The organism is Nonomuraea sp. NPDC049750, from assembly GCF_040659625.1.
In the GTDB taxonomy this organism is placed as follows: domain Bacteria; phylum Actinomycetota; class Actinomycetes; order Streptosporangiales; family Streptosporangiaceae; genus Nonomuraea.
This window is the reverse complement of record NZ_JBFANB010000045.1, coordinates 1-56,701: the sequence shown is the minus strand read 5'-3', so window position 1 is coordinate 56,701 and position 56,701 is coordinate 1. Positions and strand designations below refer to the sequence as shown.

The 56,701-nt window shown below is 70.9% G+C and carries 51 protein-coding genes (1 of these 51 cut by a window edge); 22 read left to right on the top strand and 29 right to left on the bottom strand.

What is annotated here, in order from left to right; translation table 11 throughout:
- A protein-coding gene (locus tag AB0J16_RS54840; protein WP_358555807.1) for a YafY family protein crosses the window boundary here: on the bottom strand, positions 1-1,089 show its 5' portion. The gene continues 3 nt to the left of window position 1, outside the view; only the first 1,089 of its 1,092 coding nucleotides appear in the window; the start codon lies at positions 1,087-1,089; its stop codon lies beyond the left edge, outside the window.
- A 61-nt stretch (positions 1,090-1,150) separates the two neighbouring features.
- Here AB0J16_RS54840 and AB0J16_RS54835 point away from each other — a divergent pair, with 61 nt between their 5' ends.
- Positions 1,151-1,720: a DinB family protein gene (locus AB0J16_RS54835; protein ID WP_358555804.1), complete on the top strand. Its 570-nt coding sequence runs from the start codon at positions 1,151-1,153 to the stop codon at positions 1,718-1,720.
- Here AB0J16_RS54835 and AB0J16_RS54830 read toward each other — a convergent pair.
- Positions 1,717-2,616, bottom strand: a complete 900-nt coding sequence (locus tag AB0J16_RS54830; protein ID WP_358555801.1) for a TIGR03619 family F420-dependent LLM class oxidoreductase — start codon at positions 2,614-2,616, stop codon at positions 1,717-1,719. The two genes, AB0J16_RS54835 and AB0J16_RS54830, sit on opposite strands and share 4 nt — an antisense overlap.
- 18 nt (positions 2,617-2,634) lie before the next feature.
- Between AB0J16_RS54830 and AB0J16_RS54825 the strand changes: the two genes are divergently transcribed.
- Both AB0J16_RS54825 and AB0J16_RS54820 read left to right on the top strand, forming a co-directional pair.
- The gene (locus tag AB0J16_RS54825; protein ID WP_358555798.1) at positions 2,635-3,489 is read left to right on the top strand and encodes a phosphotransferase; all 855 of its coding nucleotides are present in this window, start codon (positions 2,635-2,637) and stop codon (positions 3,487-3,489) included.
- 54 nt (positions 3,490-3,543) lie between these two features.
- Entirely contained in the window at positions 3,544-3,804 is a 261-nt protein-coding gene (locus tag AB0J16_RS54820) for a zf-TFIIB domain-containing protein (protein ID WP_358432879.1), read from the top strand.
- Positions 3,805-3,920: 116 nt separating this feature from the next.
- On the opposite strand, the gene AB0J16_RS54815 is transcribed toward AB0J16_RS54820, so the two are convergent.
- The 3 genes from AB0J16_RS54815 to AB0J16_RS54805 form a co-directional block, all read right to left on the bottom strand.
- Positions 3,921-4,913 (bottom strand): hypothetical protein, encoded by a 993-nt coding sequence (locus AB0J16_RS54815; RefSeq protein ID WP_358555795.1) that lies wholly within the window; start codon positions 4,911-4,913, stop codon positions 3,921-3,923.
- 37 nt (positions 4,914-4,950) lie between these two features.
- Positions 4,951-6,531 carry an ABC-F family ATP-binding cassette domain-containing protein gene (locus tag AB0J16_RS54810; RefSeq protein ID WP_358555792.1) on the bottom strand — a complete coding sequence of 527 codons (1,581 nt, stop codon included), beginning with the start codon at positions 6,529-6,531 and terminating at the stop codon, positions 4,951-4,953.
- A gap of 220 nt (positions 6,532-6,751) precedes the next feature.
- Positions 6,752-7,273, bottom strand: coding sequence for a CGNR zinc finger domain-containing protein (locus AB0J16_RS54805; RefSeq protein WP_357946081.1), 522 nt, complete (start codon positions 7,271-7,273; stop codon positions 6,752-6,754).
- Positions 7,274-7,298: 25 nt separating this feature from the next.
- On the opposite strand from AB0J16_RS54805, the gene AB0J16_RS54800 reads away from it, so the two are divergent.
- Positions 7,299-7,469: a hypothetical protein gene (locus AB0J16_RS54800; protein WP_357946078.1), complete on the top strand. Its 171-nt coding sequence runs from the start codon at positions 7,299-7,301 to the stop codon at positions 7,467-7,469.
- Positions 7,470-7,540: 71 nt separating this feature from the next.
- Entirely contained in the window at positions 7,541-9,304 is a 1,764-nt protein-coding gene (locus AB0J16_RS54795) for a long-chain fatty acid--CoA ligase (RefSeq protein ID WP_358555789.1), read from the top strand.
- Between the two features lie 10 nt (positions 9,305-9,314).
- Here the strand turns inward: AB0J16_RS54795 and AB0J16_RS54790 are convergent, their stop codons facing one another.
- From AB0J16_RS54790 to meaB, 5 genes are all read right to left on the bottom strand, one after another.
- Positions 9,315-10,409 carry an acyltransferase family protein gene (locus AB0J16_RS54790; RefSeq protein ID WP_358555786.1) on the bottom strand — a complete coding sequence of 365 codons (1,095 nt, stop codon included), beginning with the start codon at positions 10,407-10,409 and terminating at the stop codon, positions 9,315-9,317.
- Complete coding sequence (locus AB0J16_RS54785; protein WP_358555783.1) at positions 10,409-11,026, bottom strand: TetR family transcriptional regulator; 618 nt, start codon at positions 11,024-11,026, stop codon at positions 10,409-10,411. The genes AB0J16_RS54790 and AB0J16_RS54785 overlap by 1 nt, the downstream gene beginning before the upstream one ends.
- 45 nt (positions 11,027-11,071) lie before the next feature.
- Positions 11,072-12,007 (bottom strand): acyltransferase domain-containing protein, encoded by a 936-nt coding sequence (locus AB0J16_RS54780; RefSeq protein ID WP_358555780.1) that lies wholly within the window; start codon positions 12,005-12,007, stop codon positions 11,072-11,074.
- A 5-nt stretch (positions 12,008-12,012) separates the two neighbouring features.
- Positions 12,013-14,319, bottom strand: a complete 2,307-nt coding sequence (locus AB0J16_RS54775; RefSeq protein ID WP_358555777.1) for a CehA/McbA family metallohydrolase — start codon at positions 14,317-14,319, stop codon at positions 12,013-12,015.
- A gap of 135 nt (positions 14,320-14,454) precedes the next feature.
- Complete coding sequence (meaB, locus tag AB0J16_RS54770; RefSeq protein WP_358555774.1) at positions 14,455-15,420, bottom strand: methylmalonyl Co-A mutase-associated GTPase MeaB; 966 nt, start codon at positions 15,418-15,420, stop codon at positions 14,455-14,457.
- A gap of 108 nt (positions 15,421-15,528) precedes the next feature.
- Between meaB and AB0J16_RS54765 the strand changes: the two genes are divergently transcribed.
- From AB0J16_RS54765 to AB0J16_RS54755, 3 genes are read left to right on the top strand one after another with little or no spacing between them, the layout of a single operon-like run.
- Positions 15,529-17,025, top strand: a complete 1,497-nt coding sequence (locus AB0J16_RS54765) for a protein kinase (RefSeq protein WP_358555771.1) — start codon at positions 15,529-15,531, stop codon at positions 17,023-17,025.
- Positions 17,026-17,027: 2 nt separating this feature from the next.
- Positions 17,028-17,894: a serine/threonine-protein kinase gene (locus AB0J16_RS54760; protein ID WP_358555769.1), complete on the top strand. Its 867-nt coding sequence runs from the start codon at positions 17,028-17,030 to the stop codon at positions 17,892-17,894.
- Positions 17,891-18,403 (top strand): hypothetical protein, encoded by a 513-nt coding sequence (locus AB0J16_RS54755; protein WP_358555766.1) that lies wholly within the window; start codon positions 17,891-17,893, stop codon positions 18,401-18,403. Before AB0J16_RS54760 ends, AB0J16_RS54755 begins: the two co-directional genes overlap by 4 nt.
- A 7-nt stretch (positions 18,404-18,410) precedes the next feature.
- Here AB0J16_RS54755 and scpA read toward each other — a convergent pair whose 3' ends face one another.
- The 5 genes from scpA to AB0J16_RS54730 all read right to left on the bottom strand — a co-directional run bounded on the left by scpA (position 18,411) and on the right by AB0J16_RS54730 (position 26,244).
- Positions 18,411-20,681 carry a methylmalonyl-CoA mutase gene (gene scpA, locus AB0J16_RS54750; RefSeq protein ID WP_358555763.1) on the bottom strand — a complete coding sequence of 757 codons (2,271 nt, stop codon included), beginning with the start codon at positions 20,679-20,681 and terminating at the stop codon, positions 18,411-18,413.
- Positions 20,678-22,471, bottom strand: a complete 1,794-nt coding sequence (locus AB0J16_RS54745) for a methylmalonyl-CoA mutase subunit beta (RefSeq protein WP_358555760.1) — start codon at positions 22,469-22,471, stop codon at positions 20,678-20,680. The genes scpA and AB0J16_RS54745 overlap by 4 nt, the downstream gene beginning before the upstream one ends.
- A 66-nt stretch (positions 22,472-22,537) precedes the next feature.
- Positions 22,538-23,314, bottom strand: coding sequence for an N-acetylmuramoyl-L-alanine amidase (locus AB0J16_RS54740; protein ID WP_358555757.1), 777 nt, complete (start codon positions 23,312-23,314; stop codon positions 22,538-22,540).
- Positions 23,315-23,402: 88 nt separating this feature from the next.
- Positions 23,403-24,341: an S-methyl-5-thioribose-1-phosphate isomerase gene (gene mtnA, locus AB0J16_RS54735; protein WP_358180721.1), complete on the bottom strand. Its 939-nt coding sequence runs from the start codon at positions 24,339-24,341 to the stop codon at positions 23,403-23,405.
- Between the two features lie 46 nt (positions 24,342-24,387).
- Positions 24,388-26,244: a potassium transporter TrkA gene (locus AB0J16_RS54730; protein WP_358555754.1), complete on the bottom strand. Its 1,857-nt coding sequence runs from the start codon at positions 26,242-26,244 to the stop codon at positions 24,388-24,390.
- A gap of 117 nt (positions 26,245-26,361) precedes the next feature.
- Here AB0J16_RS54730 and AB0J16_RS54725 point away from each other — a divergent pair, with 117 nt between their 5' ends.
- Entirely contained in the window at positions 26,362-27,912 is a 1,551-nt protein-coding gene (locus tag AB0J16_RS54725; protein WP_358555751.1) for a serine/threonine-protein kinase, read from the top strand.
- An 80-nt stretch (positions 27,913-27,992) separates the two neighbouring features.
- Positions 27,993-29,102 carry a DUF5925 domain-containing protein gene (locus AB0J16_RS54720; RefSeq protein ID WP_358555748.1) on the top strand — a complete coding sequence of 370 codons (1,110 nt, stop codon included), beginning with the start codon at positions 27,993-27,995 and terminating at the stop codon, positions 29,100-29,102.
- Between the two features lie 81 nt (positions 29,103-29,183).
- Here AB0J16_RS54720 and AB0J16_RS54715 read toward each other — a convergent pair whose 3' ends face one another.
- A complete protein-coding gene (locus tag AB0J16_RS54715; protein WP_358555745.1) occupies positions 29,184-31,337 on the bottom strand; it encodes a DUF6493 family protein in 2,154 nt (717 codons plus the stop codon).
- A 235-nt stretch (positions 31,338-31,572) separates the two neighbouring features.
- Between AB0J16_RS54715 and AB0J16_RS54710 the strand changes: the two genes are divergently transcribed.
- Genes AB0J16_RS54710 through AB0J16_RS54700 form a run of 3 tightly spaced genes read left to right on the top strand, consistent with a single transcriptional unit; the run spans position 31,573 to position 35,783 of the window.
- Complete coding sequence (locus tag AB0J16_RS54710) at positions 31,573-32,625, top strand: C39 family peptidase (protein WP_358555742.1); 1,053 nt, start codon at positions 31,573-31,575, stop codon at positions 32,623-32,625.
- Positions 32,626-32,628: 3 nt separating this feature from the next.
- Positions 32,629-34,524 (top strand): prolyl oligopeptidase family serine peptidase, encoded by a 1,896-nt coding sequence (locus AB0J16_RS54705; protein WP_358555739.1) that lies wholly within the window; start codon positions 32,629-32,631, stop codon positions 34,522-34,524.
- On the top strand, positions 34,521-35,783 hold the full coding sequence (locus AB0J16_RS54700; protein WP_358555736.1) for a M20/M25/M40 family metallo-hydrolase: 1,263 nt from the start codon (positions 34,521-34,523) through the stop codon (positions 35,781-35,783). The genes AB0J16_RS54705 and AB0J16_RS54700 overlap by 4 nt, the downstream gene beginning before the upstream one ends.
- Here AB0J16_RS54700 and AB0J16_RS54695 read toward each other — a convergent pair.
- Complete coding sequence (locus tag AB0J16_RS54695; protein ID WP_358555733.1) at positions 35,780-37,282, bottom strand: FAD-dependent monooxygenase; 1,503 nt, start codon at positions 37,280-37,282, stop codon at positions 35,780-35,782. The two genes, AB0J16_RS54700 and AB0J16_RS54695, sit on opposite strands and share 4 nt — an antisense overlap.
- A gap of 95 nt (positions 37,283-37,377) precedes the next feature.
- Here AB0J16_RS54695 and AB0J16_RS54690 point away from each other — a divergent pair, with 95 nt between their 5' ends.
- Complete coding sequence (locus AB0J16_RS54690) at positions 37,378-38,028, top strand: TetR family transcriptional regulator (protein ID WP_358555730.1); 651 nt, start codon at positions 37,378-37,380, stop codon at positions 38,026-38,028.
- 41 nt (positions 38,029-38,069) lie between these two features.
- Positions 38,070-38,666, top strand: a complete 597-nt coding sequence (locus tag AB0J16_RS54685; protein ID WP_358555727.1) for a TIGR03086 family metal-binding protein — start codon at positions 38,070-38,072, stop codon at positions 38,664-38,666.
- A gap of 68 nt (positions 38,667-38,734) precedes the next feature.
- Here the strand turns inward: AB0J16_RS54685 and AB0J16_RS54680 are convergent, their stop codons facing one another.
- From AB0J16_RS54680 to AB0J16_RS54660, 5 genes are all read right to left on the bottom strand, one after another.
- The gene (locus AB0J16_RS54680) at positions 38,735-40,336 is read right to left on the bottom strand and encodes a polyketide antibiotic transporter (RefSeq protein WP_358555724.1); all 1,602 of its coding nucleotides are present in this window, start codon (positions 40,334-40,336) and stop codon (positions 38,735-38,737) included.
- The gene (locus AB0J16_RS54675; RefSeq protein ID WP_358555854.1) at positions 40,333-41,238 is read right to left on the bottom strand and encodes an ABC transporter ATP-binding protein; all 906 of its coding nucleotides are present in this window, start codon (positions 41,236-41,238) and stop codon (positions 40,333-40,335) included. The genes AB0J16_RS54680 and AB0J16_RS54675 overlap by 4 nt, the downstream gene beginning before the upstream one ends.
- 204 nt (positions 41,239-41,442) lie before the next feature.
- Positions 41,443-42,186 (bottom strand): DUF427 domain-containing protein, encoded by a 744-nt coding sequence (locus AB0J16_RS54670; protein ID WP_358555721.1) that lies wholly within the window; start codon positions 42,184-42,186, stop codon positions 41,443-41,445.
- A 39-nt stretch (positions 42,187-42,225) separates the two neighbouring features.
- Positions 42,226-42,813, bottom strand: a complete 588-nt coding sequence (locus AB0J16_RS54665; protein ID WP_357946013.1) for a hypothetical protein — start codon at positions 42,811-42,813, stop codon at positions 42,226-42,228.
- Between the two features lie 81 nt (positions 42,814-42,894).
- Complete coding sequence (locus AB0J16_RS54660) at positions 42,895-43,362, bottom strand: adenylyltransferase/cytidyltransferase family protein (protein WP_358555718.1); 468 nt, start codon at positions 43,360-43,362, stop codon at positions 42,895-42,897.
- A 159-nt stretch (positions 43,363-43,521) separates the two neighbouring features.
- Between AB0J16_RS54660 and AB0J16_RS54655 the strand changes: the two genes are divergently transcribed.
- A complete protein-coding gene (locus tag AB0J16_RS54655) occupies positions 43,522-43,974 on the top strand; it encodes an ATP-binding protein (RefSeq protein ID WP_358555715.1) in 453 nt (150 codons plus the stop codon).
- Positions 43,975-44,086: 112 nt separating this feature from the next.
- Positions 44,087-45,028 (top strand): class A beta-lactamase, encoded by a 942-nt coding sequence (gene bla / locus AB0J16_RS54650; RefSeq protein WP_358555712.1) that lies wholly within the window; start codon positions 44,087-44,089, stop codon positions 45,026-45,028.
- 4 nt (positions 45,029-45,032) lie between these two features.
- On the opposite strand, the gene AB0J16_RS54645 is transcribed toward bla, so the two are convergent.
- Positions 45,033-46,010 carry a LuxR C-terminal-related transcriptional regulator gene (locus tag AB0J16_RS54645; protein ID WP_358555710.1) on the bottom strand — a complete coding sequence of 326 codons (978 nt, stop codon included), beginning with the start codon at positions 46,008-46,010 and terminating at the stop codon, positions 45,033-45,035.
- A gap of 227 nt (positions 46,011-46,237) precedes the next feature.
- On the opposite strand from AB0J16_RS54645, the gene AB0J16_RS54640 reads away from it, so the two are divergent.
- Genes AB0J16_RS54640 through AB0J16_RS54630 form a run of 3 tightly spaced genes read left to right on the top strand, consistent with a single transcriptional unit; the run spans position 46,238 to position 49,697 of the window.
- Positions 46,238-48,220, top strand: coding sequence for a TRAP transporter fused permease subunit (locus AB0J16_RS54640; RefSeq protein WP_358555707.1), 1,983 nt, complete (start codon positions 46,238-46,240; stop codon positions 48,218-48,220).
- On the top strand, positions 48,217-49,164 hold the full coding sequence (locus tag AB0J16_RS54635) for a TAXI family TRAP transporter solute-binding subunit (protein WP_358555704.1): 948 nt from the start codon (positions 48,217-48,219) through the stop codon (positions 49,162-49,164). The genes AB0J16_RS54640 and AB0J16_RS54635 overlap by 4 nt, the downstream gene beginning before the upstream one ends.
- A 20-nt stretch (positions 49,165-49,184) precedes the next feature.
- Positions 49,185-49,697, top strand: a complete 513-nt coding sequence (locus tag AB0J16_RS54630; protein ID WP_358555702.1) for a DUF1850 domain-containing protein — start codon at positions 49,185-49,187, stop codon at positions 49,695-49,697.
- Here AB0J16_RS54630 and AB0J16_RS54625 read toward each other — a convergent pair.
- From AB0J16_RS54625 to AB0J16_RS54610, 4 genes are all read right to left on the bottom strand, one after another.
- Complete coding sequence (locus AB0J16_RS54625) at positions 49,607-50,590, bottom strand: magnesium transporter CorA family protein (RefSeq protein ID WP_358555699.1); 984 nt, start codon at positions 50,588-50,590, stop codon at positions 49,607-49,609. The genes AB0J16_RS54630 and AB0J16_RS54625 overlap by 91 nt on opposite strands.
- Positions 50,590-51,303 (bottom strand): DUF72 domain-containing protein, encoded by a 714-nt coding sequence (locus tag AB0J16_RS54620; RefSeq protein ID WP_358555696.1) that lies wholly within the window; start codon positions 51,301-51,303, stop codon positions 50,590-50,592. Before AB0J16_RS54620 ends, AB0J16_RS54625 begins: the two co-directional genes overlap by 1 nt.
- 73 nt (positions 51,304-51,376) lie before the next feature.
- Positions 51,377-52,237, bottom strand: coding sequence for an NAD(+)/NADH kinase (locus AB0J16_RS54615; protein ID WP_358555693.1), 861 nt, complete (start codon positions 52,235-52,237; stop codon positions 51,377-51,379).
- Positions 52,238-52,303: 66 nt separating this feature from the next.
- On the bottom strand, positions 52,304-53,467 hold the full coding sequence (locus AB0J16_RS54610; protein ID WP_358555690.1) for an FAD-binding oxidoreductase: 1,164 nt from the start codon (positions 53,465-53,467) through the stop codon (positions 52,304-52,306).
- Positions 53,468-53,660: 193 nt separating this feature from the next.
- Here AB0J16_RS54610 and AB0J16_RS54605 point away from each other — a divergent pair, with 193 nt between their 5' ends.
- Both AB0J16_RS54605 and AB0J16_RS54600 read left to right on the top strand, forming a co-directional pair.
- Entirely contained in the window at positions 53,661-54,569 is a 909-nt protein-coding gene (locus AB0J16_RS54605) for an NAD(P)-dependent oxidoreductase (RefSeq protein ID WP_358555687.1), read from the top strand.
- 67 nt (positions 54,570-54,636) lie between these two features.
- Positions 54,637-55,500 (top strand): SDR family oxidoreductase, encoded by an 864-nt coding sequence (locus tag AB0J16_RS54600; protein WP_358555684.1) that lies wholly within the window; start codon positions 54,637-54,639, stop codon positions 55,498-55,500.
- A 57-nt stretch (positions 55,501-55,557) separates the two neighbouring features.
- On the opposite strand, the gene AB0J16_RS54595 is transcribed toward AB0J16_RS54600, so the two are convergent.
- Entirely contained in the window at positions 55,558-56,052 is a 495-nt protein-coding gene (locus tag AB0J16_RS54595) for a hypothetical protein (RefSeq protein ID WP_358555681.1), read from the bottom strand.
- 291 nt (positions 56,053-56,343) lie between these two features.
- On the bottom strand, positions 56,344-56,700 hold the full coding sequence (tnpA, locus tag AB0J16_RS54590; protein ID WP_358555678.1) for an IS200/IS605 family transposase: 357 nt from the start codon (positions 56,698-56,700) through the stop codon (positions 56,344-56,346).
- Position 56,701 lies beyond the last annotated feature (1 nt).

Sequence of the window (56,701 nt, the reverse complement as noted above, 5' to 3'; positions counted from 1 at the left end):
TGCATGTTCATCCTCACCTCGTTCATCCTCACCTCGTTCATCCTCACCTCGTTCAACCTCACCTCGTTCAACCTCACCTCGTTCAACCTCACCTCGTTCAACCTCACCTCGTTCAACCTCACCATGTCCGTCAGCCGTTCCGGCCATCGCCGCGAGGCGGCGGGCGAGTAAGGCGCTGGCCTCCCGCAGCTCCGGAGGTTCCAGCACCTGCGCTTCGAAGCCCAGTCGGGCCACGTGCACGGCGAGCCAGTCCAGGCTCTCCCCACCGGCGACGAGCACGCACCATCCGTCGCGATCGTCCTCGACCCGCCCCACCTGGGGCGGCACCAGCTCCCGCACCTCGTCGGGCCGGGCGTGCACCCGCACCCGGGCGAGATACGGGTACGGCGCCTCGGTCACGGACCGCTGCACGTAGGCGACCGGGTCCGGATGCTCCCTCGCGCGGAAGCGCCAAGTCGTCGCCAGCACCTCACTCATCCGGTCCAGCCGGAAGGTGCGCCAGTCGTCGCGGTCGACGTCCCAGGCCATCAGGTACCAGCGGCGGGCGGTGGCGACCATCCGTACCGGCTCGACCGTGCGTTCGCGCTCCGCGCCGGCGCGTCCGGCGTATCGGAATCGCACCCGCACGGCGTCGCGACAGGCCCGCGCGAGCGTCACCAGCAGCTCCGCGTCGATCTCGGTCCCAGGGCCGACGAGGGTCTCGGTGGCGCCGTGCACCGCCCGTACCTCGGCCCGTAACCGGGGTGGCATCACCTGGTCGAGCTTCGCGAGCGCCCGCAGTGCCGCCTCCCCCGCCCCGGCGACCGTGCCCCCCGACGCCATCCGCAGGGACACCGCGGTCGCGATCGCTTCCTCGTCGTCGAGGAGCAGCGGCGGCAGCCGGGTGCCCGCGCCGAGCTGGTAGCCGCCGCCGACGCCCGCCGTCGCGTGCACGGGGTAGCCGACCGCGCGCAGCCGTTCCACGTCGCGGCGCACCGAGCGGTCGGTGACCCCCAGTTCGGCGGCCAGCTCAGTGGCGGTCCAGGACGGCCGGTGCTGCAGCAGCGCCAGCAGCCGCAGCACCCGCTCGGTCGTCGCCTCGACAGTCACGCGCTCATCGTTCCACGGATAGCGGAACGATCCTGTCCGCTATCTGCGGCAGGCTGGACCCATGACCGACCAGACCTGGAACACCCTGCTCCGAGATCAGACCGACTGGCACTGGACCCATCAGGTGCGCGAACGCCTCGACGGGCTCACCGACGAGGAGTACTTCTGGGAGCCCGCGCCCGGCTGCTGGAGCGTGCGCCCGCGCGGCACCGGCGACGCGCCGGTGCGGGCCGGGTCCGGCGCGATGACCATCGACTTCGCGATACCGATGCCCGATCCGCCGCCGTTCACGACGATCGCCTGGCGGCTCGGGCACGTGATCGTCGGCGTGCTCGCGGTGCGCAACGCCGCGCACTTCGGTCGCGCGCCCACCGACTACCAGTCGTTCGAGTACGCCGCGACCGCGGACGAGGCGCTGGCCCAGCTCGACGCGGAGTACGCCACCTGGCTGGCCGGGGTCGAGTCCCTCGGCGAAGCCGGCCTCGCCCGCCCGTGCGGGAAGGCGGAGGGACCGTACGCCAAGTATCCGCTGTCCGCGCTGGTGCTGCACATCAACCGCGAGCTGATCCACCACCTGGCCGAGGTATGCCTGCTCCGCGACCTCCACCTGCACACCCGGCAGCGCGCCTAGGCGGAGGGTGCCAGGGCCTCCAGGGCCTCCTCCGCGCGGCGCATCGCCTCCTTGGCGTCGCAGGTGACGATCTCCGGGTCGAAGTTCAGGTCGTGGAAGACCTCCGTGACCCCCTGGGCCGCCAGTTCGCCGACGTCCGCCCTGATCTGCTCGTAAGTGCCCGTCAGTGGCTGCCGATCCGCAGCGTCTTCCGGGCGTACGCGGGTCACGCCCCGGCAGACGAAGCGGAGCGCGTCGGCGTCGCGGCGGCCCGCCTCCGCTGCCGCCGACTTGATCAGCTCGATCCGCCCGGCGACCGCCGACAGGTCCTCCCGGCTCGAACTGATCCAGCCGTCCGCGAGCCGCCCGGCCCGCCGTAGCGCGACGTCGGCGGTGCCGCCGAGCAGGATGGGCGGCGCCGGCGACGGCTTGGGGTCGATGTGGGAGCGCGGCACCTGGTAGAACTCCCCGTGGTGCTCGACCACCTCGTCCTGCCACGCCTTGCGCAGGACCTGGACGAACTCCTCCCCCCTGCGCCCCCGATGCTCGAAGCCGACCCCCGCCGCCTCGAACTCCTCCCGCAGCCACCCCAGCCCGAGCCCGGCCGTCAGCCTGCCCATGGAGACGCTCTGCAGCGTCGCGAGCTGCTTGGCCAGCGGCACCGGCTGGACGAAGGCGTTGACGATCGCCACGCCCAGCCGGATCGTGCTGGTCACCCCGGCCAGGTAGGCGAGCGTCACGAGCGGGTCGTGCACGCTGCGATATGTCGGTCCCATCGGATGTCCCACCGGATAGAGCACCCGCTGGAAGGTCCAGAGCTCGTGATATCCCAGCTCCTCGGCGCGGGCGGCGACGCGACGCATGTTGCCCGGCGTGGCCCATGGCCCGGATTGGGGCACGGCGAAACCTATTCTCATGACCTCTAGTCTGTACGAGTGGCTCTGGAGGAGGAGCTGGCGGGGATCGCCGGCGCTTATGGCGGCACGGGCGACATCGTGCGCCATCCGACGCGTACGGACGTGGTGGTCCTGCGCCGGGGCGAGGTGGTGGTGAAGGCGCACTCGGCGCGCGATGAGGTGGAGTCGCTGCGGCCGAGGCTGCGCGCGGCCGCGTCGGCGGCGCTGAGCGGCCTGATGCTGGCGCCGCTGGATCCCGAGGTGCTGACGGTGGCGGGCCGTGCCGTCACGGTGTGGCCGGCGGGCCGTCCGGTCTCCCAGGACGCCCCCGACTCCGCGCCCTGGGAGGAGGGGGCCAGGCTGCTCGCCCGGTTACACGCCGTACCCCTGACGCTGTTACCGCCGCTGCCCGCGGCCGGCGGACCGGCTCGGGCCGCCCGCGCGGTGCGGCGGATGCCCGGCGACGGTCCCGTCGAGCAGCTCGTACGCCGGGCGTTCAGCGAGCTCCCCGAGCCCGAGCCGGGCCCCGGGCTGCTCACCCACGGCGACTGGCACCTGGGCCAGCTCGTCTGCCGCGACCGCTGGCTGCTCATCGACGTCGACGACCTGGGCGTCGGCGACCCCGCCTGGGACCTGGCCAGACCGGCCGCCTGGTACGCCGCGGGGCTGCTCGACCCGGCCATCTGGGACCGGTTCCTGGGCGCCTACCTCGCCTCCGGCGGGCCCGCGCTCGGCCGGGGCGACGATCCGTGGCAATGGCTGGACCTTCCCGCCCGGGCGCTGACCGTGCAACTGGCCGCCGTGGCGGTGCTCAACGCCTTCCGGGAGCGTCGGGAACTGGACGAGGTGGAGCATTCGTTGGTCGAGTCGTGCAACAGAATCGTCCGAGCGTGACGGTGTTTCGCGCGGTAGGTTCTTCCCTAAACTCCAAGCCGAGGAGAGCGTGAAATGCAGTGCCCGAAGTGCCGCGGCAATATGCGGACATATGAGCGTAATGGCGTCCACATCGAGCAGTGCGACAACTGCCGGGGGATCTTCCTCGACTATGGCGAGCTCGAGACGCTGACCCGGATGGAGTCGCAGTACCACGCCGCTCCGCCGCCCGCGCCGGGCCCGGCGTGGGGTGCTCCGCAGCACCACGGTGGCGGCCACCACTACGGCCACCACCGTGGCCAGCGCAGCTGGGTGGGCATGCTGTTCTCGACCTGATCCAGGTCTCGGCCTGATCCAGGTCTCGGCCTGATCCAGGTCTCGGCCTGATCCAGGTCTGCTCCCCCGATCCAGCGGGCCGCGTACTCCAACTCCAAGTACGCGGCCCCGGCCCGTCAGTGCGGGAACTGCTCCGGATCCACGTCGGAGGTGCGGGCGTTGCCGCCGGAGATGGCGTGCAGCGTGACCCGCCAGTCGTGCCAGCGGATCTGCGTCGCGGTGAACGTGGTCTTGAACTTCACCGTCTTCTGGAACCGCTCGAAACTGCACTCACGGGTGAACGACTTGCTCTTGCCGTCCCAGTCCACGCCGTGCGTGAAGAAGATCTTGTAGCTGCCGTCGCGCACGCCCCTGACCTTGAACTTCGTCTTCTTGCGCACGTACACGCTGAACGCCGTTGACTTGCCCTTCAGGACGGTGACGACCGCGTCGCGGGTGCCGCCGTTGTCGATCTGCAGCGAGCTGCGGCCCGACATGCTGGTCTTGCGTAGATAGTGGCCGTTGCCAAGCCGCCTCGACTGCTTGCCCTTGGCCTTCACGGTGACCACGTCGGCCGGATAGCCACCGGCGCCCTGCAGTGCCTCGCCCGCCTGGTCGAGCGAGTCGAGCCGGTCGCCCAGGTCGGTCAGCACGGCCGACGACGTGCACAGGTTGCCGCTGCGGACCTTGCCCGCCGTGGTGCCGAGCTGGGTGGCGAATTCGCGCAGGCTGGCCACGTACGCGTCGTGCTGGGCGCGTACCTGCTGCGGCGGCGCGATGGCGGTCAGCTCGTTGGCGGCGCCCAGCAGTTGCTCCTGGGCGCTCTGCACGCGCTGGTTGAGCGTCTTGACGGTACGGGCGCCGGCCATGGCGTTGATCGCGTCGAGCATGGCCTTGTGCTTGGTGCCCAGCTCGCTCTTGTACGCCTCGGCGGTCAGCGCGGCCGGGCCGGTCGGGCCGCTGCTCTGCGGGGTGGCGGGACCGGAGTTCGCGACGATCGAGCCGGTGCCGCCACCGACACCGCTCACACTGGCCTCGCCGCCGCTCGGCCGCTGGGGCGTGGCGGAGCACGCGGCCAGTGTGAGGGTCGCGAGCGCGAGCGTGGAACAGATCAAGCGAGGGGGAGCCACGTGCCACACTATCGCCGGATTGATCCCCACCCGTCAATTACGATTCGGTCAGTCCCTCCTCGCGGTCCTGCCGCAGCCACCTGGTCAAACCGAGCATCTCCAGGAAGGGCAGATCGTGGCTGGCCACGATCAGCGCCCCCCGGTAGGCGGCGAGCGCCTGCGCCAGCTGGCGGACGCTGGGCATGTCGAGATTGTTGGTCGGCTCGTCGAGCAGGAGCAGCTGCGGCGGCGGCTCCGCCGACAGCAACGCCGCCAGGGTCGCGCGGAACCGCTCGCCGCCCGACAGCGTGCCCACCGGCCGCGCCACCCGATCTCCCCGGAACAGGAACCGCGCCAGGCGGGCGCGTACCTCGTTCACCGGCGCGGCCGGCGCCAGCGCGCGGACGTTGTCGAGCACGCTCAGCGAGTCGTCGAGCAGGTCGAGCCGCTGGGCCAGGTAGCGGACCGGGACGTTCGCCCCGTGTTCGGTGATGCGCCGCAGCAGGGTGGTCTTGCCGGACCCGTTGGGGCCGAGCAGCGCGATCCGCTCGGGTCCGCGCACGACCAGCTGCTTCAGCGCCTGATCGGACTCACGCGTCGTACGGGACAGCGGGAGTTCCAGGACGACCCGACCGGCGGGCACCACGGTGCCCGGTAGCTTGATGCGGATCTCCGCGTCGTCGCGGACCGCCTGCTCGGCCTCGGTCAGCCGGTCACGGGCCTCCTCCAGCTTCTCGGCATGCATGTTGCGGTGCTTGCCCGCCGACACCTGGGCCTGGCGCTTGCGCGCCTGCATGATGATCTTCGGTTCGCGCTTGCTGGCGTACATCTTCGCGCCGTAGCGCTGACGCCGGTCGAGCTTGGTGCCGGCCTCGACCAGCTCGCGCTGCTGCCGCTTCACATCGGCCTCGGCGACCCGGACGCCGCGTTCCGCAGCCTCCTGCTCGGCGGCGAGGATCTCCTCGTACGCGCTCAGGTTGCCGCCGTAGCGGCGGACGGTGCCTTCGCGCAGGTCGGCGATGCGGTCGACGAGCTCTAGCAGCGCCCGGTCGTGGCTGACGACCACCATCACCCCCGGCCACGCGGCGACCGCGGCGTAGAGGCGCCGCCGCGCGTCGAGGTCGAGGTTGTTGGTGGGCTCGTCGAGCAGCAGGACGTCGGGCCGCTTGAGGAACTGGGCGGCCAGCGCGACCATGACGGTCTCGCCGCCCGACAACGTGGCGACGGTACGGTCGAGCTCCACGTGGCCGAGGCCGAGTGGGTCCAGCTCGGCCCGCGCGCGCTCCTCCACGTCCCAGCCGTCGCCGACGGCCGTGAAGTGCTCCTCGGCGACGTCACCGGCCTCGATGGCGTGCAGCGCCGTCCGGGCCGCGCTGATGCCGAGCAGGTCGGAGACGGTACGGGCGGCGTTCAGGGAGAGGCTCTGCGGCAGGTAGCCCACCTCTCCCATGACCGAGACGGATCCGGCAGAGGGGGTCAGCTCGCCGGCGATGATCCTGAGCAGGGTGGACTTGCCGGAGCCGTTGGCCCCGATCAGGCCGGTGCGCCCGGCCGGGAAGGCGGCGTCGAGGCCGTCGAGCACAGGGGTGCCGTCGGACCAGGCGAAGGACACGCCGTCGACGACGATGGAGAATGACATGAGGTGGCTCCCGTCACAAAGATCGAAATTTCGTGACTTGGCGGGAACACCGCTGAATACGACGCCTGATGACGACAGCTGGATGCGACAAAGGATCGTACGCCGAAGGAATCGGCCAGGTGCGGTGCCCGCGACCTCAGACCCTCACGTCAACTGCCCCCAGGGCTCGGCGATACGTCGCAGAGGACTGTACCCGGCCGGAAATCATCCGGCAACGCATTTATCCGGCAAGGCCCCTGGCCCGATGGGCCGCCACGTTCACCCGGTTGGCGCAGGCCAGCGAGCAGAACCGGCGCCGACCGTTGCGCGAGGTGTCGACGTAGACCGTCTCGCACCCCGGCCTGTCGCACCGGCCGAGCCGGCGCCCGTCGGAGAAGGAGATGGCCATGGCCAGCCCGCCCGCGGTGGTGTCCTTCGCCCTGCTGACGATGTCGGCGTCGACGGAGAAGAAGTGCAGGTGCGGCTCGCGGCCGTCGTGCGCGCTCACATAGGGCTTGGACGCCGTGATGTCGAGCAGGTCGTTGATCAGCTTGATCTGGGTGTCCTGGTCCTGCTCGCCGAAGAGCGGGGCGAGGCGGTGCCGCCACTCCGCCAGTTCGGCCGCCTGCTCGGGCGTGACCTGCGGGCGGAGCATGGCGTGCTCGGCGAGCATCGCCTCGACCGCCTCCGGCCGGAAGTCGGTGCCGTTGACCAGGGCGGCCGCCAGGGCGGCGCCATTGCCTCCGTAAGCATTGAAATGCATAAGACCATTACATCAGTCTGGAGTCATGCATTCCAGAGACCTCCACGATCCGCTGGCTCTCGCCGTCGTCTCCTCCCACATGACCTCCGAGGGCGTCGTGTCCTACCTGCGCTGCGCCTGCGGCGCGTGGGAGGTGCGGACCGCGCGCCTGGTCGGCACCGCCCGCCCGCGCGGCGGCGTACGGCAGCACGTCTGACGATCAGGCATCGACTGGCATGGGGGACGGCACCTAGAGTCGGCAGCAACGTCCCCACCAGGAGGCCAGGCATGTCCAGCATCCCCGCCCTGCTGCGCGACCGGATCTCGGCCACCCCCGACGCGGCCGCCTATCTGGTGCCGTCGGACGACGGCTGGACCTCACTGTCCTGGCGGGAGGTCGGCGAACGCGTACGCGGGCTCACGCTCGGCCTGGCCGCCCTGGGCGCCGGTCCGGGCACCCGCGTGTCGATCCTCTGCTCCACCCGGCTCGAATGGGTGCTCACCGACCTGGCCGTGCTGTCCACCGGGGCCGCGACCACCACGATCTACCCGTCCAACACCGCCGCCGAGTCGGCCTTCGTCATCACCGACTCCGGCAGCACGATCGTCGTCGCCGAGAACGACGACCAGGTGGCCAAGCTGAGGTCCGTACAGAAGGAGCTGCCGGACGTCACCCAGGTGATCGTCATCGACGGCGCGCCCGCCGACGACGGCTGGGTGGTCACGCTCGACTCGCTGAGCACGCGCGGCGCCGGCCACGGCGACTATGACGCGATGGTCGACGCCATCGGTGAGCACGATCTGGCCACGCTCATCTACACCTCCGGCACCACCGGCCGCCCCAAGGGGGTGGAGCTGACCCACGACAACTGGCTGTACGCGGCCGACGCGGTCCGCAAGATCGAGCTGATCTCCGAAGACGACCTGCACTTCCTCTGGCTGCCGCTGTCGCACTCGTTCGGCAAGCTGCTGGAGGTGGTGATGATCGACATCGGCGTGGCCACCGCGATCGACGGCCGTCTCGACCGCATCGCCGACAACCTCGGCACGCTCAAGCCGACCATCATGGCCGCCGCGCCGCGCATCTTCGAGAAGATCCACAACACCGTGGCGTCCACGGTGGCGCGCGAGGGCGGCGTCAAGGCGCGCATCTTCGCCTGGGCCAGGAAAACGGGCATCCGGGTCAGCAAGGCGCGCCAGCGCGGCGCCGCGATCCCGCTCAGCGTCCGCCTGGAGTACGGGCTGGCCGACCGGCTGGTGTTCGCCAAGCTGCGGGAGCGGTTCGGCGGCCGGATCCGCTACTTCATCTCCGGCTCGGCGCCGCTCAACCAGGACATCGCCGAGTTCTTCGACGCGGCGGGCCTGACGATCCTCGAAGGCTACGGGCTGACCGAGTCGTCGGCGGGCAGCTTCCTCAACCGGCCGGACTCGGTGAAGTACGGCACGGTCGGGCCGCCGCTCCCCGGCACCAGGGTGCGGATCGCCGAGGACGGGGAGATCCTCATCGGCGGGTGCGGCATCATGCGCGGCTATCACAACCTGCCGGAGGAGACGGCCGAGACGCTGTCGGACGGCTGGCTGCACACCGGCGACATCGGCGAGCTCGACCAGGCCGGGCGGCTGATCATCACCGATCGCAAGAAGGAGCTGATCAAGACCTCGGGCGGCAAGTACGTGGCCCCCACCTACCTGGAGGGCCGCATCAAGGCCACCTGCCCGTACCTGTCGCACGTCTTCGTCCACGGCGACCGGCGCAACTACGTCACGGCGCTGGTGACGCTCGACATGGAGGTCGTCAAGCCCTGGGCCGAGGCCGAGGGACTGCCCCTCGACCCCGAGCGGCTGCGCGAGCATCCGCGCATGCGCGCGGAGGTCGAGAGCGCGGTCAAGCAGGTCAACGCCGATCAGGCCAGCTACGCGACGGTCAAGAAGTTCGCGATCCTGGCGGCGGACTTCACGGTGGAGACGGGCGAGCTCACGCCGAGCCTGAAGGTCAAGCGCAAGGCCGTCGAGGAGCGCTACGGCGACACGCTCGACTCGTTCTACGCGTGATCTTCAGACATCACAGCACCCGTTTGGCGCCCGGCAGCGACCGTACGAGGTAGGCCAGCCCCCAGCAGACCGGCAGCGCGATGACGGCCGCGATGGCGAACTTGACGATCGCGATCGCGTGCAGCCCGCTCAGCGCGTAGCCGATCGCGACCAGGACCAGCGGGTGGATGATGTATACGGTGAACGCCTGGGCCGACAGCCACTTGCCGCGCGGCCCCTGGTGGTTGAAGCGCTCCCTGAAGACCACGGTGAGCCCGATGATCACGCTGACCGCGAAGGCCGACTCCCAGGTGGCGGTCACGGCGGTCGACAGCGTGCCCGTGGTGACCTGCGAGAGCGGCAGCAGCACGGCGCTCACCAGGGCCGCGATGCCGAACCCGAGCGGCCCCGCCTTGGCGGGCAGGGTCATGAACCAGCCGCGTCTGAAGGCGATGAGCCCGACCACGAACATGGCCGCGTACTGCGGCAGGAAGTACGGCGTCGGCAGCCCCAGCACCGGCACATAGGAGCCGACGGGCACCGGGATACGCCACAGCGTGGTGGCCACCGACAGGCCGACGGTGAACAGCACGATCCAGCGCGGCCGCAACACCGAGTGCTCCGCCCCGAACGGCGTCTCGACCGGCGCGCTGAAGCGCCGCCACAGCGCGTAGAGGGCGGCGAACACGATCAGCACCTCGACGAACCACATCGGTCCCGGGTCCCACGACCCGATGTAGTACTGCCAGTACGGCAACGAGGCGTAGTCGGACCGGTAGGAGCCGATCGTCACCAGCGGCCGCAGCACGAGCAGGAAGACCAGCAGCGGGATGCCCAGCCGAATCAGGCGGTCCCGCAGGAACGACCGTCCGCCCTTGCGGTCGTAGGAGCCGGGCGTGAAGAAGCCGGAGATCAGGAAGAAGAAGCCCATGAAGAACGCCTGGTCGAACACCACGAGGATGTCCAGCGCGACCCCCGAGGGGTCCTTGGCGGGCTCGGTGTAGAACCAGAGCGGGATGTTTCCGTAGGTGACCGCGACATGGTGGATGACGACCAGCGCGGTCAGCACGATGCGCAGGTTGTCGATGGCGAAGAGCCGCGTGGCAGTCCTCGGCTCGGTCTTCATTATTTGACAGCCCTCTCGAATAGGTCGGCCAGCTCTCTGGCGTGTGCATCGAGGTCGTGGTCGGGATAGGTCACCCAGTAGCCGAACATGTTGTCGATGGCCGACGACATCGTGACGGCCATCACGCGCACGTCGAACGTCCTGAACTCCCCGGCGGCCTGGCCGGCACGGTAGATCCGCTCCAGCGCCGCGTAGGTCTCCTCGTTGGCCTTGAAGCCGTAGCGCGGCTGGCCGTCGGCGGTGCGCAGGTTGTAGTAGATCTGGCCGAGCGCTCTGAGTTGCGTCCGGTGCTCCTTCATGTGCGAGGCGATGGCCAGGATGTACGTCCTGAGCAGGTCCGTGGCCGATTCCTGCCCCTCCATCCGGGCCCGTACGTGCTCGTCGATCGCGCTGTAGACCTGGTTGACGACCTCCTCCATCAACTCGTCCTTGCCGGCGAAGTGATAGGAGATGACGCCTTTGCTGATGCCGGCGTGCTGGGCGATCCGGGCCAGCGACGCCCCGGCGAACCCGGACTCGGCGATCACCTCGATCGCGGACGCGACGATCTGGGCCCGCCGCGCCTCTTCGATGAACGAACGCGCCTTCTGGCCGCTCGGTTCATTTTCTGACCGCATGGCCAAAATTTAACACATGCGGTCATCATCCGCGTATCGCCCTGGTCAGAGCCTGAGCCAGCCCGCCCGGCCGTACCATTCGCCGCCCGCGGCGAGGTGGTCGGCGATGGCCCGCTCCAGCCGCGTCCGGCGGGGCCACTCGGCCGCGGCCTTGGACCCGAAGACGAAGTCGAGCACGGCACTGGGGTCGCCCCGGTGCAGCAGGTGGAAGCGGCGCTGGAAGGCGACGATGTTGGAGCTCGCGGGCAGGTAAACGGCGAGCTGGTCGTCGAGCAGCCACGAATGGCACGTCGCGACGAGGAAGCGTTCCTCCGGGAAACAGCGCGGGAAGAACTGCCTGGCCCCCTCGAACGACGCGTCGCAGGCGGCGGGCGTGAGGGGGCCCTTGAAGTCGGGGATGTGCACGCCCAGCGCCGGATCCCCCGGCCCGGCGGGCAGCCCCGCCGCCGCGACGCCCTCGCCGGTCCTGGTGCCCATCCTGACCCGCTCGAACTGCAGCCTGCCCAGCTCGTACAGGATGCCGCGGGCGTGCCGCATGAACCACCTGGGGTGGTGCAGGCCACCGGTGCCGTGCCGCTTGCGGTGCGCGGCCATGTTGCGGCCCAGGTCGGCGAGCGTGGCCCGGGAGACCTCCTCTGGGACGCCGTGTCCGCGGTGATACCGCCTGGTGTACGGCAGGGCGGCGACGTACACGTGCACGAAGAAGTACGGGCCCAGCTCGGGCAGGGCGGGAAAGGCAGGGGGCGGGTCGAGGCTGCCCATGGCCGACACCAGCGCGCCGACACACCGTTCGGCCAGCCACCACAGCGGGCCGCCCGGCTCCGGCAGCGTGGCCAGGACGGCGCCGATGTCCTCGTGCGGCACGGCGAGCCTGACCAGCTCGTCCGCGAGGTCGTCGGGGAAGGCGATCTTGGCGGGACCGCCGGATTCGAGGTGGCCGAGCCAGTCGGGGTGGTCGCGGAGCAGCGTCTCGATGTCCATCGACCTCAGCGTAAACGCGACTGGTAAACCGCTCTGGCCTGTCGCAGCACGGCCAGGTGGTCGACGAGCTGGTCGCGGGCGGCCAGCCTGGCGTGCTGCTTGATGAGATCTTCCAGCAGTTCGAGCCAGTCGAGGCACCACCGCACGTCGGCTGGCGTGGCCACCGGTCTGCCGTCGACGTCTACGTACACGGGGCTGGTCAGGGCGTAGCCGGTGTGGTTGAGCGTGCGCGGGTGCGGGTCGCACAGGGCCTCGGCGACCACGTACGTGGGGCGGTCGGTCTCCAGCTCGACCGTCACGCTCAGCACCTCCTCCTCGCCGCGCCAGTGGACCGTGGGCGGGCGCCCACCGGCCTCGAACCAGTCGCCGGGGCTGGTCGCGGGCTCCAGGCCGCGTACCTCGCCACCCCACCGCTCGCCGGCCGGCAGGCGCTCCGCCCCGGCGCGGACGCCCTCCGCCGTGCGGACGCGGACCGCCGTGACCTCCGGGCCGATGGCGGTGGCGGTGACCGTCAGCCGGTCGCCGCGGCACGTGTCGATCGTGTCGCCCGGCCCGTACCCGTCGACCGAGAGCTCCAGCCAGGGCCCGGTGGTGGCGAACGTACGGCCGGCCCGTACCGCCTCGGCGAACGACGCGGCGGTCAGCGCGCCCTCCACCTGGGCGTAGACGCGGGCCCAGCCCAGCGGGTTCGACTGGTTGCCGGCCCGGGTGAAGGAGATCATGGAGTCGGTGCCCGCCGTGACGGCCAGCCGGTTGCCCGCCCCGATCAGCCGCCGATACACCGCCGCGCTCGCCGTGATCGAGGAGTGGGTCAGCACGTCGAGGCTGTCGACGAGCCCGAGCGCGGCGTCGGCGACCAGCTCCCTGGCGGCGCAGTTGCGCGGCGCGGGCCAGACGATGGACTTGGGCGAGTCGCAGTCGCCGATCGGCTGGTGGAACGGGTGACTGTAGCCGACGAGCGCCCCCAGGCCGCGCAGCTCGCGCAGACCCTCGGCGTTGGGCGGCCAGTCGGCGTCCCCGTCGAACCCGGCGTGGAAGCGCTCCGGCGCCGCCCGTGGCGCGAAGGCGTAGACATGGCCGAGCAGGTCGTTGCGGTATTCGGCGCCCATCCTGGCCAGGTGGGTTCCATCAGACCAGGGCAGGTCGGCGCCGCTCCAGTGGTCGAGCGCCGCCCGGTCGTAGACGCGGCTGCCCGACACGTTGCCGGCCACCAGGTTGAGCACGTGCAGGTCCTCGCCGTGCTGCGCCGCCGCCGCGTCGGCCGGCAGGCCGACCACGTCACCGGCCCAGTTGAGGTGTACGTGCATGTCGCCGCCGTACCAGCCGAGGGCCGCGGCGTCGTAGATCCTGCGCGGGGCCAGCCGTACCAGGTGCCCCTCGCCCGGCTCCGGGGTGATCTCCGCGGTGGCCGTGCCGTACTCCATGCCCCTGGTCACCGTGACCGTCAGCGGCTCGGCCGGGACGCGCAGGACGAGGTCGTCGCCGTGGAAGTACGGGCGGCCGTGGAAGTCGTGGCGGTGCGGGGTCGCCTCGGGGAACCAGCCCTGTCCGTCGGCGCCGGCGACACTCCACCGGCAGGGGAACCCGGCGCTCAGCCGTAACGTGGCCGCCGGGGCCGTCCTGGTCAGCCCGTCGATCGGCACGGGTGCTCCGTCGACGGTGACCGTGCTGTCGCCGTCGATCTCGACCAGCCAGGCGCCTCTCGGCGCGACGACCCGTTCGGCGCCGTCCACGACGACGATGCTGGCGACGTCGCGCCGCGAGTCGACCAGCATCGCGAACCGCGGCGGTCCGGTGCGATCCGCACGGTCCGGCGGCCCGCCTGTCGCGGGGTCCGGCTGCGCACCAGCCGTGGGGTTCCGCTGCGCGCCCGTCGCGGGGTCCGGCTGTGTACCAGCCGTGCCGTTCCGCTGCGGGCCCGTCGCGGGGTCCGGCACGGTGTGCGGTACGCGGTCCAGCAGCGCGCGTGGCGTGCAGTCCAGTACGGCGCCGCCGGACGTCAGGCGCAGGGCGGCCAGGTGGGCGGGCAGTTCGCCGTCGAGCGCGTCGCGCAGGAGCTCGTCGAAGTCCAGCTCCGCCAGACGGGTGGCGAGCAGGTCCTGGGTCTCACCGGGGTGACGCTCGGCGAGGCGGCCGTAGGCCAGCCGCCAGAACCGGTCCATCTGGGCGGGAGGCAGGACCCTGCGCCTGGCGAAGAGCTTGACGTAGTGGATCTCCGGCTCGCCCCAGGTGATGCCGTGCTCGCCGAGCAGCCGCCCGTACTCCGCCAATGCCTCTGTGACCGACTCCGGCAGCCCCGACTCCGCACCCATATGCCCCTCCGAGCCTCGATGGGGGCAATAGTGACATGAATCACGTCACTGACTGATTACGGGGCGTAGAAGCGGATGGGATATACCACCCAGCGGAGGAGGAATCTCAACCCGAGACCCACTCACCTATGCCGATCACCGGCGCGGGCGCTCGAAAGCGGACAGGAGACGGTCGGCCGCGAGGGCCGGGGTGAGGGTGCCCGCGAGGACGTCCCGCTCGACCTCCGCCGCGATCGCCGCCACCTCCGGCGCGTCCCGGAGCTCGGCCACCAGCCGGTCGCGCACCAGCGTCCACGTCCACTGCACCTGCTGGCGGCGGCGCTTGGCGGCCAGGTCCAGCGACTTCTGGTGGGCCAGCACTTTGCGCCACAGCTCGTCGAGCCCCGCGCCCGTGAGGCCGCTGCAGGTGAGGACCGGCGGCGGCACGCTGTCGGAACGCAGCATGCGCAGCGCCCCCGCGAGCTCCCGCGCCGCCTTGCGCGCCGCGGGCTCGTGCTCGCCGTCCGCCTTGTTGACCGCGATGACGTCGGCCAGTTCGAGCACGCCCTTCTTGATGCCCTGCAGCTGGTCCCCGGTACGCGCCAGGCTGAGCAGCAGGAACGTGTCGACCATGTCGGCCACCGCCGTCTCCGACTGACCGACGCCCACGGTCTCGACGAGCACCACGTCGAACCCGCCCGCCTCCACCACGACCATGGCCTCCCTGGTCGCCTTGGCCACGCCGCCCAGGGTGCCCGAGGTGGGCGAGGGCCGGATGAAGGCGGCGGGGTCCATCGACAGGCGGGCCATACGGGTCTTGTCGCCCAGGATGCTCCCGCCGGTCCTGGTGGAGGAGGGGTCCACGGCCAGTACGGCGACCTTGTGGCCCTGGCCGGTCAGCATGGTGCCGAGGGCGTCGATGAAGGTGGACTTGCCCACGCCGGGCACCCCCGAGACGCCCACCCGCGTGGCCCCGCCGGACAGCGGGGTGAGCTCGACCAGCAGCCGCTGGGCGAGCGCGATGTGGTCCGCCCTGGTCGACTCCACGAGCGTGATGGCGCGGGCGATCCAGGTACGCGAGCCTTCGCGCACCCCACGGGCATAGTCCTCCAGCGAGCGCACTCGCCCCCCCTTTCTCAGGCTTGGTCAGCTTAACTTCCGACAGATCCTGACTTTTGGCGCTAGGGTGCTGGACGTCTATTCTCAGCTGTCACAGGAGTCACTCCGCTTATGCCCAATGTCGAACCCCTACGAGCGGGCGACCCGGCGGCGGTGGGGCGTTATCGGCTCGTCGGACGGCTGGGCGCGGGCGGTCAGGGCGTGGTCTACCTCGGCCAGGCGCGCAACGGGGCACCGGTCGCGATCAAGGTACTCCGCGAGGACATCGCGGGCGACGACCGCTTCGCCAAGGAGATCGCCGCGGCGCGGCGGGTGGAGCCGTTCTGCATCGCGCAGGTGCTCGACGCGTCGACCTCTGGCCGGCCGTACATCGTGACCGAGTACGTGGACGGCCCATCCCTCCAGCACGCGGGCCTGCACAGCGGGGCGCGGCTGCAACGGCTCGCGGTCGCGACGGCGACCGCGCTGGCCGCCATCCACCAGGCGGGCGTCGTGCATCGCGACTTCACGCCGTCGAACGTCCTGCTCGGGCGGGACGGCCCCCGCGTCATCGACTTCGGCATCGCCCGCGCACTGGTCTCGGGGGTGACCTCGACCAGCAGCATCGTCGGCACGCCCGCCTACATGGCGCCGGAGCAGCTGGCGGGGCAGGTGGTGGGGGCTCAGGCGGACGTGTTCGCGTGGGCGTCGGTGATCGTGTACGCGGCGTCGGGGGTGCCGCCGTTCGGCGACGACTCGCTGCCCGCGGTGATCAATCGCATCGTGCACAGCGAACCGCAGGTGGGTGAGCTGCCGGAGCCGCTGCGGTCGGTGGTGCTGAGCTGCCTGGCCAAGGATCCGGCCCGTCGGCCGTCCATGCAGGACGTTCTGCTGCACCTGCTCGGCGGACAGTCCCGACCTCCGGCACCGCCGGAGCAACCTGGCTACGATCCCGCGCCGGACCAGGGCGGATATGGTGCCGCACCCGAGCAGGCCGCCACTCAGGTGAGCCCGCAGGCGGCCGGGGGCGACGGCAAGGCGCGGCCCCGGCGGCGGCGTGTGAAGACCGTAGCCATCGCGGGCGCCTCCGGCATCTCGGTGCTGGCGCTGGGCGCGGCGATCGTGTGGCTGACCCCTTCGACACCGCAGCCGAAGACCAAGAACCTGTCCGGCGTCTCCACGCCGACCTCGTCGGCCACCTCCCCCACGCGTACACCCCGTCCGAAGAAGACCCGCACGTCCCAGCCGACCCCGGACCCCGCGAGCCAGAACGGCACCCCCAACGCGGACCCGACGGCCACGTCCGTCGCGGGCGGGCAGCTCAAGGTCCGGTACGTCCGCGCCGGCGGCGCGCTCGACAACGGGTGCTACTCCGGTGGCCAGGTGACGCTCAGGGGGCTGGTCCAGCGTCAGGGCGATCCGCTGAACTTCAGCTTCGCCTGGGTCATCGACGGCAGGACGGTGTCGCGGTCGACGGCCACCATCCCGCAGGACGGCGAGCTGTATCTGACCTCGCCCCGCAACATCAACGGCAGCGGGAGCACCCACCTCGCGACCCTGCGGATCACCTCGCCCGTGGCCAGGCAGCGGAGCGTCTCCGTCACGCTGTGCCCGGGTGAGACGAACTGACGATGGCCGCGGAACCGCTCCTGCCGGAGGATCCCGGCGCTGTCGGCCCGTACCGGCTGGTCGGGCGGCTGGGCGAGGGCGGCCAGGGCGTGGTCTACCTGGCGCAGGCGCCGAACGGCGGGCCGGTCGCGGTCAAGGTGCTGCTGGACGGGCTGGTCGGCGACGACCGCTTCGCCAAGGAGGTCGCGGCGGCGCGGCGGGTGGAACCGTTCTGCATCGCGCGGGTGCTGGACGCCTCGCTGGGCGCCCGGCCGTACATCGTGACCGAGTACGTCGAAGGCCCCTCGCTCCAGCAGGCCGGTCGGCACACCGGCGCGGGCCTGCAACGCCTGGCGGTCGCCACGGCCACGGCGCTGGCCGCCATCCACCGTGCGGGCGTCGTGCACCGGGACTTCAAACCGGCCAACGTCCTGCTCGGTCCCGGCGGTCCCCGGGTCATCGACTTCGGCATCGCCCGCGCCGCCGGCTCCGCGCTCACGGTCACCAGCGGCATCGTCGGCACCCCGGCGTACATGGCGCCCGAGCAGTTGTCCGGGACCGCCGTCAGGGCCGCGGCGGACGTGTTCGCGTGGGCGTCGGTGATCGTGTACGCGGCCTCGGGGGTGCCGCCGTTCGGAAACGACGCGCTGCCGGCCGTCATCAACCGCATCCTCAACAACGAACCCCAGCTCGGCGACCTGCCGGACGGGCTGCGGCCGATCGTGTACGCCTGCCTGTCCAAGGGCCCGTCCCGCCGCCCCACCATGCAGGACGTCCTGCTGCGACTCCTCGGCGGCACGGCGAACCCTCTGGCAGCGGCTCACGCGACAGCCCCCGGGCAGAGCGGGGGTGGGCATGCGGGTCACGGACCGGCCGGAAACGCACCGTGACGCCCACCACCAGCCCCTCCCCTACCGGCGCTTCCCCCACCAAGACCACCGGAGCCAAGGGCAAGCAGTCCGCGACGCCCTCACCCGGCCGCAAGCGGCCCACACACGACACGAAGACCACCAAACCCGCCACCGAACCGAGCGCGAAGCCCAGCACCACCGCGACCGAACCCGCCACCAACGCCACCACCGAGGCGACGGCCGCGAGCGGCGGGGTTCGATCGGTGACCCTGCGGCCGGAAGGCATCGACCTGGGCGGCTGCTGGCGTAGCGACCTCAACGTGTACGCCGTCATCGACGGCCCCAAAGGCCACGCCTTCACCTACCGCTGGCTCGTCGACGGCCAGAACCTGGGCCGCACCCCCGCCGAAACACCGTACAAGGTCTACCTGCCGGCCGGGTCGTTCAAGACGCAGGGCAGGCACCGGGTCGCCTTCAACGTGGTCAGCGGGGGCAGCCGCCAGAGCGTCATCACCGTGAACATGTGCGCGATGAACAGGCTGGACTGAGGCCGGGTCAGTGCCCCAGGCGGGACGCGAGCTCCACCAGCAGGTCCAGGGCGGCGTCGGCGATCACCGTACCGGGCGGGAAGATCGCCGAGGCGCCGGCCGCGCGCAGTTCGTCGAAGTCGCCCGGCGGGACGACACCGCCGACCACGATCATCACGTCGTCCGCGCCCAGCGCCGCCAGTGCCTGCCTGAGCGCGGGCACTAGGGTCAGGTGCCCGGCCGCCAGCGAGGACACCCCGACGATGTGCACGTCCGCCTCGACGGCCTGCCGCGCCACCTCCTCCGGCGTCTGGAACAGCGGGCCGACGTCCACGTCGAACCCCAGGTCGGCGAACGCGGTGGCGATCACCTTCTGGCCGCGGTCGTGTCCGTCCTGGCCCATCTTGGCCACCAGGATGCGCGGGCGACGGCCCTCGGCGCGCTCGAAGTCGGCGCTCGCCCGGCGTACCCGCTCGATGTTGGCGGCCGGGCCCGCCTCGTCGCGATACACGCCGGAGATGGTACGGACCTGCTCCGCGTGGCGCCCGAAGACCCGCTCCAGCGCGTCGGAGATCTCGCCCACGGTCGCCTTGGCGCGGGCGGCGTCGACCGCCAGTTTCAGCAGGTTGTGCTCGAGGCCGGGGGCGGGCTCGCCGGCGGCCTTCGTCAGGGCGTCGAGCGCGCGGGCCACTGCGCCGCCGTCGCGTTCGGCCCGCAGCCTGCGCAGCTTGTCGAGCTGCTGCGCCCGCACGGCGCTGTTGTCGACCTTGAGCACCTCGATCGGCTCGTCGGCGTCGGTACGGTACTTGTTGACGCCGATCACGGGCTGGCGGCCCGAGTCGATGCGGGCCTGGGCGCGGGCCGCGGCCTCCTCGATGCGGAGCTTGGGCAGCCCGGCCTCGATGGCGCGGGCCATGCCGCCGGCGGCCTCGACCTCCTGGATGTGGGCCCAGGCGCGTTCGGCGAGATCGTGGGTGAGGCGTTCGACGTAGTACGAGCCGCCCCACGGGTCGATCACCTTGGTGGTGCCCGACTCCTGCTGGAGGAGGAGCTGGGTGTTGCGGGCGATCCGGGCGGAGAAGTCGGTGGGCAGCGCGAGCGCCTCGTCGAGGGCGTTGGTGTGCAGGGACTGGGTGTGGCCCTGGGTGGCGGCCATGGCCTCGACGCACGTACGGGCGACGTTGTTGAACGGGTCTTGTGCGGTGAGGGACCAGCCGGAGGTCTGGGAGTGGGTACGGAGGCTCAGAGATTTCGGATTTTTCGCGTTAAATCCGGAAACGAGGTTCGCCCACAGGAGGCGAGCGGCCCGGAGCTTGGCGACCTCCATGAAGAAGTTCATGCCGATGCACCAGAAGAACGACAACCTGGGCGCGAACCTGTCGACGTCCATCCCGGCGGCGACACCTGCCCGCAGGTATTCGACCCCGTCGGCCAGGGTGTAGGCGAGTTCGAGGTCGCAGGTGGCCCCGGCCTCCTGGATGTGGTAGCCGGAGATGCTGATGGAATTAAACTTCGGCATCTTTTCACTGGTAAACGCGAAAATATCCGAAATTATGCGCATTGATGGGCCTGGGGGATAAATGTAGGTGTTGCGGACCATGAACTCTTTGAGGATGTCGTTCTGGATGGTCCCGGCCAGCTGCTCGGGCGCCACCCCCTGCTCCTCGGCCGCCACGATGTAGAGGGCCAGTACGGGCAGGACCGCGCCGTTCATGGTCATCGACACCGACATCCGGTCGAGCGGGATCCCGTCGAACAGCTGCCGCATGTCATAGATCGAGTCGATCGCCACCCCCGCCATGCCCACGTCACCGGCCACCCGCGGATGGTCTGAGTCGTAGCCCCGGTGCGTGGCCAGGTCGAACGCCACCGACAGGCCCTTCTGCCCGGCGGCCAGGTTGCGGCGGTAGAAGGCGTTGGAGTCCTCGGCAGTGGAGAAGCCCGCGTACTGGCGGATCGTCCAGGGCTGGTTGACGTACATGGTCGGATAGGGCCCGCGCAGGTACGGCGCGGCGCCGGGATAGGTCCGCAGGAAGTCGAGCCCGTCGAGGTCGTCGGCCGTGTAGACCGGCTTGACCGCGATCCCCTCGGGCGTCTCCCAGACCTCGGCCGCATCGGGACTCGGCTGGGCTGCCTCGGTGTCCCCGGCGGGGTGGGCGGGCTGAGCGACCTCGGTTGGCCGGGCGGCCTGGGCGGCCTGGGCGGCACCTGCGGCGGGCTGGGCGGGCTCGGCCGCATCCGCAGCGGGCTTGGTGGGGGTCGGGTCGGTCAGTGGGATGGCCGAGAAGTCCGGGATCATCGCGTCACCTCCAGGTCGTCGAAGGTCGTGCGGAGCACGGCGAGCGCGTCGCACCCGGCGTAGAGGCAGTCGTCGACGCCTTCGTAGCTCCCCTTCCCCGCCAGCCAGATCTTTCTCGCGCCCGCCCGTCTCAGCGCGGCGGCGACCGCCTCGGCGTGCAGGCCGTACATCTTGTCGCTGGAGCACAGGCAGGCCACGTCGCTGCCGCTGACGGCGAAGGCGGTGGCGATCTGGTCGGGGTCGGTCCCCGGCCCGGCGGTCTGGATGGCCAGGCCGCCCGCCTGGAACAGGTTCGCGGCGAACGCGGCACGAGCCGTGTGGGCGGCGACGGGCCCGAAGGTGGCCAGGAACACCACGGGCCGCTCCGGCTGCGCGTCAGCGAGATCCCGCAGCTCCTCGAACTCCCGCGCGTACCGGATCCGCGGCAACCCCTCATCCGGGAGCGCGCCCCCATTCCCAGAACTCTCCCTCGCGACCGCGCCCTCATCCCCGGCGCTCTCCCCCGCGAGCGCGCCTCCGTCAACGGGGCTCCGGCGGACCGGTTTCTCGTCGAGGTGGGGGAACTCGCTCACGCCGGTGATCGGGAAGCGCCGGTGGGCGATGTCGTCGGCGCGGCGTTCCCTGGTCGCCGCGATCCGCTCGGCGACCAGGCCGGAGGCCGCCATGATCCCCCCGGCGGCCTCGATCTCCTGGAACCAGGCCCAGGCGCGGTCGGCCAGGTCGGCGGTCCGGCGCTCGACGTACCAGGAGCCGGCCGCCGGGTCGGCCACCCGGCCCGCCCCGGCCTCCTCCAGCAGCAGCGCCTGCGTGTTGCGCGCCATCCGCCGGGCGAACGCGTCCGGCACCCCCAGGCACGCGTCGAACGGCTGCACGGTCACCGCGTCCGCGCCTCCCACCCCGGCGGCGAAGCAGGCGATGGTGGTGCGGAGCAGGTTCACCCAGGGGTCGCGGGCGGTCATCATGGCGGAACTCGTCACCGCGTGCTGCCGCTGCCCGCCGTCCGCCGCCCCGCATACCTGGGCCACCCGCGCCCAGAGCGTACGGGCGGCCCGCAGCTTGGCGATGGCGGCGAACTGGTCGTCGGTGACGGCGTAACGGAACTCCAGCTGCCCGAACGCCTGCTCGACGGTGAGCCCCGCACCGGTCAGCGCGCGCAGGTGCTCGACGCCCAGCGCGATCGAGCAGCCGAGCTCGTCGGCGTCGCTCCCGCCCGCGTCGTGGTACGGCGTGGCGTCCAGCAGGACGGCCCGCATCCCGGGGTAGCCTTCCACGCACCGCGCCGCCAGCTCGGCCGTCGTCTCCCGGCCGGCCGTAGCGATCGAGGCGCCCAGGTTGCCCGTCGGCGAGACGCCGCGCTCCGCCGCCAGCCCGAACAGGGTCTCGGCGGCCTCCCGCACCTCGGGCCCGGCCTCCAGGACGATCGGCGCGAGATCCAGAAGGACCTCCCGCAGCAGGTCGGCGAGGTGAGCGACCGGGATCGCGCCGGCACCCAGGACCAGCCAGAGCGAGGTGACGCCGTGCTCCAGATCGGCCAGTACGGCCTCGGCGTCGGCCACGGCGTGCCGCTGCCGCACATCCCACCCGGCGCGCGCTCCGGGGGCGCCCTTCCTCAGGGTCTTGGGGAGATCGGCGGCGTCGTAGAGCGGCGCGAGCGTCACCCCGTCGTACGTGATGCTGGACAGCGCCTCTTCGGGCGACCCGGCTTCGACACCCGTCTTACGCAGGACCTCAAGCGCCAGCGCCCGCCAGTCATCCCGATTGGTGGGGGGAAAACCCGCTACCAGATGCATGTTCGGATAGTAGGCGTTGCCCTGTTAGGCGAGGAACCCCGGGTTCGCCCCTGACCGACCCCACCGTCAGGGCAGCGGTGCCTCCCAGCTCAGCCGCCAGGTGGTCGGACCGACGATGCCGTCGTCGTCGATGCTCACGCTGCGCTGGAAACGACGGCACACGTCGCGCGAGGCGCTGCCGTAGGCGCCGTCGACGTCGATCTCCCAGCCGCGTACCTTCATCTGCTGCTGCCACGTACGCACGTCCTCGCCCTGCGTCACGGGCGGGTACTTGAGCAGCCGCCCGGGGAACGGCGGCGCCGTCGGCAGCTCGGGCCCACCGCCGCCGCCGTCACCCGGCCGGGGCGCGCCGCGCTTGACCCACGCGTAGAGGGGCTCGCCGGGGCAGTCGGTCGAGTAGCCGTCCCGGTGTCCCTTGATCTCCTTGCCCGCCTTGCCGCGTTCCCGGACGTACTCGACCGCGTCCAGGATGCCGTTGAGCAGGCCGTCGGGCGGCTCCACCAGCCCGGCGTTGCCGACCAGGCCGAGCACGGCGTAATGGCCCGAGTTGAGCCCGGCCCCATTGGCCGCCGGTAAGTGGTGCAGCCCTCGCCCCTCGAACACCTTCCGATGCGGGCACGCCACGAACGAGTAGCCGATGTCGATCCAGCCGTTGCCGTCCATGTGGAAGCCCTGAATCGACTGCACCAGCGACACGCAGCCCGCGTGGTCGGCGACGATGCCCGGCTCGACCCGGCCGCCCGTGTAGTGGACCTTCACTCCTTTGGTGGAGTCGAGCTGTGTGTAGTCACCGTGCGGCGCACGGGCGTGCCAGTCACGCCGTAACACGAGGTCGATGGCCACCTTGTGTCTCCGGGGGTAGGGGAATGTGACCACTGAGCGTAGCCCGGAGTGCGCGGAAAGGTGGGTAGATCTGGAATTTTCAGGGTTCTTAGGGTCTGATCACCCTTTTGTCGGTGACTATCGCGGTGATGAGATCGTGCGGGGTCACGTCGAACGCCGGGTTCAGCGCGCGCGTGCCCTCGGGCGCCACCCGCATGCCCCTGATGGAGACGATCTCGTCTGCGCCTCGATCCTCGATCTCGATCTGCCGGCCCGAGGGGGTGGCCTGGTCGATGGTGGTCTCGGGCGCGACGACGATGAACGGCACCCCGGCCCGTTCCGCGCCGAGCGCCAGTGCGTACGAGCCGATCTTGTTGGCGGTGTCGCCGTTGGCGGCGATGCGGTCGGCGCCGATGAGCACCGCGTCGATGTCCCCCTTGGCCAGCAGGTACGGCCCGGCGGAGTCGGCGACGAGCCGGTGCGGCGCGCCCATCCTGCCGAGCTCCCAGGTGGTGAGCCGGGCCCCCTGCAGCAGCGGACGGGTCTCCAGGGCGAGCACCTCGGCCAGCCGGCCGCGCTCGTGCAGCGTCTGGACGACGCCGAGCGCGGTGCCCCGTTCGACGGCCGCCAGACCGCCGGTGTTGCACACGGTCATGATGCGCAGCCGGTCGCCTTCGAGCAGGTCGGCACCGCGCCGGCCCATCGCCTCGCACGCGGCGATGTCGTCGTCGCGGATGCGCAGCGCGGCCTTGAGCACGGCCTGCGGCCCCTTGGGCAGGTGCGTGGCGGCCTGGTCGACGCCCCAGGCGAGGTTCACGGCGGTGGGCCGGGCCGCGCGCAGCCTGGCTATGGCGTCCTGGTCGCCGGCCGCCAGCACGACGCCGAGCGCCCCGGCCACACCGAGCGCGGGCGCCCCGCGTACGGCCAGCCGCCGGATGGCGTCGATCAGGTCCGCGACGGTCTCGATCCGCACCATGACGCACTCGTCCGGCAGGCGCGTCTGATCCACCAGCTCGACCGCGCCGTCTACCCAGTCAATCGTCCTCACGCCCAAACCGTAGCCTTCCGGGCAAGTCCGCGCCGTCACCAGGGGTTCAGCGTTCGGCCAGGACGATCACCGCGTCCTGCCGGTTCAGCACGATGGGCTGGGACTTCGGTGGGTTGAGGACGATGCCGTAGTGCGGCGGGACGTTGAGCGCCGAGCTGTCGCGATAGCCGATGGCCGTCTCACCTCTGCGGCGTGCCGCCTCGATGACCGTCGAAAAGGTGACCTGCGTCCCCGAGGCCACGTACGAGCCGGCGGGGCGCGGGTAGATCTCCGAGCCGCGCGAGTCGAACAGGTAGCCGAACACGTCCGCCAGGTGCCGGTTCTCCGCCAGCTGGGCCAGCAGGAGGCCGATCACCGTGTCGCTGATCACGATGTCGTCGGCCTCGGTCACCTCCGCGAGCGCGCGGTTGTTCTCGTCGTGCATCTCGCTGACGATCGAGTAGTGCTCGCCCATCGCGCTCTGCATGTCGCGCAGTTGCAGCAGCGTCATGAGCGTGCGGGTGTCGGCGTGGTGCGGCTTGAAGCGGTCGTCCGACAGGACGATGACGTGCTGGAAGAGGCCGACGCCGAGGGATTCGAGCGCGTACCGGTCCGTGGTGTCGCATTCCTTGACGTTCACGGTGAGGTTGACCAGGTCCGCCAGGCCGGTCCCGGCCTTGGGATGGTCGGCGGCGATCTCCAGGACCGAGCCGGGGGCGACGTAGGCGTCGAGGTAGTGGACGATCTCGTCGGCCCGGCCGTTCCAGTTGAGCAGGAGCGTGCGCGCGGGTTCGAGCGGGGAGCCGCCGGCGACGGCGATCGCGTTCTCGTCAAAGGCGGCCTCGCCGGTGGCGAGCCGGATGGCGGAGTCGTCGTGGGCTATGACGATGATCTGGTCGGCAGCCTCGATGACGGTGTCCATGGGCGGGTTCAGGATGACTCCGGTGGGCCGGCGCAGGCCGATGACCGTGGCCGTCTCGTAGGCGTGCAGCGCGTCGCCGTACGTGCTGCCCGCCAGCTCCGTCCCGGCGCGCAGGTAGATCTCGCCGCCGTCGAAGTTCAGCAGGTCCATGCAGACGACGGACATGCCCGACTGCCGCGAGGACTGGACGATGAGCCGGGCGGCGGTGTCGTCGGAGTCGACCAGGTGCACGTCCTTGCCACCGGCCAGGCGCGCCGCGGCGATGTTGCGGCTGGCGGCGATGGCGGCGACCACCGGCGGGCGGGTGCCCTGGCGCTTGGCCAGGGCGAGCAGGATCTTGATGACGTGCGCGTCGGGGTCCTCGCCGTCGGGTGAGAGCACGACGACGGACCTGGCGGCGGCCAGGTTCATCAGGTTGAGGTCACGCGACTCGGTGGGCCGTCCCGTGCGGCAGACCAGGCGGGTCCTGCCCAGGTCGCCGATGTTCTCGCGGATGTCCTCCTCCATGGCCAGCTTGTCGCGTTCGGCCAGTACGGCGATGACCGAGCCCGGCTGGCTGGCATGCGCCTTGGCCAGCTCGGCGACGATCGTGAACACCTGGTCCGACCAACCGAGCACCACCGTGTGCCCGGACTCGACGATGCGGGAGCGGCCCCTGCGCAGCCGGTCGACCTTCTGCTTGAGGCCGTTGGACAGCAGGCCGACGAGCATGCTGACGACGAAGATGCCGCCGAGCGACCCGGCGAACATCACCGCCATATAGGCGACCGACCCCTTGTCGCTGGCGACCTTGCTCGGAGTGAGCGCGTGCATGAGCGCGATCCACATCACGTGGCCGGCGCCGCCGACGCCCTCGGGCTCCTCCGGAGCCAGCCAGAGAGTGAGCCCGGCGACCACCACGATGAGCCCGACCGACACCACGGCCAGCCAGCCGATCAGTGAGGCCGTGCCCTTCGACATGGTGTTGTCGAACCAGTACCGCGCGCGCTCACGGAACGTCACCCTCGCCACCCCAGAAACCCCCACGTACGCAGTGATTCGATCAAGGACACTTTCGATCGAGGACACAAGGTACCGGGCTATCTATGCGGATGCATGGCGAGCGGTAACGTATCCGCCATGGCGACCCCCCTGACCCCGGACGACCCGGCGTCGCTGGGCGCGTACCGCCTGGCCGGGCGGCTCGGCAGGGGCGGGCAGGGCGTCGTCTACCTGGCGCACTCCCGCGACGGCGAGGCGGTCGCGATCAAGCTGCTCAGCACCGGTGACGAGGAGACCCGCGCGCGGCTGGCGCGGGAGCTCGACGCGCTGGAGAGCATCGCCTCCTTCTGTACGGCGCGCGTGCTGGACGCCTCGATCGACGGGCCGCGGCCCTACGTGGTGAGCGAATTCGTGGAGGGGCTGTCGCTGGCCGAGCGCGCCCGCGAACGCGGCCCGCTGCGCGGCGGCGAACTGGAACGCCTGGTGGTCGGCACGGCCACGGCCCTGGCCGCCATCCACGCGGCGGGCATCGTGCACCGCGACTTCAAGCCGGCCAATGTCCTGCTCGGCCCGGACGGGCCCCGGGTGGTGGACTTCGGCATCGCCAGGGCGGAGGGCGCGGCGACGCTGACCTCGGGACTGATCGGGACGCCCGCCTACCTGTCGCCCGAGCAGATCGCCGGCTCACCCGCCTCCCCCGCGTCGGACGTGTTCGCGTGGGCGGCGACGATGGTGTTCGCGGCGACGGGTCGCAGCCCGTTCGGCGCGGACACGGTGCCCGCGGTGCTGCACCGGGTCCTGCACGCCGACCCGGACTTGTCGGAGCTGCCGCCCCGGCTGCGGGGGCTGATGGCGTCGTGCCTGGCGAAGGCCCCCACGCACCGGCCCACGGCCCGCGACCTGATGGTCTCCCTGGTCAGCCCCGCATCGACCCCGCTCGCCCCCGCGCCGGGCGTCCCTGATAGGTCGGGTGTCGCCGCCACGGGACGTCAGGGTCAGGCCACTGGGAGGCCGGGTGCCGCGGGACTTCTGGGCCAGGTCGCCGGGCGGCCGGGCGTCCCCGCCGGACCCCCCGATACCGGCGCTGGGGAACGTACAGGACCGGGAGCCGCGGCGCTCACCACAGACGTCTCCAAGCGGAACCGCTCGCGTGGCCTGCTGATCGGCGCGGTGGCGGCCGTGCTCGCCCTGGGGGCGGCGGGCGGCACCCTCCTGTGGATCAACCGCTCCCCGACCTTCACCACGACCCAGACATCCTCGACTCCAGCACCAAGCCAGAGCACCATCGCCCAGGAACCCACGAGCACCGCTACTGAGAAGACCACCACCGAAACGAAACCTCAAAGCGGCTCGCCGAAGATCCCCGGCGCGTTCGCCGGCAAGTGGTCCGGCCGCATCACCTCCACGAACCCGCTCGACTCCGAGGGCGCCGCCATCACGATCGACCTGAAGACCGGGCAACCCATCGCCCGATGGACGGAGAAGAACAGCGCCGCCAGTTGCACCGGCAAGATCACCCTGACGCAGGTGGCCGGGACGAAGCTCACCTTCTCTCTCCAGCCCGACACCGGCGACTGCATCGCCGGCACGGTCTGGCTCACGCTCGACGGCGGCAAGCTCACCTACGTGTGGCGCGACGTACCAGGGCTCGGCATGGTCGAGGAGACCGGAGATCTGAGCAAGGGCTGAGACCCGGAGCGCCAGCAATACCTCTGGAATTGCGCAAATGCCGTCGACAGACCGGGCCGCGAACCTGGATCATTACTGTTATGTCTGTGATTAAGGAGGTGCCGTTCCCCAGCCCGGACTCCCCTGAGCTCCCGATGAACATCTGGATCGACGACGCCGACTCCGCCATCGACGTCATCGACGCTCTGGCCTTGTCGCCGTTCGCGACCGGCGTCCAGCCCTGGTCCCGCCTGGCCAACCTGGAACGTGTACGCCCCGACGCCGCGCTCCGCCCCGAGCAGGGCAGGACCGTACGCACCGCGCAGGTGCAGGACGGCTCCGTGTCGAGCCTGATCTGCGGCGACGGCTGGACCCTGCGGGTCATCCGGCACCGCAACCGCACCGCGACCGTCAGTGTCACAGCGGTCAGCGACGAGCTCGCCCGCTCCGTGCTGAAGGAGTGCACCGAGGGCGCCGAGGAGCCGGAGCCCGACACCGACCACGTCGAGATGGGCTTCTGGTGGCGTGGCGCGCACGGCGGCACCCGCTCCGAGAAGCCGATCACCGCTTCGCCCTGGGATGAGATCAGCGGCAACTACTCCGCCCGCGTACGCCACTCGCTCGACGGCCTGATGGCGGTCACCCCGGCCGACATCGGCGGGCGCCTCGTCCTGCTGCACGGCCCGCCGGGCACGGGCAAGACCACGCTGCTGCGCTCGCTGGCCAAGCAGTGGCAGGACTGGTGCCAGGTGGACTGCGTACTCGATCCGGAGCGCCTGTTCAACGAGCCGGGCTACCTGATGGAGGTGGCGGTCGGCTACGACACCGACGAGGAGGCGCAGCGGTGGCGGCTGCTCGTGCTGGAGGACTGCGACGAGCTGATCAGCTCCTCCGCCAAGGCCCAGACGGGCCAGGGGCTGTCGCGGCTGCTGAACCTCACCGACGGCCTGCTGGGACAGGGCCGTGACGTGCTGGTGGCGATCACCACGAACGAGGACCTGACCCGGCTGCACCCCGCCGTCGTACGTCCGGGCCGCTGCCTGGCCCAGATCGAGATCGGCCCGCTGACCAGGAACGAGGCGGTCGGCTGGCTCGGCTCATCCGAGGGCGTCGGCCCGTCGGGCGCCACGCTGGCGGAGCTGTACGCGCTCCGCTCGGGCCGCGCGATCCCCGCACCCACCGAGGGCGAATCCACCGGCCTGTACCTCTGACCCCCCACCCGCGCCACCGGCCGAGGCGACATGCCCCGGCCGGCAATCACGCCCACTGAGTGGAGCGGGCGCGCGGGCGGGTCAGGTGAGCCGGGTGTGGAGGCGGCGCGCTTCGCGGACGAAGCCGCTGCTCCCCTTGCGTCGCGCGATCTCCGCGACACATGGCAGCTCACCCCGCGCCCCCGCCCACGACGCGGCCCGTACGGCGAAGCCGAGCGCCTGCGTGTGGACGGTGCGCGCCCGCTCCCCGGGACCCGGCAGGTACACCTCCAGGAACCCGGCCACCACCTCCCACACCTCCCGATGCGCCCCATGCCGAGCCGCGCTCTCCAGCGACTCGACCACCGCGCTCAGCTTGTACCAGGCCCTGCGCAACAGCAGCGCGAGCTGCCGCCCCAACTCGGCGGCGGGCAGGTCGTCCCGCGCGGCCATCTCGACCAGCACCCGGACCCCCTCATTGGGCTGCTTCCCGCCCGCCCAGGAGTCCCGTTCGACCAGGAAGTACGCCAGGAGCAGCGCGACCCCCTCACCCGCCGGCCCACCAGCTCGGGCCAGCGCCCAGAGCATGTCCGGCTCCACCCCGGGCGCGTTCCAGTGGTAGAGCAGGAACGGCAGGCAGTGCAGCGCCACCACCTCCCGGTCCGACGGCAGAACGGCGGGCCACCACGGTAGGTAGACGCCGTGACCGTCCCGCCGCGACGCGTCCGGGTCGTCGAGCAGATCACGAAGCGGCCCGAACCCGCCGTACGAGGGAGGAAGCGGCCCGGACTCGCCCTGCGTGAGTCCGAGCGGCCCGGACTCACCGTGCGAGAGGCCGAGAGCACCGGACTCACCGTCCGAGAGACTGAGCGGACCCGACTCGCCGCACGGGAGGGCGATCCTGGGCACGAGGTCGGGATGCTTCCCGCCAGCGGGCTCGCGGTCACCGGTGTAGGTGGTGAAGCCGCGAGTCCACTCGACGGCTGTCACCGGCACGGGCCGGTCGCCGCTCATCCAGCGGGCGGCCGTGACACCCGCCCCGGACGTCAGCCCGCTCGCCCGCGCCGCCACCTCGGGCGCGACCGAGCGGGGCAGCCGCAGGAGCGCCTGCCACAGGTCGGCGTCCATGACCTTGGCGCCAGTACGTTCGTAGCCTTCGAGCCGGTCGACCAGCACGCCGGGATCCAGGTGCCCAGTGCCACTCGTAGGGGTCGCCAGCAGATACGGCGGCAGCGTGCCCGCCCGCAGCGCGGCGTGGACCTCGGCCCAGCGTCGCAGCAGGAACAGGTGCGGCGGCGACACCCGTACGGGCGACGGCAGCAGCGACGACGACCGGCCGAGCCAGGTCTCGGGCGTGACGATCTGCCTGGCCATCGCCTCGGACCACTGGTCCAGGTAGCGCCACTCCGGCTGCACGTCCAGACGGGTCGGCCAGCTCGTCCAGCGTGTCAGGACGGAGCGGAGCAGGTCACGGTCGTCGGTGCAGAACCGGACGAACCCCTCCAGCCACCGCTCGGCGCCCTGCCAGTCCTCGCGCTCGGGGAAGGCGCCCAGTTCCCGGATGTCACCGATCAGCGGGAAACCAGCGTCCTCCTGGGGAGACGCGGGCAGCGGCACGGGCATGAAGCAGTCGTCGTCCTCATCGGCCGCCACCTCGCCGCCGTACACCGTCACGAGTTGTTCGCCGAGGTCCGGCGGGAGCAGCCCGAGCGCGTCACGGATCACCTCGGCGCCCACGGAGGTGAATCGGGCGGCGTGCTTGAGCGCGAGCCGTACGGCCCGCTCCTGGAGGTCGGGGGCGTCGCACGCGAAGGCGTACGCCAGGGCCGGCGCGTAGTCGTCGGCATCGTCAGCGGCGTCGCGGACGGCCTGGTCGAGCCAGCTCAGCCCGATCGACACCAGCTTGCGCTCGGGCCTGAACAGCAGCGCCCGCAGGGCCTCGGCCACATCGGCGGGGTCGAGCGTGTCGAGGCGGCGCAGGTGCCGCAGCGCCAGCTCGGCGACCACAGGTGGCGCGGCGGGCAGCAGCCGCAGGTAGTCGTGGGCCCGCGCCGCGATCTCGGCGTGGGCGGGCTCGACGAGCTCGTGCAGCCGGGCGAAGAAGCGCAGGTCGGCGACCTGGCCGCCGCGCAGGAAGCGGCGGACGCAGCCGTCGAGCAGCAACTCCCTGTCGATCACGCCCTCGCGCACGATCTCCGCGACCTTGACCGCGTCACGGGTGGCGATGGCCTCCTCGACGACCTCCCAAGCGCTCACGCCCGGGCCTCGGGCCTGAGCCGGTCGCTGAAGAATCTGGGGTGGGTCCGGGGGCTGGATAACGCCGCCCCACCGGAGGTCGAGAGAGCGGGTCTGCCGTCGGTCAGCAGGGAGGGTCGGGCGTAGGAATACGCCTGCACTGCTTGATTCATGGCCGGAACATTAGAGATCACCACCGACAAGATCACCGCAGTACGTAAACCTTCCGATGCGCGACAACCGGTACGAAACCACAATGGGTCCGGTGCTCACCGTGGACCCGGCCCGCGTCGCCTTCGCCCGCTTCGCCGTGCCCGCCACCCCATTGACCTCATGGACCAGCCCGGAACACCCGATCGGCTTCACCGCGACCCAGCTCGTCCCCTCGTGGACCGCGCGGACCCCGCCGGGCACGTGGATCGAGGTTGAGCTGCAGGTCAGGCTCGCGACGGGCGAGCAGTCGAAGTGGTACGTCATGGGCCACTGGGCCGAGCACGACGAGATCCGCACCTCCTTCCCCGGCCAGGGTGACGAGGACGGCGACGTGGCCGTGGACACGTTCGTGGCGCGCCGGCCGGTCACGGCCTATCGAGTGCGGGTCACGCCGCACGGCGCGGGCGCGCGCGTGGACTGCCTGGGCGTGATGGCCTCCGCGCTCCCCCAGGGTCCCCCCGCCCCGAGCCTTCCGGGTACGGCCGGAGCCGTCGAGCTGGTGGTGCCCCGGCACTCTCAGTACACGCACGCCGGTCACCATCCGGAGCTGGACGGCGGCGGCGCCAACTGGTGCAGCCCCGCCTCGGTGGCGATGGTCCTCGGGTTCTGGGGCCGCGGCCCCGGTCCCGAGGAGCTGGCCTGGGTGGTGGCCGGCGATCCCAGTCCTGTGGTCGATCACGCCGCGCGTGGCACGTTCGACCACAGCTACCAGGGGACCGGCAACTGGCCGTTCAACGTGGCCTACGCGGGCCGTTTCGGGCTGGCCGGGTTCGTGACCAGGCTGCGGTCGGCCGCCGAGCTGGACCTGTTCGTGCGGGCGGGGATCCCGGTGATCGTGTCGCTGGCGTTCAAGGCGCACGAGCTGCCGGGGTCCGGCTACTCCTCGGGCGGGCACATCATGGTCGTCACCGGTTTCACCGCCGAGGGCGACGTCGTCGTCAACGACCCGGCCGCGCCGAGCGACGCCGACGTGCGCCGGGTCTATCCGCGGGCCGCGTTCGAGAACGTCTGGCTCCGGAGCTCGGGCAGCGGCGGCATCGTGTACGTCCTCCACCCGCCCGAGCGTTCCTTGCCCCCTTCCGATGGCAATTGGTGAGATATGAGCATTCGACCGATCGACGTGGCCCGTACCGATGGCGGCCCCCAGTGGGTGGAGGCCGTCGCCACGCCCGCCGGACTGGAGGTCTGGTGGGACGAGCCACGCCCGCACGAGGGCGGCCGGCGCTGCGTGGTGCGCCGCCTGCCGGACGGCTCCCCGGTCGACGCTCTGCCTGAGGGGTGGAACGCGCGCAACCGCGTGGTCGAGTACGGCGGGCGGTCCTGGCGCCCGCTGCCCGGCGGCGGCCTGGTCTTCACCAACTGGTCCGACCAGCGCGTCTACCGCCTGGACGGCCCACTCGCGACCGGCGATCTCAGAGCCACCACGCCCGCGACCGGACAGCCCGTGGCGCTCACACCTGAGGGGACGGCGCGCTACGCCGACCTCTACCTCCCGCCCGGCCGGGACGAGGTGTGGGCCGTACGCGAGCAGGACGACATGCGCGACCTGGTCGCGGTGCCACTCGGCGGCGGCCCGCTCAGAGTGATCACCAAAGCCCAACATTTCCTAATGAACCCCCGCATTTCCCCCGACGGCGGATATGTCGCCTGGATCGGCTGGGACCATCCGAACATGCCCTGGGACGGCACCGAACTCTGCGTGGCCCCCCTCGACCAGGACGGAACCGCCGGACCGTACCAGGTGATCGCGGGCGGCCCGGCGGAGTCCGTGATCCAGGCGGAGTGGCGCGACGAGCGCACCCTGTACGCGGTCGCCGACCCGAGCGGCTGGTGGAACATCCACCTCGTCGCCCGCGACGGCTCCGGCGCCCGCAACCTCACCCCGATGGCCTCCGAGGTCGGCACCGCGCCCTGGAAGCCGGGCAGCACCTACTTCGCCATCTCCGGCGACCGTCTGGTGCTCGTGCACGGCACGCCCGACCGCCGCCTCCTGAGCGTCCTGGATCTGGAGAGCGGCGACCTGCGCGAGATCGGCGGCGAGGCGACGTACTGGGCGCCGACGATCTCGGCGGCAGGGGGCAAGGCGGTGGCGGTGTCCGCCACTCCGTACACGCCCACGCGGGTGACCGTGGTCGACCTCGACGGCGGCGCGCACGAGGCGGTGTCGGCGCCGAAGCCGCTGCCCGACCGGGCGCTGCTGCCGACGCCCGAGACGGTGACGATCGAGGGCGTGCACGCGCACCTGTACCACCCGACCGGGGTTCAGGGGCCCGCGCCGTACGTGGTCTTCGCGCACGGCGGGCCCACCGGCAGCTTCACGATGACCCTCGACCTGGAGGTCTCCTACTTCACCAGCCGGGGCCTCGGCGTGGCGGAGGTGAACTACGGCGGTTCCACCGGCTACGGGCGGGCCTACCGCGAGCGGCTGCGGCACCAGTGGGGCGTGGTCGACGTGGCCGACTGCGCGAAGGTGGCGCGCGGGCTGGTCGAGCTGGGCCGGGCCGACGCCGCCAAGATCGCGATCCGGGGAGGCAGCGCCGGTGGCTGGACCACGGTCGCGGCGCTGGTGCACAGTGACGTGTTCGCGGGCGGCGTCGCGCACTACGCGATCACCGACCCGGAGAGCTGGGCGGCCGAGACACACGACTTCGAGTCGCGCTACCTCGACGGCCTGATCGGACCGCTGCCCGAGACCCGCCGGCGTTACACCGACCGCTCGCCGCTGCTGCATGCCGCGCGGGCGTCCGGACCGTGCCTGATGCTGCACGGCCTGGAGGACGCGATCGTGGACGTGGGCCAGGCCGAGCGGTTCGTCGCCGAGCTGGACCGGCACGGTAAACAGTGGGCCCTGCTCACCTTCGCCGGCGAGCAGCACGGCTGGCGCCGGGAGGAGACCATCGTCGCGGTGCTGGAGGCCGAACTGGCATTCTATGGACTGATCTTCGGGTTCGAGACGCCCGAAGTGGCACCGCTCAAGCTGAAGGGACGGTCGTGAAGAGCGTCGGCGAGATCTGCTCGGACCTGATCAGGTTCGACACCTCCAACCCGGGGTCGGGCGAACGCCCGGCGGCCGAGTACGTGGCCACGCTGCTGGCCGACGCCGGGCTGGAGCCGGTGGTGTTCGAGTCGGCGCCGAAGCGGACGACCGTGGTCGCCAGGATCGACGGCGACTCCCGCGACGCGCTGCTCGTCCACGGCCACCTCGACGTGGTGCCCGCCGACCCGGCCGAGTGGCGGATGCACCCGTTCTCGGGCGAGATCGTCGACGGCTGCGTCTACGGCAGGGGCGCGGTCGACATGAAGGGGTCGTGCGCGATGACGCTCTCGGCCGTGCTCGGCATGGCGGCGCGCGGCCTGCGTCCCAAGCGCGACCTGGTGCTGGCGTTCCTGGCCGACGAGGAGGCGACGGGCGACTACGGCTCGCGGCACGCCGTCACCGAGCACCGGGAGCTGTTCGACGGCGTGACGGAGGCGATCAGCGAGTCCGGCGGCTTCAGCGTCGCCGCCGGCGACCACCGCGTCTACCCGATCGCGGTGGGCGAGCGCGGCACGGCCTGGATGAAGCTCACCGCCCACGGCGTGGCCGGCCACGGCTCCCGGCCCGCGGTGGACAACCCGGTCGCGACGCTGGTGCACGCCCTGTCGCGGGTGGCCGCCCACCAGTGGCCGGTACGCCTGACGCCGTCGGTCTCGGCGCTGCTCCAGAGCCTGTCGGAGATCACCGGCCAGCCGATCGACCTCGACCGCCTCGACGAGGAGGCGACCCGGCTGGGCGCGCTCGGCCACCTGTTCAGGGCGCAGATCCGCAACTCGGCCAACCCGACGATGCTCGACGCGGGCTACAAGGTGAACGTCGTGCCGTCCACGGCCCACGCGCACATGGACGGCCGCTACCTGCCTGGCCTTCAGGAGGAGTTCCTGGCGACCATGGACGAGCTGCTCGGGCCGAAGATCACCAGGGAGTTCGTCAATCTGGAGGACGCGCCGGACGCGCCATACCCCTCGTCGTTCTTCGACTCGCTCGCGGGCTCGCTCGTGGCCGAGGACCCGCTCGCCCGGCCGGTGCCGTACGTGATGAGCGGCGGCACCGACGCCAAGTCCTTCGCCACGATCGGCATCAAGGGGTACGGTTTCGCGCCGCTCATGCTGCGGCCCGATCTGGACTACTTCGGGATGTTCCATGGGAAGGACGAGCGGGTGCCGGTGGAGGGGCTGGAGTTCGGCACCCGTGTGCTGACCCGGCTGCTGACCTAACCGACCCCGAACCAGGCGTCGAGGGCCTCGGTGAGACCGGCTTCGCCGGAACCGGCCCAGGCGACATAACCGTCAGGGCGTACCAGCACGGCGGCCGCGTCGGCTTGATCCACGGTTCCGCCCACCACGCGGACACGATCATCGCGGCCTTTCGCGGCCGCGCGGGTCTCCGGTGAGCCCGCGAGGTCCAGCAGCAGGCCGCGGCCGTCCCTCAGCGACTCCCTGGCCCACCCCACGCCCTCGATCTTCCAATCCGGTACGAACCGCCCGACCAGCGACCGCGACGCGTCCGGCGCGTAGTCGATGTCCGTGCCGTTGGCCATGGCGATGAAGTGCCCCCTGGTCTCGGGGAGCTCCAGCGCCTCGGAGATCACCTCGCGCAGCGCGTCGACCTGCGGCCCCGGCCGCATCAGCGCGACCTGGGCCCTGGTGTTGCGCAGGACGCGGGCCGCCACCGGGTGCCGCTCGGCGGTGTAGGTGTCCAGGAGCCGTTCGGGCGCCTGGCCGCGGACCACCAGGGCGAGCTTCCAGCCCAGGTTGGCCGCGTCCTGGAGGCCGAGGTTGAGACCCTGGCCGCCGATCGGCGAGTGGACGTGCGCCGCGTCCCCGGCGAGCAGGATGCGCCCCTGGCGATACGTCTCGGCGTGCCGGGTGTTGTCGCTGTAGCGGATGCCGGCCTCCAGGCTGAGGACGACCGCGTCCGTGCCGCTCGCCCGCTGGATGCTCGCCTGCATCTCCTCGGCGGTGACCGGCGCGTCCCGGTCGGTGGGACCGCCGTCGAACTCGATGGTGGCGACCTCCCCCGGCACCAGCGACAGGTTCACCAGGCCGCCGGGGGCGCGCAGGGACGAGGTGAGCGCGCCGGGGTCGGCCAGCTCGGCCACGGCGGTGCGCCCGGTCATGGTCGCGGACGTGCCGGTGAACGGGATGCCGGATTGCTTGCGCACGAGGCTCCGGCCGCCGTCACACCCCACCAGGTATCCGGCCCGTACGACCCGGCCGTCCGCGAGTGTGGCGACCACGCCGTCGCCCTCGTCGGCGATCTCGGCGACCCGGCACCCGGACCGGACCTCGACGCCGAGCCCGGCCGCGTGCTCGGCCAGAACCCGCTCCAGCTGGTGCTGCTTGAGCATGAGCAGCTCGGGAACCCGGTTGCCGGCCTCGCCGATCAGCGGCAGGCCGCTGAAGTGGCCGCCGCTCATGCCCTGCTTGAGCATGTACACCAGCCCAGCGACCATGTCCCCCGCGGCGGGCTCACGACCGGTCCCCAGCTCGTCGAACAGCGCCCACTGCGCCTCGGCCAGCGGCTCCACCAGCCCGCGCAGGCCCAGCGTGTGGAGGGTGCGCGCGTTGAGCGAGCGCATCCCGAGGCTGCGCGTGATCCGTTCCTGGCCGGTGGCCGCCTCCAGCACCAGCGGGTCCACCCCCGCCAGCTTCAGCTCGCAGGCCAGCAGCAGGCCGACCGGCCCGCCACCGACGATCAGTACGTCCGCGTTCACGGAATCTCCTTACTTACGGTGTATGCTTACGCCGTAAGTACATACATACACCGTAAGCTCTGTCAACCGGAGTTCTACGGCAGGAGGAATGGCGAATGGCCCGGCGCGAGCCGCTGAACAGGGAGAAGGTTCTGGACGCGGCCCTGGAATTGGCCATGGAAGAAGGCCTCGAAGGGCTGTCCATGCGGCGGCTGGCGAAGTCGCTCGGCGTCGAGGCGATGTCGCTCTACAACCATGTCTCCAACAAGGCCGACATCCTGGACGGCCTGGCGGAGCGGGCCTTCGACCAGGTCGAGCTACCCGACCCGGCGCTGCCCTGGCCGCAGCGGCTCCGAGCGGTGGCGCTGAGCATGTACGGGGTGTTCGCCCGCTCTCCGGTGGTGCCGATGGCGTTGCTGACCGACCAGTCCAACCCGACCACCGTGCGGGCGCTGGCTCCGATCGACAGCGTGGTCGGCGCCCTGTACGAGGCCGGCTTCGACGACGCGGCCGCGTGGCGCGCGCTCGGCGCGGTGAACAGCCTGATCTTCGGGTCGCTGCTGCTGTCCACCGGAGGATTCAACGTCGACACCGGCGAGCACGCGGGACGAAAGCAGGTCGGCGTCTACATCCAGGAGATGGACCCGGCCCAGCTCCCGCATTTCAGCAGGCTGCTACGGAACATCCCCCCGACCGACCCCGCCACCGACTTCGAGCGCGCGCTGGACATGCTCATTATCGGACTGGAACAAAGCATTCCGTTCTGATAGAGTGGAACACACAGCAGAACGAACGGAAGGAACCCCCCATGAGCGACAACATGCCGACCGGCTGGGACGTACTCGACGCCGCGCACCAGGCGCTCCGCCAGGCCGTGGCCGGCGTCCCCGCCGACGGCTGGGGCCTGCCGACCCCCTGCGCGAAGTGGAACGTCACCCAGGTGCTCCAGCACGCCGCGGGCGACCAGGTGGGCTTCGCCGCCTTCCTCACCGGGGAGCCGGGTCCCGCCGAGAACCCGTTCGAGCCGACGGGCGAGCTGGCCGAGGACCCCCGGGCGTACGCGGAGGCCGCGATGGAGCACTCGGCCAGGGCCTGGGCCGGTGTCGACAAGAACGCCGAGCAGGTGCCCGTCCCGGTGCCGCCGAACACGATGGCACCGGCGCTCGGCGCGGGCGCCTGCGCGCTCGACGCGGCGGTGCACGCCTGGGACATCGCCGTGGCCACCGGACAGTCCTCGCCGCTGACCCCGGAACTGGCCGGGGAGCTGCTGCCGGTGGCGAAGGCCATCGTCGAGCCGCTGCGCCAGTGGGGCGCCTACGCCGCGGTGGTGCCCGCCGAGCCGGGCGACGACGAGATCGCGGAGCTCCTCCGCTACCTGGGCCGCAACCCGGCCTGGACGGCTTGAGCGACCGGGCCGGAGTCCTCCCCCGTGACCGGGCCGGGCGGGCGGTGGCGCGGCTATGGGAGGGCTGATCAGCCGAAGTCGCGGCGGCGGAGGGCGAATAGCCCGCCACCGAGCAGCAGCGCTGACAGCGCGACCATGGTGAGGGCAGGCACCGGGTCGAAGGGGGCACCGGCGACGGTGTTGGGGATGTAGTGGAACGGCTCGAAGGGGGTCCCGCCCCACAGTCCGTACAGTGGGCCGGCGGCCCGCCCCATGACCGCCACCGCGACCCAGGTGATCCAGCCGATCGTCACGGAGGCCCTCGGGACCAGGCCGTAGGCGAGCACGCAGATCGCCCCGACCAGCCAGGCGGCGGGGACGGTGCCCAGGGTGCCGGCGAGGATGCGGACGATGTCCGACGCGGGATCACCGACGAGGAAGGCGTAGAACGTACCGAAGACGACTCCGGCGACGGCGAGCAGGGCCGCCGAGCCAAGACCGGCCACCACCAGCTGCCCGGTGGCCCAGCGCAGCCGGGTCATCGGGGTGGCCTGTACGGCTTCCGCGCGCCCGGTGGTCTCGTCGGCGCGCAGCCGCTGGACCATGAGGACCGGATAGAGCGCGATGACGTGCGCGAAGATCAGGATGATGGCCCACAGCGCGAAGTCGACCGCCCCACCTCCCGAGCTGCCGCCGAAAGCCTTCAGCAGGTTGTCGACCGTGACGCCAGGCGCCTCGGTGAACTGGTACGCCAGGGTGCTGACGCCCCCGGCCGCCGCCGCGAAACAGGCGATTCCGGCGGCCCAGGTGATCAGCAGGCCGCGGTGGAGCCGCCAGGACAGGCTGATCGGGCCGCGCAGGCCGGGGGCGGTCACGGGCCCGCGACGCTCATGGATCACTCCGGCGCCGAGGTCGCGGCGGCCGGCCAGGCGGTAGGCGATGGCCGTCAGGGCAGCGGTCACCGCCGCCGGAATCGCCAGCGCCCACCACCGATCACTCCAGTACGGCTCCACCAGATGGCTCCAGCCGATCGGGGAGATGTACTTCATCCAGTACTGTCCGGAGGCGTCGCCGGCGTAGCGCAGGATGTAGGCGAGGCCGAGCACCGACAGGGCGATGGCTCTGGCCATACGGGCGGTCTGCGCGAGTTGGGCGGCCACGGCGGCGATGGCGCCGAACACCCACCCGGCCATGGTGATGGCCGCGCCGTAGTCGATCGACCCGGCCGGATCCAGCCCGATCCCGATCAGCACGATCGTGGTCGCCGCGCCACCGGCGAAGCTGACCCCGCCCGCCACCAGCAGGGCCGCGGTCAGGGGAGCCTGGCGGCCGAGCACGCCCGCGCGCAGCAGCTCGATCCGGCCGGCCTCCTCGTCGGCGCGGGTGTAGCGGACGACGGCCATCAGGGCGGCCAGCCCGTTCAGCACGTAGAGGAACCCGCCGCTGCGCCAGGCCTGCATATAGCCCAGGTCAGGCACGACGAAGCCGCCGCCGAGCGCCCGGAAGAAGCTGTTGCGGTTGATCATCGTGGTGTAGGTGGTCATCACCTCGGGGGTGGGCATGTTCCGGTTGATGTAGGAGACCAGTGACAGGGCCAAGGCGACGAGCAGGATGATCCACCACGGCGCGATGCGTCTTTCGCGGCGCAGCGCCAGCCGTGCCGACCGAGCCGTCCCGGTGAGCGCGTTCATCGGCCCGCCTCCGCGCGCGTCCTGTCGTAGTACCGCAGGAACATCTGCTCGAGCGTGGGCGGTTGGCTGACGAGGCCACGGACGCCGAGCGAGGCCAGGCACCGCAGCACCGGGCCGAGCTCGTCGGCCTCGACGTCGAAGCGCACCAGACCGTTCTCCGTCCGCAGGTCATGCACTCCCGGCAGCTTGGCGAGCTCGCTGGGAGGGCCGGACAGTTCGGCCTGAATGGAGGTGCGGGTCAGGTGCCGCAGATCGGACAGGCTGCCGGTGTCGATCGTCCGGCCGTCGCGGATGATGGTGACCCGGTCGCACAGCTCTTCGACCTCGGTGAGGATGTGGCTGGACAGCAGTACGGTACGGTCGCCGCGTCGGCGCGTCTCGCGAATGACGTCGCGGAACACCTCCTCCATCAACGGGTCCAGGCCCGCGGTGGGCTCATCGAGGATCAGCAGCTCGACGTCGGAGGCGAGCGCGGCGATCAGCGCCACCTTCTGCCGGTTGCCCTTGGAGTAGGCGCGGGCCTTGACCCCGGGGTCCAGGTCGAAGCGTTCGATCAGCTCTTGGCGCCGGGCACGGTCGGCACGGCCACGCGACTGCATGAGCAGGTCGATGACCTCGCCGCCGGACAGGCCCGGCCAGAGCGTGACGTCTCCCGGCACGTAGGCCAGCCGGGAATGCAGTCTGGTCGCGTCGTCCCACGGGTCGCCGCCGAGCAGCCGGGCGGTGCCCGCGTCGGCGCGCAGTAAGCCGAGCAGGATCCGGATCGTGGTGCTCTTGCCGGCACCGTTCGGTCCGAGAAAACCGTGCACCTCGCCGGAGTTCACGGTCAGGTCTAGTCCGTCCAGCGCCCGGGTGCGGCCGAACGTCTTGACCAGACCGCTCACTGAGATGGGAGCAGTCATCATGAGCCTTTCTCGTGGGCGCCGATCCCTTTGTTCGCGGCGCCGCGTCCCGGATCCGAGCGTCGGCGACCCGATCAGGGCCGTGCGCCGACACCTATCCGCGCGTATATCTGACTACGCGATGAGAAAGCCTACTACACACATGTGTAGTCGCTCAGGCAGCCCTCTTGGCAGGCTCGGTAACAGATGCCGATCCCCGGCGCGTCAGGCGAACTTGGTCTTCGGCCGCTCCTGGAGCTCGCCGTCGAGGTAGATGTCGAGCTTCTCGTTGTAGAACGCGATCAGCCCCGCGACCCGCTGGCTCTCCGGCAGCGGCGTCCGGTACGACCAGGCGAGGTCCTTGGCGCCGTTGACCGTCCAGTACTCCGCCGTGCCCTTGTACGGGCAGTGGGTGGCGGTGTCGGTGTGTTCGAGCAGGTCGAGCCGTACATCCGTCTTGGGCAGGTAATAGCGGGCGGGCAGGCCCGTCTCGAACAGGATGCGGGGGCTGTGCGAGTCGGCCACCGTCACACCGTCGACCTCGACGCGTACGTGCCGCGAACTCGGCAGGATGTCGACCCTGGTGTACGGGTCACGCGGGTGGAAGAAGACCTCCTCGTCCTCCTCGAACCACGATTCCAAGGCGTCCCACTCGAAGCGGATGTGCCCGCGGATGTCCGCCAGCGGCGACTCCGGGTAGACCAGCCCCGCCTCCGGGGCCTCCGCGCCTCCCGAGGTGACGGTGTAGACGACACCGTCTCCCCTGCTGGGCGAGTGCTTCGTGGTGCCCGTCGGCTTGAGCGCCGACTCGTCGACGTCCGAGAGCGGGAAGTAGTACGTCGGGTAATAGGGGATCTCCCACACCAGGAGGGCCTGGGTGGTGTCGGCCACCGCCCGGCCGCCGAGGTAGGTCCTGACACGCTTGGCGGAGCGCTCGACACGCACCCGGCCGCGGTTCGTGGTTTCCATGGTCGCGGCAACCCCTATGAAGCCACCGCTATTCCGCCCTTATCGGATGCCGAACGCCGCCAGGGTCACCCATGTCGACGCCACACCCACCAGCGCCCCGGCCACCACCTGCGCCCACGTGTGGTGCGCCAGCCGTACCCGGGCCCAGCACACCAGCGCCACCACGGCCGCGCCCACCAGGCCGGTCGGCACGGCGGGCAGGACGTGGGCGAGCACCACCACGGTGCCCGCGCAGACGGCGGCGTGGAAGGAGATCTTCCAGCGCATCGTGACCGGCACAGTGACGGCCAGCGCGACGAGCATCGCGGTCACCGTGGCCACCAGCAGCGTCGGGGCGCCCAGCGCGACGAGGAGCACCAGAGCGACCAGTACGGCGGCGACAGCGGCCAGCAGGGGCCCGGTGCGGCGGGTCCGGTCGACGATGTGGTGGGAGTCCAGCCGCCCCGAGCGGACGCCCAGCGCGATCACCCCGGCGGGCACACCGCCGCACAGCGCCGAGGCCGCCAGGCCCCATGCGGCGCCGCTCCAGCCGTGCGCGATCAGCCCCACGGCGGGGGGCATGGTGATCACCAGCACCTGCGGGGCCAGCAGGTCCGTCACCCGCTTGGCTACCAGATCGACCGTCATGTCAGCAAAGCCTACGCGATCTTGGAAGGACCGGCCTTCCATGACTACGCGATCTTGAAAAGACCGGCCCGCCAAAAGGGGTCAGCCCTTGCCCGCCGCGTTGACGATCCTGGTGGTCGAGCGATTGGGAATGGCCTCCAGCTCCCAGCACTCGGCGCCCAGCAGCGCGGCCGCGGCGCATCGGCCGCCCGCGTGCGGGTCGCCCGCGGTGTGCGCCAGCGCGCCGGGCCGCATGGGGGCGAGCAGGTCGATGTAGTCCTCCGGGCCGTGCGCCGCCGGGGGCCCGGTCACGATGAACACCCCACTCACGAAGCGGAGCGCGGCCAGCACCTCGGCGCGCTCCGCCGCCGGGTTGAACGGGCGCGTCGGCCCCTTCCACGCGCGCACGCGCGGGTCGTCCTCCACGCCGACGACCAGCGGCAGCCCGCGCCCTGCGACGGCACCCAGGTAACGCACGTGTCCGACGTGCAGGATGTCGAAAACTCCGGTCACGAACACTGCCCCCGGGTGATCGTACGGCTGCACCCAGACGGCCTCCAGGCTGCTCACGCAGGCACCCCTCCTAGTCGACTCGTCGATCGCAGCGTACTCGGTCCGCCCGGACAGTCGCGCGGGCGACCATGGGAAAGGGCATTCCTACCTTTTAGCGATAATCTCCCGCACCCCTCTGACGCGTCTCATGACGTCGCCGTAATCGGGGAGGTCGCCGTGGCACCGCCGGACTTTCACCAGTTAGAAGAAGGGGGCCGGGAGCCGTTCGTCGTCCGGTTCCCGGGGATTCCGTCCCAGGTGGCCAGGGCCAGGGGGCTCGTGACGGCGGCGCTCGGGCGTGATCATCCGCTGTACGACGACTGCGTGCTGCTCACCAGCGAGCTGGCCACGAACGCGATCCTGCACTCCCGCTCGGGTGAGGGCGGCTCGTTCACGGTGTCGGTGCTCGCCGCGGGATCCCTTGTGCGGGTGCTCGTCAGGGACGGGGGTTCGAGCGGGCCGCCGTGCGCGTGCCGCACCGAGACGCAGGCGACCAGCGGACGCGGCCTGCCGTTGATCGAGACGCTCAGCCACCGGTGGGGGCTCGTCCGCGAGAACGGCGCGACGTCCGTGTGGTTCGAGTTGCGGCAGGTGATGATCCCCGCGCAACGGTCGGCGGAGGCCATCTGACCTGCGATCATTTGTCAGCCGATATAGACCCCTTCTCCATATCGATATTGGACACCATCTGATCCGATCTGCTGTGCTCCTCTCCTCTGACGGACGAGAGCAAGGACATGGCATGCGACACCCTCGCCGCCTCACGGCCGCGCTGCAAGCGACCGCGCTGACGGTCTCCCTCCTGGCGGGCGGCGCCTACGGAGCCGGCACCGCCTCGGCCGCGACCGCGCCGTCTCAGGTGCTGAGCGACGGTCAGGCGGCCGCGAAGAAGGAGTTGCGCGCGCTGGAGGCGTCCTACAAGGGCCGCATCGGCGCGTACGCCCTGGACACGGCCACGGGGAAGACGATCGCCTACCGGGCGGGCGAGCGTTTCCCGCTGCTGTCCACCTTCAAGGCGATGGTCTCCGCCGCCGCGCTGCACAAGGCCCGCACCTCCGACCCTGGGCTGATGGAGCGGGTCGTCCACTGGACGGCCGACGACCTGAAGCCGAACTCGCCGGTCACCGAGAAGCACGTCAAGGACGGGCTGACCGTCGCCGAGCTGTGCAAGGCGGCGATCACCTACAGCGACAACACCGCCGGCAACATGGTGCTGAAGCAGATCGGCGGACCGGCGGGCCTGACCCGCTACTTCCGTACGCTGAAGGACCCGATCTCCCGCCTGGACCGCTGGGAGACCGAGCTCAACGACTGGACCCCCAAGGAGAAGCGGGACACCACCACGCCCGCCTCCTTGGCCCGCGACCTCGGGAAGGTCACGACCGGCGACGCGCTCACCGCCAAGGACCGGGAGACGCTCAACGGCTGGCTGATCGCCAACACGACCGGTGACGCCCGCATCCGCGCCGGCCTGCCCAAGACCTGGACGGTCGGCGACAAGACCGGCACCGGCCCGTCGTACGGGACGGCCAACGACATCGCCATCGCCTGGCCCAAGAAGGGGGCCGCGCCCATCATCCTGGCGATCTACACCAACCGCCCGGCCGCCGATGCCGCCAACGACGAGAAGGTCATCGCCGACACCGCCACGATCCTCGCCCGCGGTTTGGGCAAGATCTCCTAGCGGGCTAGACGTCGAGGCGGCATAGCCCCTCGGCGAGCGCCTTGGTGGTGAGGCGGGTGCGGCTGTCGCAGCCCAGCTTGGCGAAGATGTGCTCCAGGTGGGTGGTCACGGTGCGGACGCTGAGCACCAGGGCGGCCGCGATCTGCGGGTTGGAGTCGCCGGCGGCCACCCGGGTGAGCACGTCCACCTCCCTGCCGGTCAGCTCGTACGGCAGGGAGCACGGGCGTTCGGCCACCACCGCGCCCTGGAGCGAGCCCTGGAAGCCGACGCCGGCCCGCAGCACCCGCACCTCGTGCCAGCGGCCGACGCGGTCGAGCCAGAGGCCGCGGCGGCTCAGCTCGCGCGAGTCGATGAAGGCGCGGGCGAGCCCCGCGATGGCCGGTTCGTTCCACAAGGCCGCGGATCTGGCGACGCCGGGGACCTGGCGGCGGACGCCCAGCCGGTCGTAGGCGGCCGCGAGAAACCCGGCGGGCAGCCCCACAGGGTCGATCACGCACCGGGTCAGGTCCGTGACATGCGCCAGCATGGGCGCCACGGCCGCGACCAGCGAGCCGGTGAGCTCGGGGAACGTCTCCCTGGCCGCCAGGTGCAGCAGACCCGTGTAGCGGCCCTCGGCCAGGAACAGCGGCGCGGTCAGCCCGGCGCGCCACCCATAAGGGGCGAGATGGCGGCGGAAATAGCGCTCGGTGCCCGGCTCGGGCATCGGCACCGGCGCCCGCGTGGCCATCGCCCTGCGGTAGGCCTCCAACCCGATGTATTCCTCTGCGGCGTCGCCGTCGATGCGCCGGTGGCCGTCGGAGACGACGCTGTGGTGCCGCCCGCTGGCCGGGTCGAACGCGACGAACTCGTAGGCGTCGACCGGGACCACCCGGCGCAGCGCGGCCATCGCACCGCGCGCGCCACCGCCCCCGCCGCCCGCCGCCTGGTAGCCGATTTCGGCGAACGCCTGCAGCTGGCGGACGTTCAGGGTGATCTCGGCCACGGTTCTTTATATCAGTGCGTGCACGCACGACCGAGGTCTCCGACCGCAGTGTGTGCACGCACACACTGCGGTCTCCGGCTACGGCCTGCCGCTCCGGAACACCGGCCAAGCGTCGCGGCCGAGTCGCCCGCCGATCGCCGCCGTCCAGATTTCTGTACCGAACTGGGCCTTCCTCATTGCGTAAAGGACTCGTAAAGTCCCTTCAAACGCCCTGTCAGGGAGGACACTTGACCGAGCTGAGCGACCGCGACGCGGAGCTGGTGTCGGCCCACGAGCAGGAGCGGCCGGCCCGGCGGCTGACCGGGACGCTGCGGCTCGGCGTGTGGATCGTCGGCGGGCTGCTGTCCGCGTACTCACTGGTGGTGGTGTTCAGGCCGGTCGAGGCGCTGGAGCATCGGCTGACGTTCCTGGCGGTGGCGCTGCCGCTGGTGTTCCTCTGCTACCGCTCGGGGATCTCCTCGGCGCTGCGGCGGGTACGCGGCACGGCGCCGCCTGAGCAGCCGTCCGAGGAGGCGCGCCGTGACGTGGTCGATCGGCCCGGGGTGGGTGACTGGCTGCTGGCGGCGGCCGCGCTCGCGGTGCTCGTCTACCCGCTGCTCGACATCGACGCCTTCCGCGACCGGGGCTCGGGCGCGGCGCTGACCGGGCTCGACATCGCGGCCGGTCTGGTGCTGACCGTGCTGCTGCTGGAAGCGGTCCGCCGCACGGTCGGCTGGTCACTCACCATCATCTGCCTAATTTTCCTGGCTTATGCCTATTTCGGGGCATATTTGCCGATTGGGTGGACGATTGGCCATCGCGGCTTCGACCTCGCGCAGATCGTGTCGCAGCTCTACACCGGCACCGAGGGCTTTTTCGGCGTCCCCATGCAGGTTGCGGCCAGCTACATCATCCTTTTCACGATTTATGGCGCGGTGCTGGATTATTCGGGTGCGAGCAAGTTCTTCATCGACCTGAGCTTCGCCGCCTTCCGCAAATCCCGCGCCGCCCCCGGCCGTACGGTCACCACCGCCGGCTTCCTGCTCGGCACCGTCTCCGGCTCCGGCGTGGCCACCACGGTCAGCCTCGGCAGCGTCGCCTGGCCGGTGCTCCGGCGGGCCGGCTACCCCAAGGAGGCGGCGGGCGGCATCCTCGCCTCGGGTGGCATCGGCGCGATCCTCTCCCCGCCCACGCTCGGCGCGGCGGCGTTCATCATCGCCGAGTACCTCAAGGTCAGCTACCTCGAAGTGCTCGTGTACGCGACGATCCCCACGATCCTTTACTACCTGGGCATCTTCCTGTCCATCGAGATCGACTCGCGCCGCTTCGGCACCCACGCCGTCGCGGTGGACGCGCCGAAGGCGGGCCGGCTGCTGCTGCGCTTCGGCTACCACTTCAGCTCACTGATCCTCATCATCGTGCTGATGGCGCTGGACCGCTCGGCGTTCCAGTCGGTCGTGATCGCCACCGCCATCGCGTTCGCGCTGTCATTCCTCGACCCCGAGCACCGGATGGGCCCGAAGCGAACCGCGCAGGCGCTGGCCAAGGGCACGCTGGAGGTGCTGCCCGTGACGGCGGTGTGCGCCGCGGCGGGCATCATCGTGGGCGTCATCACCCAGACCGGGCTCGGGCTCAACCTCAGCGCGATCATCGTGGACGTCGCCGCGGGCAACCTCATCCTGACCACGTTCATGTCCGGGGTCGCGGTCATGCTGCTGGGCCTGGCCGTACCGGTGACCGCGAGCTTCATCATCGCCGCGGTGATCATCGCGCCGGCGCTCACCACGCTCGGCGTCACGTCCGCCGAGGCGTACATGTTCGTCTTCTACTACGCGGTGCTGTCCGAGGTGAGCCCGCCGACCGCGCTGTCGGCCGTCGCGGCGGCGGCGATCACCGGCGGCAACACCTACAAGACGATGATGATGACCTGGCGCTACACGCTGCCCGCGTTCCTGGTGCCGTTCGCGTTCGTGCTCACGCCGAACGGACAGGCACTGCTCGGGCAGGGACCGATCGGCACGGTGCTGCTGATGAGCGCGGTCTCGGCCGTCGCCGTGGCGGCCCTGGCCATGGCGACCGGCGGGGTGACCGGGTGGCCCGAGCGGCTGCTGGCCACCGTGGCGGCTGTGTTGCTGCTGTTCCTCGAACCCGTCCCCATCGTCGCGGGCCTGGCCGTCCTGGCCGTCGCGGCGGCCGTGCACCTCATCAGGAGAAGGAGAGTCCCAGCGTGAAGCGGATCCTTGCGGTACTCGCCGCCACGGCACTGGCCGCCGGGGCGGCGGCCTGCGGCGACGTGAGCGGATCGGGCCACCGGTTGTCGATCGCCACGGGCGGCACGACCGGCGTCTACTACGTGTACGGCGGGGGCCTGGCCAAGCAGCTGACCGACAACATCGCCAACACCCAGGCGACCGCGTCCGTCACCTCCGCCTCCGTCGAGAACATCAAGCTGCTGGCCACCGGTAAGGCCGACATCGCCTTCTCGCAGAGCGACACGGCCGCCGACGCCGTCAACGGGACCGGGTCCTTCACCGCCAAGCAGCCGATCAAGGCCATCGCCCGCATCTACGACAACTACGCCCACGTCGTCATCGCCCCCGGCCTCGCCGCGAGCAAGGTCGCCGACCTGAAGGGCAAGCGGGTCTCGATCGGCCCGCCCAACTCCGGCACCCAGGTGCTGGCCAGGCGCCTGCTGGAGGCGGCCGGCCTGAACCCCGACTCCGACATCTCCAAGCAGCAGCTGTCCATCAACGAGTCGGTCCAGGCCGTCAAGGACGGCACGATCGACGCCTTCGTCTGGGTCGGCGGGCTGCCCACGGGCGGCATCGTGGACCTGGCCACCAGCAAGCCGGACATGAAGCTGCTCGACGCCACCGACCTGCTCGCCCCGATGCAAGCCAAGTACGGCAAGGAGTACATCGGGCTCGACATCGACATGTCCCTCTACAAGCTGCCGGGCACCGTCAAGACGGTCGGCGTGGCCAATGTCCTGCTCGTGCCCGACAAGATGGACGAACAGCTCGCGTACGACATCACCAAGACGCTGTTCGAGAAGAAGGCCCAGCTCGCGGCCGTTCACCCCGAGGCGGCCAAGCTCGATGTCAAGATCGGCCAGCAGGTGGAGCCGGTCGCGCTGCACCCGGGCGCGGCCCGCTACTACAAGGAGAAGGGCTGATCCGCCTCGCGCTCGCGCTGGTGACCTTGCTGGCGGCCGGCGCCTCCGGCGCGGGGCGCCCGGCCGTGGACGGGCTGCTCCTGCCGCCGTCCGGCGTGTTCGCGATCGGCTACATCCATTCGATCTACCATGCCCCGTCGGCGGAGGTGTTCACCGTCCAAGGGCGCCGTTTCACGATGCGGGCCGTGGTCTCGACCAGCGGCGGCGTGCTCGACTACTACGCGCTGGACGGCGAACGCGGCCATGCGGCGGGCCTCTGGACGCTCCGCCTGGCCGTCCCCGCGACCTACGACGAGCTGCCGCTGATCGCCACCCCGATCGGGCGCCGGACGCTGATCGCGGGCGGCCGCTGCCTGCCCCTCTACCCCGCCTCGGGAGCCGCGCAGGTACGGCTGACGGTGCGGCTCGCGCTCGACGGCCGGGGCGGCCCCTGCCCCCGCGCCTACAGCCAGTCCTTCTTCTTGAAGATCGCGTACAGCGTTACCGAGGCCACGGCCACCATCGCCGACGCCACCCAGACGCCCCAAGGGTGACCCGCGCCCGGGTAGGGCACGTTCATGCCGTAGAAGCCGGTGATCGCGGTCGGCACCGCGATGATCGCCGCCCAGCTGGTGACCCGCTTCATGATCTCGTTCAGCCGGAAACCCTGCTGGGCCAGGCGCGTCTCACGCATGTTGGCCAGCAGATCGCGCAGCGACTCGGTCCACTCCGCCACGCGCACCACGTGGTCGTAGACGTCCTCGTAGTAGGGGGCCATGACGGGGTCGGCGACCACTTCCTGGTCGCGGCGGAGCAGGGTGCCGACGACCTCGCGCATCGGCATGGTGATCTTGCGGAAGCGGGCCATGTTCTTCCGCAGGTCGTACATGGTCCGCTGCAGTTGCCTGCCGTCGATCGGCTCCTCCTCGAACAGCAGTTCCTCCAGGTTCTCCACCCTGGCGTCGAACTCCTGGACGAGGTCGAAGTGCCCGTCGACCACGTAGTCGAGCAGGCCGTGCAGCAGGAACGCCACCCCGTGGTCGGCCAGCCGCTTGGCGGCGTCCCAGCGCTTGACCACCTCGCCGATGTCGAAGTGATCACTCTGGCGGACGGTGACCAGCGCGTTCTTCGTCACGAAGGCGTTGACCTCGACCGGATCGAGACGCCCGTCGTCGAAGTGCACCCCGTAGACGGTGATGAACAGGTGATTTTGGTAAATGTCCACCTTGGGGCGTTGATGGTCGGACAACACGTCCTCGACGGCGAGCTCGTGCAGCCCGAGCTCCTCGCCGACCACGGCAAGGTCCTCCGCTGTCGGCGAGCACAGGTCGAACCAGACGGTATTGGCCTCATTTTCGTTGACCTCGTCGGCCACATAGTCCGAGACTTCCTCGACCGGGAAGCCCTCTTTCTCCAGGACACCGTTTCGATAAAGGCGGGTATGCACTAGACGAGTCTGGCAAAGCGGGTCGCGTTCCGCACGGCCGCTCCCCCCGGATCGTTGTTGAAGTAGACGTAGGCGTCGGGCCAGCCGGCTTCCTCGACCCGCCCGGCCCAGGTCTTCAGCGCCGTGTCCCCGTACAACGGCCAGGGGTTGGCCCGCCCTTCGTGCAGCCGCACGTATCCCCAGCCGGCGGTGCGCCACAACGGGCTCACCGGCCTGCCGAGCCGGTCGGCCCAGCACAGGGCGGCGTCGCGGGCCGCGAGGATCTCGCGGACCTCGTCCGTCCACCACGACGGGTGCCTGGGCTCGACCGCGACGCGCACGTGCTTCGGGAAGCAGTTCAGGCAGCGGGCGAGCCGGTCCGGATCGGCCTTCAGGGTCGGCGGGAGCTGCAGGAGGATCGGGCCGAGCTTGTCCTTGAGCTCCGAGGCGGCGTTCATCAGCCGCTCCACCGGCTCCTCCGGATCGGCCAGCCGCTTGATGTGGGTGAGGAACCTGCTGGCCTTGACGGCCATCACGAACCCGTCGGGTGTGCGGTCCCGCCAGCCGGCGAAGGACTCGGGTGAGGGCAGGCGGTAGAAGGCGTTGTTGCTCTCGACTGTGGGGAACGTCTCGGCGTAGGTCTCCAGCCAGAGACGCTGCGGGACCTCCTGTGGATAGAGGATGCCGCGCCAGTCTTTGTACTGCCACCCGGACGTGCCCACCAGCGTCGCCATACCTCGCCGCCTACCCGGCGGAAGGCACCCTATCCACGCTGAGTCGACCTCGGGCCAGGCGCCGTGTCCATGCTCAGTCGACCTCGGCGCTGCCGTCCACCCGCAGCTTGCGCCGGGCCCGCTCGTAGAAGGTCGTCCCCATCCGCACCACGTTGGCCGCGGCCGGCATGGCGGCCACCGTGACACGGTCACCGGGGCACAGATGCCCCAGCACCGCCCCGTCCACCTCCACCGCCAGCCGCCCGCTCGTGGGCAGCAGCTCCAGCGTCACCTCCTCGTCGGCGGGCAGGACCAGCGCCCGGTTGAACGACGAGTGGGCGGCGGCGGGCACGACCAGCAGCGCCGCCACCCGAGGCGACACGATCGGCCCGCCGGCGGCGAAGCTGTAAGCGGTGGACCCGGTGGTCGTGGCCACGATCACGGCGTCGGCGGCGTAGCGGACGAACGGATCGTCACCCGGCATGACCGAGACGGCGGCCATGCCGTCGCCAGGGATGCGCACCAGGGCGATGTCGTTGAACGCGATCAGCTCCTCGGCCCCGTCGAGCTTGGTCCGCACGGCCATGCGCGGCTCGATCGTGTAGCGGTGCCCGTCGATGGCCGACAGCGTGGCGGGCAACTCCGCGATGTCGATCTCGGCCAGGAACCCCAGCCGCCCCAGGTTCACCCCCAGCACCGGCGTCTTCCGCCCGGCGATGAGCCGCATGGTGCGCAGCATCGTCCCGTCACCGCCGAGGCTCACCAGCAGGTCGGCCCGCTCGATCAGCAGGTCGACGTCGACCGGCACGGCGCTGCAGTCGATGCGGCCGACCTCCTCCGGGAGCCCCATGACGGTGACGCCTCTGGTGGCGGCCCAGCTCAGGATGGTGTCGATCGCCTCTTTGGAGTCGCGCCGTGGATGCAGCACCAGCCCGACCGTCCCGACCATACCCATGTGGCCAGCTTAGGGCCCGGTCACAGGGCCCGACGTCCGCCGCCCGCCCGTACGGTGTGCCGGCGTTCAGACGATGTTGAGCTCCGGTCTGGCCCCGGCCAGGGCGAAGCGACTCGCGTCGAAGCCGCTGACGTCGACGAACGGCGTCCGGTCCAGGTAGAGGTCGCGGACCACCTCGCCGACGGCCGGGCTCATCAGGAAGCCGTGGCCGGAGAAACCGGTGGCGTAGATGAACCTGTCGACGTCCGGGGCGGTCCCGATGAGCGCGTTGTGGTCCGGCGTCACCTCGTACAGGCCGGCCCATCCGGTGGCGATGCCGGTCTCCAGCAGGGCCGGGGCGCGGCGGCCCATGGCCTCGCCCAGCCTCGGCAGCCAGGCGTCGGACCGGTCGAACTTGAACCCCGGCGTCTCGTCCGGATCGGACATGCCCAGCAGCAGGCCGGGACCTTCGCGGTGGAAGTAGAACGTGGTGCCGAAGTCGATGGTGAACGTCGTGGGCGGCAGATCGGGGATCGGCTCGGTGATCAGGATCTGCCTGCGCAGCGGGCTCACCGGCAGGTCGACGCCCACCCAGTCGCCTATGGGACGTGACCAGGCGCCGGCCGCGCAGATCACGGTGTCGGTCTCGATGCGGCCGCCCTCGGTCTGGACGGCGACGATGCGCCCGTCCACGGTCTCGATGCCGGTCGCGGCGCAGTTGGGCAGCAGCCGCGCGCCGAGCCGGCGGGCCGCGCCCGCATAGCCGAGCACCACGGACTCGGGCGTGCAGTGGCCGTCGGTGGGCGAGTAGGCGGCGGCGAGCAGGCCGTCGGTGTCGATCAGCGGCGACAGCCGCGCGGCCTCGCGCACCGAGATCATCCTGCTGGGCACGCCGAGGTCGTTCTGGATCGCGACGTTCTTCTCGAACTCCGCCACGGACTCGGGCGAGTCGAGCAGGAACAGGTAGCCCACCTTGTGCAGGTCGATCTCCTGTCCGAAGCGGGCGGCGAAGGTGTCGAAGGTCTCCAGGCTGCGTACGGCGAGCTGAACGTTGACCCGGTCGGAGAACTGCGCCCGCACTCCCCCGGCGGCCTTCGAGGTCGAACCGGAGCCCAGTGGCCCCTTGTCGATCAGGACCACGTCGGTGACTCCGGCCGCGGCCAGCGCGTAGGCTGAGCTGACGCCCATGGCGCCACCTCCGATGACGACCGCTGAGGCCCGCGCGGGCAGCCGGCGTCCGGTTTCGCTCACGGCCACCTCCTTCCCTGCTCACTCATGTTCGCGCAGACATCATCGCTCACGCCTCTCGGCGGTCGCCGTCCACGGGTCCAGGATCGCCGAACGCCCGGATCCGGAGGAAGCGGTCGAGCACGGTCATCTGTGGGCGTAGCCGAAGAGGTTCTTACGCATGTTGATTCGTGAGCGAGGCGGACAGGAATTCCGCATGCGCGATTCGCGACTGCCGAAGATCGGATTCATCGGTGTGGGCCGGATGGGTCTGCCCATGTGCGCCAATCTGGCCCGCGCGGGACACCGCGTACACGCGAGTGATCTGCGGCCAGAACGCGCGCGAGACGTGATCGAGTCCGGAGCGCTCTGGGCGGCGTCGCCGTCCGAGGCCGCCGCGGAGGCGGAGGTGCTCGTCACGATGCTGCCCGGTCCGGCAGAGGTACGCGCGGCGATGCTGCAGCCCGGAGACGCCCTGGAGGCGCTGGCGGCCGGGGCGACCTGGATCGACATGTCCAGCAACTCCCCGGCCCTGGTGGCGCCGGTTCGCGAGCAGGCTCATCGGCGTGGAGTGCGGGTGCTGGAGGCACCGGTCGGCGGTGGCGTCCCGGCCGCGCGGGCGGGGACGCTGCACCTGTTCGTGGGCGGGCCCGCGGAGCTGCTGGAGCGGCACCGGCCGCTGCTGAGTGTTCTGGGCGATCCTGAACGGATCATCCACCTCGGCGGGCACGGCACCGGATACACCGCCAAGCTGCTGGCCAACCTGCTGTGGTTCGGGCAGGCGATCGCCACCGCCGAAGCCCTCCTGCTCGGCCGGCGGGCCGGCATCGACCTGGCCGTACTCCGCGAGGCGCTCGGTTCCAGCGCGGCTTCCAGCGCCTTCGTCCGTCGCGACCTGGACGCCCTGTTCGCCGGCGACTACCTGAAGTCCTTCGGCCTCGACCGGTGCTGCGAGGAGCTCGAGACGGTGACCGCCATGGCGGATGAGCGCGGGGTGCCCTTCGAGCTCTCTCACCTCGTCGAACGCACCTACCAGCGCGCACTGGACCGCTTTGGGGCGGTCGACGGCGAACTCCTCGCCGTCGCCCTCCTGGAGGAGCAGGCCGGCCTGCGGCTGCGCCCATGAGGGAGGTAGGGCGGAAATATACGACCCACAGACGTTATCCGTACCCGAGCTCGGGCATTCGGGGGCCATGCCCGAGCAACCAGACAGCACGCCACCTGCCCAGAACCAGCCCTATCCCGGACGTACCGGGGAGATGGCCCCCGAGCCGCGTGATGAGATGCGCGACTACACCGGCACTGAACTGCTGAAAGGCAAGCGCGCGCTGATCACCGGTGGCGACTCGGGCATCGGCCGCGCGGTGGCCGTCGCCTTCGCGAAGGAGGGGGCCGACGTCGCCATCGCCTACCTGAGTGAGCACGAGGACGCCGCCCACACCAGGAAGCTGGTCGAGGAGACGGGGCAGCGCTGCGTCCTGATCCCCGGCAACCTGGCCGAGCGGGAACACTGCGCGTCCGTCGTCGCGCAGACGGTGACCGAGCTGGGCGGGCTGGACATCGTGGTCAACAACGTGGCCTACCAGGCGCCGGTCGACTCGCTGGAGGAGCTGACCGAGGAGCAGTGGGAACACACCTTCGCGGTCAACATCCACAGCTACTACCACGTCACCAAGGCGGCGCTGCCCCACCTCCGCAGCGGCTCCGCGATCATCAACACCTCGTCGATCAACGGTCTGCGCGGCAACAAGTCGCTCATCGACTACGCCACGACCAAGGGCGCGATCAACGCCTTCACCTACTCGATGGCGCAGAGCCTCGTCGATCGGGGCATCCGGATCAATGCCGTGGCGCCGGGCCCCGTCTGGACTCCACTGATCCCCGCGACGATGCCGAAGGAGAAGGTCGAGCAGTTCGGCAAGCAGGTGCCGATGAAGCGGGCCGCCGATCCGGACGAGATCGCGCCCTCGTACGTTTTCTTCGCGGCCGAACGGCTGTCGTCGTACTACACCGGCGAGATCCTGGCCCCGATCGGCGGCGAGACGCTACCCGGTTGAGACAGGCGACCCTCGGTCAGGTGGCCGCCTCCTTGATGCCTCAGGCGCCGCGCCCGGTCAGGCCCGGTCGAGCCGCTGGAACAGGCCGTACACGAAGCGGGCCCGGTAGTCCGTGCCCTCGTGGGCGAAGTCGACCACCCAATGCTGCGGCGCCGAGCCCTCGCCCTGGACGGCCCCCGGGAAACTCGTCACGACATCACCGACGACGCACCCCCACGGGACCAGGTCCACGAAGGCGAGCGCCTTGTCGCCGTGGGGACGGATGAACCACTGGTTCCATATCGCCCCGTCAGGCCCGATCAGCGCCTCGAACTCCAGGTCCGGCCAGGACGGCAGCGCCCACCGAGCCACCCGGCAGGTCAGGCTCCCGACCGGGGTCGTGCCCTCGTACGACGGCGGACCGAGCATCGTCCGCAACGCGCCCAGGCCCTTCCGGCTACGGACGGAGTGGGCCATCCTCGTCCATTGCGTGTGCGCGGCGCGAAGCTCGGCCCGGGACGCGCCCATGTCCATGAGCGCGTCCTCCACCCGTTCGGCGTTGAGATCACGCATCCGATGCAGCAAAGTCAGCTCGAACTGACGAACCCCGAATCCCATGGCCGCCAGCCTGCCAGGCTCGGCGGCCGAGGGCGGGGCTCATTTCCCGATGTCCTCATCCCACCTCCACACCGTGCCGGACGAGCCATTCGTGCTGGCCCATGAAGGTCCGGCACTCCCCTACGACGAGCCGCGGGATGCCGCACTGGCGGATCAGCTCCTTCATGCCGGGCGTGAAGCCGACTGGCCCGTGTAGCGGGGCAGGAACAGCCGGTTCGCCGCCGGGTGGGCCGGTGTCCCTTCGGTTCAGATTGGTCGGTTCTGCTGCTCGATGTACTGGTGCACGGTCGACAAGGGTGCACCGCCGACGGAGCCGGCGAAGTAGGAGCCCGACCACAGCTTGGTGGCCCGGTAGTAGTGGGCGGACAGGTCGGGGAACTCTTGCCGCATCCGCCGGGAGGAGACGCCCTTGAGGCTGTTGACCAGCTTCGACGGGGCGATCTTGGGTGGGAAGTTCACCAGGAGGTGGACGTGGTCGTGGCCGCCGTTGAACTCTCGGAGTTCGGTTGCGAAGTCGGCGCATACGTCCCTCATGATCTCTTCCATGCGGGTCAGGTGGGTGTCGGTGAATACCTTATGCCGCAATTTCGTGACGAAAACCAAA

What these genes read in the sequence shown, in the direction of transcription:
- AB0J16_RS54615 (WP_358555693.1), bottom strand. Translation starts at nt 52,237, where the DNA reads ATGGGTATGGTCGGGACGGTCGGGCTGGTGCTGCATCCACGGCGCGAC.
- AB0J16_RS54705 (WP_358555739.1), top strand. Translation starts at nt 32,629, where the DNA reads ATGAGCATTCGACCGATCGACGTGGCCCGTACCGATGGCGGCCCCCAG.
- AB0J16_RS54830 (WP_358555801.1), bottom strand. Translation starts at nt 2,616, where the DNA reads ATGAGAATAGGTTTCGCCGTGCCCCAATCCGGGCCATGGGCCACGCCG.
- AB0J16_RS54760 (WP_358555769.1), top strand. Translation starts at nt 17,028, where the DNA reads ATGGCCGCGGAACCGCTCCTGCCGGAGGATCCCGGCGCTGTCGGCCCG.
- AB0J16_RS54795 (WP_358555789.1), top strand. Translation starts at nt 7,541, where the DNA reads ATGTCCAGCATCCCCGCCCTGCTGCGCGACCGGATCTCGGCCACCCCC.
- bla (WP_358555712.1), top strand. Translation starts at nt 44,087, where the DNA reads ATGCGACACCCTCGCCGCCTCACGGCCGCGCTGCAAGCGACCGCGCTG.
- AB0J16_RS54775 (WP_358555777.1), bottom strand. Translation starts at nt 14,319, where the DNA reads ATGGGTGCGGAGTCGGGGCTGCCGGAGTCGGTCACAGAGGCATTGGCG.
- AB0J16_RS54800 (WP_357946078.1), top strand. Translation starts at nt 7,299, where the DNA reads ATGCATTCCAGAGACCTCCACGATCCGCTGGCTCTCGCCGTCGTCTCC.
- AB0J16_RS54835 (WP_358555804.1), top strand. Translation starts at nt 1,151, where the DNA reads ATGACCGACCAGACCTGGAACACCCTGCTCCGAGATCAGACCGACTGG.
- AB0J16_RS54600 (WP_358555684.1), top strand. Translation starts at nt 54,637, where the DNA reads ATGCCCGAGCAACCAGACAGCACGCCACCTGCCCAGAACCAGCCCTAT.
- AB0J16_RS54805 (WP_357946081.1), bottom strand. Translation starts at nt 7,273, where the DNA reads ATGCATTTCAATGCTTACGGAGGCAATGGCGCCGCCCTGGCGGCCGCC.
- AB0J16_RS54790 (WP_358555786.1), bottom strand. Translation starts at nt 10,409, where the DNA reads ATGAAGACCGAGCCGAGGACTGCCACGCGGCTCTTCGCCATCGACAAC.
- AB0J16_RS54670 (WP_358555721.1), bottom strand. Translation starts at nt 42,186, where the DNA reads ATGGAAACCACGAACCGCGGCCGGGTGCGTGTCGAGCGCTCCGCCAAG.
- AB0J16_RS54810 (WP_358555792.1), bottom strand. Translation starts at nt 6,531, where the DNA reads ATGTCATTCTCCATCGTCGTCGACGGCGTGTCCTTCGCCTGGTCCGAC.
- scpA (WP_358555763.1), bottom strand. Translation starts at nt 20,681, where the DNA reads ATGATCCCGGACTTCTCGGCCATCCCACTGACCGACCCGACCCCCACC.
- AB0J16_RS54675 (WP_358555854.1), bottom strand. Translation starts at nt 41,238, where the DNA reads ATGACTGCTCCCATCTCAGTGAGCGGTCTGGTCAAGACGTTCGGCCGC.
- AB0J16_RS54665 (WP_357946013.1), bottom strand. Translation starts at nt 42,813, where the DNA reads ATGACGGTCGATCTGGTAGCCAAGCGGGTGACGGACCTGCTGGCCCCG.
- AB0J16_RS54685 (WP_358555727.1), top strand. Translation starts at nt 38,070, where the DNA reads ATGAGCGACAACATGCCGACCGGCTGGGACGTACTCGACGCCGCGCAC.
- AB0J16_RS54820 (WP_358432879.1), top strand. Translation starts at nt 3,544, where the DNA reads ATGCAGTGCCCGAAGTGCCGCGGCAATATGCGGACATATGAGCGTAAT.
- AB0J16_RS54745 (WP_358555760.1), bottom strand. Translation starts at nt 22,471, where the DNA reads ATGCATCTGGTAGCGGGTTTTCCCCCCACCAATCGGGATGACTGGCGG.
- AB0J16_RS54605 (WP_358555687.1), top strand. Translation starts at nt 53,661, where the DNA reads ATGCGCGATTCGCGACTGCCGAAGATCGGATTCATCGGTGTGGGCCGG.
- AB0J16_RS54595 (WP_358555681.1), bottom strand. Translation starts at nt 56,052, where the DNA reads ATGCGTGATCTCAACGCCGAACGGGTGGAGGACGCGCTCATGGACATG.
- AB0J16_RS54620 (WP_358555696.1), bottom strand. Translation starts at nt 51,303, where the DNA reads ATGGCGACGCTGGTGGGCACGTCCGGGTGGCAGTACAAAGACTGGCGC.
- AB0J16_RS54680 (WP_358555724.1), bottom strand. Translation starts at nt 40,336, where the DNA reads ATGAACGCGCTCACCGGGACGGCTCGGTCGGCACGGCTGGCGCTGCGC.
- AB0J16_RS54780 (WP_358555780.1), bottom strand. Translation starts at nt 12,007, where the DNA reads ATGGACATCGAGACGCTGCTCCGCGACCACCCCGACTGGCTCGGCCAC.
- AB0J16_RS54710 (WP_358555742.1), top strand. Translation starts at nt 31,573, where the DNA reads ATGGGTCCGGTGCTCACCGTGGACCCGGCCCGCGTCGCCTTCGCCCGC.
- AB0J16_RS54725 (WP_358555751.1), top strand. Translation starts at nt 26,362, where the DNA reads ATGGCGACCCCCCTGACCCCGGACGACCCGGCGTCGCTGGGCGCGTAC.
- AB0J16_RS54785 (WP_358555783.1), bottom strand. Translation starts at nt 11,026, where the DNA reads ATGCGGTCAGAAAATGAACCGAGCGGCCAGAAGGCGCGTTCGTTCATC.
- AB0J16_RS54720 (WP_358555748.1), top strand. Translation starts at nt 27,993, where the DNA reads ATGTCTGTGATTAAGGAGGTGCCGTTCCCCAGCCCGGACTCCCCTGAG.
- AB0J16_RS54690 (WP_358555730.1), top strand. Translation starts at nt 37,378, where the DNA reads ATGGCCCGGCGCGAGCCGCTGAACAGGGAGAAGGTTCTGGACGCGGCC.
- AB0J16_RS54765 (WP_358555771.1), top strand. Translation starts at nt 15,529, where the DNA reads ATGCCCAATGTCGAACCCCTACGAGCGGGCGACCCGGCGGCGGTGGGG.